Source organism: Moritella sp. F3 (genome assembly GCF_015082335.1).
In the GTDB taxonomy this organism is placed as follows: domain Bacteria; phylum Pseudomonadota; class Gammaproteobacteria; order Enterobacterales; family Moritellaceae; genus Moritella.
In genome coordinates this window covers 131,333-189,003 of sequence record NZ_BLRL01000007.1, presented here as the reverse complement: position 1 = coordinate 189,003, position 57,671 = coordinate 131,333, and the positions used below count along the sequence as shown (strand labels likewise).

The following is a 57,671-nucleotide window of genomic DNA, read 5'->3' as shown; positions in this document are numbered from 1 at the left end:
CTACTTAAGTGTTTGTTAAAATTAGTAAATGTTTCAGGTGGCGAAAAATCCAAGTGTTATAAATAACACTTGAATTCGTTTAAATTAGCATAAAATAGCGTGATTATTATTGAGTAATAAGCATTAGTTAATGACTATTTCGCTTCAGATTTTGAATCAAATTTATCTGACCATGTACGTAGTACCACTTTACGGTCATTGGCCATTTTTCCAAAGTCCATTTCGACCATCGCGTCTTGTACATTTGGATAGTTCGTTACGGTTTTACTCACGTCTTTATGGCCAACTAATGCGTAAGATTCATTGTATAATTCGTTTGCTTGTTTTGAGATAGACCAATCAACAACGCGCTTTGCTGCCGCCGATGGTTTCACGAGGCCAACCGCTTCTGACTCCCAACCAATGCCGCCGTCAGGTAAGATCACGTCAAGTGGTGCGCCTTGTGTTTTTAATTTTGCGCCACGTAATGCCATCGACACACCAATCGCCACTTCACCCATACCTGCTTGTACACAAGGTTTAGACCCTGAATGCGTGTAATGTGCAATGTTGTTATTCAGCTTCGCCATGTAGCTCCAGCCTTTATCTTCACCCATGGTTTGTAACCATGCTGACACTTGCATGTACCCCGTACCTGATGATGCCGGGTTTGGCATAGCGATATGACCTTTGTAAATCGGTTTTAGTAGGTCATCCCACGATGTTGGTTTTGGTAAGTTATATTGTTTTGCGACGTATTCGTTAAAGCAGATGGCATTAAACCAGGCGTCATTGCCATACCATGCTTTGTTTTCTTCAGGGTCGATCATGCTTGTACGTAGATTCTCGACACCTTTTGGAGAATAGGGTTTTAAGATACCGGCATTTTTAAGCAGTGCCATTGATGAGCCTGCGAGACCCCAAACGACTTCTGCGCGAGGGTTATTTTTTTCTGCAAGTAACTTGGCTGTCATGATACCCGTTGAATCTCGTACCCATTTAATATCGATATCTGGATTCGCTTTTTCAAACGCAATTTTGTATTTTGCTAATACATCCGTTTCAAAGGCGGTGTAAACCACCACTTCCTCTGCGGCAAATACTGGTGCAGTAAACAAGGCGCCTAGGGCAGCGATAGAACCTATCATCCAACGTTGTTTCATTCGGTAACTCCAAAAATTATTAACGGTTGATTCTGGTCTGTACCAGATTTGTTGGGAACGATAATAGAGTGCTTTTGTGACATTAATATGACCGGTTGATGTCAGTTAAATTAATTAATATATTTTATTGTTTTTTATTTCTGGTTTTTTATCTCAGCACTTTTCTCGCCGTTTTTTGTTAACGTCTGCGAATATGAAGCTTTTATGAATTCTACTGTGACCCTATTTACCAACCTAGCAATCGACTGATAGAGTTCTCATCAAACTGGTATAGTCCACATGGAAGCAGAGATGAAAAACGAATATTTATTACTAACACCGGGTCCACTTTCTACAACTGCAAGTGTACGAGAAGCCATGCTAAAAGATTGGTGTACTTGGGATGATGAATATAACAAAGACATTGTTGAAGTTATCCGCGCTAAGTTAGTTCAACTAGCAACCCAACAATCGGGTTATACCAGTGTTCTGATGCAAGGCAGTGGCACTGCATCGGTAGAAGCGACAATCGGTAGCGTTATACCTGCAGACGGCAAATTGCTGGTGGTTGATAACGGTGCTTACGGTGCGCGTATCGCTCAGATCGCAGATTACTTAAATATTGCCTGTGACGTGATTGCACCGGGTGAAACTGCGCAACCAAGTATTACTGAAGTCGAAGCGAAATTAAGCGCTGATGACAGCATTACCCATGTCGCGATCGTGCACTGCGAAACAACAACGGGCATGCTTAATCCAATTGATGATGTGATTAAACTGGCTAAACAACACGGCAAGATCGTTATTTTAGATGCGATGTCGAGCTTTGGTGGGATTCCAATGGATGTGGCTGAGCTCGGCGTTGATTTTATGATCAGCTCTGCCAACAAATGCATTCAAGGTGTCCCCGGTTTTGGCTTCGTGATTGCGCGTCAAGCTGAACTGGAAAAATGTAAAGGGCTAGCGCGTTCATTAACGCTGGATCTGTATGACCAATGGCATTGCATGGAAAAAAATGGCGGCAAGTGGCGCTTTACGTCACCAACCCATACTGTGCGAGCATTCTACCAAGCGTTATTAGAGCTTGAAGAAGAAGGCGGCATTGCTGCGCGTTATCAACGTTATCAAGAAAACCAAACAACATTAGTCGCTGGTATGGCGAAACTGGGTTTTGATACGCTGCTTGATGCGTCATTACATTCGCCAATTATTACTTCGTTCTACTCACCGACGCACAGTGATTATCAATTCAAAGAATTTTATAACCGTCTTAAAGAACAAGGTTTTGTTATCTACCCTGGTAAGGTGTCCAACGCTGATTGTTTCCGTATTGGTAACATTGGTGATGTGCATCCAAGCGATATCCAACGTCTATTAGTGGCGATGGAAACTGCGAAATGTTGGGAATTAAAGGCATAATTCATACATGAATTAATACATAAAATCATTAATAAATAGTTACTTGGGAAAATATTATTATGTCTAACATCGCACAAGATCAGTCAGTAAAACTTAATCATGTTCAATCTGTTATTTTTGACTGGGCAGGCACCATCGTTGACTTCGGTTCATTTGCACCGACGACTATTTTTATTGCCGCATTTAAAGCGCAATATGATTTTGATATTAGCTTAGCAGAAGCGCGCGTGCCAATGGGTCTGGGTAAATGGGATCACATTAAAGCTGTATCTGAGTTACCGGCTGTCGCAGCACGCTGGCAGGCGCAGTTTGGCACAACGATCAGCAAGGCTGAGATTGATGCCATTTACGAAACATTCATGCCGCTACAAATTGCTAAAGTCGGTGAGCATGCTGATCCAATTCCTCACGCATTAGATGTAGTGAATGGGCTAAAGCAGCAAGGCGTTAAAATCGGTTCATGTTCTGGTTATCCACGCGTGGTGATGGACAAGCTGATCCCTGTTGCTGCAGCCAAAGGTTACTTGCCTGATTGTGTTGTTGCGACGGATGATTTACCCGCTGGTGGTCGTCCTGCACCGTTTATGGTACTTAAGAATGTCATAGATATGGCTGTGACGGATGTTGGTGCTTGTATCAAGGTTGATGATTCTGTACCGGGTATAACAGAAGGTCACAATGCTGGCATGTGGACTGTCGGTTTATTGTTATCGGGTAATGAAGCGGGTCTAACGCTGGCTGAATATCAAGCTGCAGACGAAGCGACATTACACCAAGCCCGTGAAAAAGCGCGTGACCGTTTCACGCCGTTCAATGCCCATTATCTGGTTGATACCATCGCGGACTTACCACAAGTCGTTGCCGATATTGATGCTCGTTTAGCTGCTGGCGAACGTCCATAGTCGTTGTTGCTGAGCTTAAGTAATTAACGATTAATAGCTAGCCATAAGGTTAGCTATTTTTTTATATTAAATTAAAACTATCCAGAGTGTAAGCATGAAAAAACAGCCTGAGTTTCAACCCTTTTGGTTTCAACAAGCAATGGATCTTGAAGTGAACTACCGCAATAACGTGCCACCACAAACGCTTAACGAAGATACCGTTGCAGATGTGTGTATTGTCGGTGGTGGATATACGGGATTATGGACTGCAATTCAGCTCAAGCAGCAACAACCTAGCCTCGATGTCATGATCATAGAGAAAAGTCTCTGTGGTAGTGGGGCGTCAGGGCGTAATGGCGGTTGTATGTTGACCTGGTCGACGAAATACTTGTCGATGAAACGTCTGTATGGTGAAGCGCAGGCTGTTGAGTTAGTGAAAGCGTCAGAGCAAGCGGTAGATGAAATTGAAACCTTTTGTTTACAGCATAATATTGATGCCGAATTACGTCGTGATGGCACACTCTTTACTGCCACAAATACCGCGCAGAGCGGTGGCTTAGAAGCAACATTAGCCGCGTTAGATAAACATGAATTAAACAGTTGGCAGGCCTGGGAAACGCAGAAAGTACAGCGTCATGCCGGCTCTGCATTACATCTGTCAGGGCATTTTTCTCCTGTCGCTGCGAGTGTGCAACCGGGTAAGTTAGCCCGTGGTTTGAAACGCGTTGCCGAAGAACTCGGAGTTCGTATTTATGAAAATACGCCGATGTTAGCGATTAATGATAATTCGCTCAAATCAGTAAACAGCACTAAAGAAAATAAGCATAAAGTGGTGATTAATACCCCGCAAGGGACTGTCTATGCAACAAAATCTGTAATGGCATTAAATGCTTGGATGTTAGAGCAATTTCCGCAGTTTAAGAATAAAATTGTAGTGGTATCTTCAGATATGGCGATCACCAAACCGATACCAGAAAAGTTAGCTAAAATGGGCATAGCAGATGGTAAAACGATATTGGATTCGCGCACGTTTGTGCATTATTACCGAACGACACCAGATGGCCGGTTAATGTTAGGTAAAGGGGGGAATTATTTTTCTTATGCTAATGCGGTAAGGCCGCTCTTTAATCAGCCCACACGCTATGGCAAAATATTACGTGAATCGTTTGATAAATTATTTCCGGCGCTGGTGGATGAAGAGTTTGCTGTCACGTGGACAGGACCTTCTGATCGCTCTGCGACGGGATTGCCATTCTTCGGTAAGGTTGAAGAAAGCGGTAATATTTATTATGGCTTTGGTTATTCCGGTAGTGGTGTAGGGCAGACTTGGATTGGCGGTAAGATCTTATCCTCCATGCTGTTAGGAAATCATGATAAGTGGAGTCATAACGGTTTAACGACAGGGCCAAAAGGTGGCTTCCCACCGGAGCCAATTCGTTGGGGGGGCACTATGTTGGTCCGTAATGCCATTCGTCGTAAAGAGCGTTGTGAGGACAATGAAACGCAGCCATTTTGGTTTGATAAGCAGTTGGCTAAATTTGCTAATGCGGCGGGTAAAGCAGACAAATAATTTAATCGCCGAGTACAATAAAATCCAGTACACACGTAAAGTGAATACTGGATTAGTGCCTTAGCTCATTCTAACGCCAAACTCCCCATTCGCCTGTGGTTCCTGGTTCTTCACCTTTAGTCCACCATTGCGCAGTCCAAGTCGCGCCGTTATGGGTGACTTTATCATCTTTGACATAAGTACTTCCTACTTGCCAATCATCATTACTCACCGCATCACTGACAACGGTAACGATACGTTTATCGGTCATATTCTGCTGATTATCCTGACCATAAAATAGGCTGTAAGTTAGTTCGTATACCCCGACGACATGAGTATCAACTTCACCTGTTACGGTGATATTGGCGGTGAGATCACCTTGCGTTGGATGGCTGGCACTAACGCCTTGCATCGGGTCAAATTCACTACCAATGACAACGGTGCTATCAGCTATGCCTGTAAAAGCAGGTAATATTTCGTATACGGTTACCTTACGAGGTTGCTTAGTGGTTTCATCATCACTGCTGACGCTGTAAGTTAATAGGTAGTCACCGACTTGATGGGTATTAGCACTTCCCGAGACGGTAATATCGGCTGTTATATCGTTACCTTGATAGTCTTTGGCTGTGATCCCGATTAATGGGTCAAAGTTGCTGTCGAGCTCGACACGCGTATCGACAATCCCCGATAAAGTCGGCGCCATGTCTGTCACTGGGGGTAATTGATTATGGATATAATTGCCATAATCTTTAATGAACTGTTGATTGTAGCTGTTATTCGCCGCATCCGTGCCCATGTCCCAGTTGACTGACCACGTCATCACGCCGCGGAGTGGCTGGCCTTGGGCTTTTAAACGATCAAAAGCCTTGTATAAATCTTGCGGATCTTTAATGTAACCCGTGGCGGCAGCATCGATACTCGAAGGTAGGCCGAAGACTAATTTATCATGCGGGATCTTATGGTAATTACGGGTGCCATTAATCAGTGAATCGGCAATGTAGTAAATAAATTCTTCTTTTAGTTCGTCATTATTTTGTGCTATCCAGCCGATGCCTTCAATCCACAGACCGTCGCCACCCTGGTTATAGAATTGTGGATTGATGAAGTCATAGTAACCATCAAGCTCAGTGAGGTAGGGAGTGTAGGCGCCATTAGCGGTTAAGTAAGGGAATTCCGGTGCCATGGTGATCATAAAGTTATCACCGGTTTTACGGTAATGATCTTTCACCATTTTTAATGCTGCAGGAATAACAAATTGGTTATCTTTTGCGGTGATGGCTGCTTGTTCTAAATCAATATCGAGCCCATCAAATCCATAAAGATCGGAGAGTCTAATAATTTCTGCTGCGAGCGCATCTTCGTCGCCACGTGTTAGTTCGATATGCGCATCAGCGCCACCAAGCGCGATTAATACACTACGTCCTTGGCTGTTAAGGGTATCAATTTGAGCGATAAACTCTGCTTCACTCAGGCCTATCGTAGGGTCTAGTTTAAATGTAGGAATACGGCCTTCTGCGGTATCATAAACTTTCATGAATGAAATATTCACCACGTTGTATTGTGGGTTAACCGCGTTGAGTTCAACGCATGGTGCATTCCCTCCCTGGTATCCTCGCCCATCACACCAGTTATGCCAGTAACCAACGACGACATTATCGTCTTGTGATGTGATTGTCCCTGCAATCCCTGCGGTGGAGAATAAGCCGGTAAAAATAGCCGCTGAAAGTATCGATTTAAGCTTCATAATGATTCCCTGTAATAAATATTGATGCAATGACAGAGCCTATCTCATTGTTAACATTGCCATTAAACTACAATAAAATTTATAGTGGCGACAAGAACTTGTACACAGTGTGTTTTTTTCAGGGCATAAAAAAAGTGCCTATAGGGAAAATTATCTGCAGGATCATAATAAATGATCTAAGCAACGAGATTTAAAGTCGAAATGGCTTTAAGCGTACGCTCATCAGACTTTTTTAAGCTTTTTATGTCTGTTTTTTATAGATTTGGAGTCAGCACTGAGGATTTTGACTGGTGAATATGGCGCATTAGCCGTTCGACTTCACAGGTAATACCAGATAATAATACCTACGATAATAATAACGATGACGGGAATAAATATTAAGGTAATAAAAAATCGGGATAATAAAAAGCCCAAGTCGAATAAATCGCTTGGGCTTCTCAGTATTAATTAAAACTTAGATTATTTTTTGCTTTGTGCTTTCAAATCTAATTTCTTCTCTAAATAATGGATGTTAGTGCCACCATTTTGGAAGTTTTCATCTTTTAAAATTTCAAGATGTAATGGGATATTAGTCTTGATACCATCAATTACCATCTCGCTTAATGCATTACGCATTCTTGAGATTGCTACGTCACGATTTTCACCGTAAGTGATTAACTTACCGATCATTGAATCATAATGTGGTGGTACTTTATAACCCGCATAAACATGCGATTCCCAACGCACACCAAAACCGCCAGCGGCATGGAAACGTTTGATCTGACCAGGACTTGGAATAAATGTCTCTGGATCTTCGGCGTTAATACGGCACTCAATTGAATGACCAGTTAAGCGCACTTCATCTTGAGAAATCGTTAATGGCATACCCGCAGCAACACGTAGTTGTGCTTTGATTAAATCAATGCCTGTAACCATTTCTGTGATGGTGTGTTCAACTTGAATACGGGTATTCATTTCGATGAAATAGAATTCGCCATTTTCATAAAGAAATTCGAACGTACCTGCACCACGATAGTTGATATCAACACAAGCACGGCTACAACGTTCACCAATATGGCGACGTAGATCAGCGGTAATGCCCGGTGCTGGCGCTTCTTCAACTACTTTTTGGTGACGACGTTGTAGTGAACAATCGCGTTCGCCAAGGTGGATCGCGTTACCTTGACCATCAGCCAGTACTTGTACTTCGATGTGACGTGGGTTTTCTAGGAATTTTTCCATGTAAACCATGTCATTACCAAAGAATGAACCCGCTTCGTTACGTGTTAACGCAATTGAATCAAGCAGATCAGCTTCTTCATGTACAACACGCATACCACGACCACCACCGCCACCGGCAGCTTTAATAATGATCGGGTAACCGATGCGTTTAGCAATTTTCTTGTTACGTTGAGCGTCAGTATCAAGTGGACCATCAGAACCTGGTACACAAGGTACGCCGGCTTTTTTCATTGCCGCAATCGCAGATACTTTATCGCCCATTAGACGAATAGTTTCAGCTTTAGGACCGATGAAAATAAAACCTGAATGTTCAACTTGTTCTGCAAAATCAGCGTTTTCAGCTAGGAAACCATAACCTGGGTGAACGGCAACCGCGCCCGTGATTTCTGCAGCGCTTAAGATTGCAGGTACATTTAAGTAACTGTCTGTCGCTGCTGGTTTACCAATACAAACTGTTTCATCAGCTAATAATACGTGCTTTAATTCACGATCTGCTGTTGAGTGTACAGCAACCGTCTTAATGCCTAATTCTTTACAAGCACGAAGAATACGCAATGCAATTTCGCCACGGTTGGCGATAACAACTTTATCCAACATTGGAAACTCCGTAGTTATTCAATGATGAAAAGAGGTTCATCAAACTCAATAGCTTGACCGTCTGTTGCTAGGATAGCTTTCACTACACCAGCTTTATCTGATTCGATTTGGTTCATCATTTTCATTGCTTCTAAGATACATAGAGTATCGCCAACATTTACTGTTTGGCCAACCGCAACAAAAGGAGCTGCACCTGGAGATACAGCATTATAGAAAGTACCAACCATAGGAGAGCGAACCTGATGACCCGTTGCTTCTGCTGGAGCTGCTTCAACAGCTGCTGCGAGAGGAGCTGCTACTGGCGCTGCTACTGGAGCAGGTGCCGCTGCCGCTGCATATTGAACTTGTGCTGGCGCTGCTGTGCTGCTAAAACGATTGATTCGTACTGACTCTTCGCCTTCAGAAATTTCTAATTCTGCAATGCCAGATTCTTCAACTAGTTCAATCAGTTTTTTAATTTTACGGATGTCCATAATGATCTCTTTTATTTGTTGTTAGTTTGCTTGAGCTGTTTGACAGCAGAAAGCAGTGCAAATTCATAACCGTCAGCCCCTAATCCACAAATAACGCCTTTAGCGACATCTGATAGATAGGAATGATGACGAAACTGTTCTCGTGCGTGTACATTAGAGAGGTGTACTTCGATAAACGGGATTGAAACCCCTAATAATGCATCTCTAATCGCCACACTGGTATGCGTGTATGCTGCTGGATTGATAATGATAAAATCAGTATTACCCATCGCGGCATGAATATGATTAATGAGCTCGTGTTCTGCGTTCGATTGTTCGTGACGCAAATCAATGTCGTGCTCAGTTGCAACATCGGTTAAATGTTCTACAATGTCACTAAGTGTTTGATAGCCGTAAGTCTCAGGTTCTCTTTTACCTAAAAGATTTAGATTCGGTCCGTTGAGTAACAATATACTAGGTTTGTGCGACATATTGCTTCCATTGTCTGGTAAAATGACACTAACTCCGCAAATAACGTCTACATCGTTAGCTTTTCTGAAAACCTCAATTATATATGTTTATAAAATACAATTGTTGCTAATTCTCTACACATTATATGATTTTCGGAGAATATAACAGCATTTGACTGGTCTTATCTGATATTTTATTAAAGTTTAGACTCTAAGTGAAACCTAGCGCACATTCGTAATTGGCTGAATGTCGGTGAATTTGTGGCGGGGATTTAAAACCAAAAAATCGATGCAACTAAGGCAAGAGTTACACCGATAAAAGGTTATTTAAACGCGAGTGGATATTATTTACTCGCGGGGTTTATTTCAAGCTTCTTGCTTCTCGGCAATTAAGGTATCAACCACACTTGGGTCTGCCAGTGTCGAAGTATCGCCTAGAGTATCGGTATCATCGGTTGCGACTTTACGTAGAATGCGGCGCATGATCTTACCTGAACGGGTTTTTGGTAAGGCTTGGGTCCAATGCAGAGTATCTGGCGTGGCAATGGCGCCAATTTCACTACGTACCCATTGTTTCACTTCTTTTAGTAGCGCCTCATCAGCCTCTTCACCTGCATTTAATGTGACATAAGCATAAATGCCTTGGCCTTTAATATCATGTGGTACACCGACAACTGCCGCTTCAGCAATTTTATTGTGAGCAACAAGCGCACTTTCAATTTCAGCTGTACCCATACGGTGACCAGATACATTCAGTACGTCATCAACACGTCCAGTGATCCAGTAATAACCATCGATATCACGCTTAGCACCATCGCCTGTGCAGTACATATTCGGGAATGTTGAGAAATAGGCTTCTTCAAAGCGGCTCTCATCACCGTAAATACCGCGCATTTGGCCAGGCCAAGAATCGAGGATCACTAAGTTACCTTCATTCTCACCATCGAGGATATTACCTTCATTATCAACCAGTGCCGGGTGCACACCAAAGAATGGACGTGTTGCCGAACCAGGTTTAAGGCTGGTCGCACCTGGTAGTGGTGTAATTAAGATGCCACCCGTTTCGGTTTGCCACCAGGTATCTACAATCGGTGTTGAAGCATTACCGATCGTATTGTAATACCACTGCCATGCTTCAGGATTAATGGGTTCACCCACTGAACCCATTAAGCGTAATGAGGTACGTTTGGTGCCCTTAATTGCATCGTCACCTTTCGCCATCAGGGCGCGAATGGCTGTTGGTGCAGTATAAAGTGTTGTCACTTGGTGCTTATCGACTACTTGGCTCATACGTGCTGTATCAGGGTAATTTGGTACACCTTCGAACAATACTGTTGTTGCGGCGTTAGCCAGTGGTCCATAAACTAAATAGCTGTGACCGGTGATCCAACCGACATCGGCGGTACACCAGAATACGTCAGAGTCTTGATGATCAAAAACATATTTGAACGTCATCGTGGCATAAACCAGGTAGCCACCCGTGGTGTGTAATACACCTTTTGGTTTACCTGTTGAGCCGGAAGTATAAAGGATAAATAATGGGTCTTCGGCGTTCATTGCTTCTGGCGCACATTCAGTCGACTGGTCTTTGACTACATCATGCCACCAAAGATCGCGGCCTTCATGCCAAGTAACGTCTGCTTTAGTGCGAGCAAAGACAATCACATTATCTACGGATGTCACTTGTGGTTTAGCTAAGGCTGTATCGACACAATCTTTAAGGCGCGTAATACGGCCTGCTCGCACACCTTCATCGGCGGTGATGACTAATTTAGCGCCGCAGTTATCAATACGGTCGGCTAACGCTTCTGCGGAGAAACCGGCAAATACAATCGTGTGCACAGCACCAATACGGGTACAAGCAAGCATCGCAATAGCCGCTTCTGGTACCATTGGCATATATAGACAAACGACATCGCCTTTTTTAATGCCTTGGGCTTTTAATGCATTGGAAAATTGGCAGACTTTTTCATAAACGTCTTGGTAAGTTAATTTTTCAGAATCTTCTGGGTTATCGCCTTCCCAAATAATGGCTGTTTTGTTGGCGTTATCTTTTAAGTGACGGTCAAGACAGTTGGCTGATACATTCAGTTGACCATCTTGGAACCAGTTAATGTCGACACGACCAGGTTGGAAACTGGTGCTTTTCACTTGACTATAAGGTTTGATCCAATCAACGATATGGCCTTGTTCACCCCAAAATGCTTCCGGATCGGTAATTGAATGCTTGTACATCGCTTGATAAGCATTGTCATTTAATAAACTGTTTTGCGCAAATTCTGCAGGTACCGGATATAGTTTAGTGTCGCTCATTATTCTTCCTTAGTAGTATTAAATTCCTTGTCCACATCTGGATGCAAGCATGTCTTATCGAGAGTTATGTTTACATCTGCTGTGAATAAAAATGCCATGGCCGTAAATATCTAGCAATACGACTTTAGTATTAATGATAGTTTTTTGTGATGGTTTTGCTTTAAGCGGCAGTTTATTTTGATGAAACAGTGGCTAGATCATAATAATATTTTATTGATAAATAGCGATTATCCATTACTAAGGGAGTAGACTGTCGCTCATTATTGGACTGATATTTCATTATTTAGGGATTAGATATGGGCTTTGCACTGCCATCAACAATATGGATGGGGCTTTATTATATTGGCTTTTTTGGTGTCTACGGGGTTTTGTTACCGTTTTGGGCATTGTGGTTAAAGGGCGAGGGAACATCGACAGAAATGATCGGAACTATGTTGGCTTTTGCGTTAGTTGCCCGTTCTGCTGGCGCGTTATTGTTAACTCGTAATTTAACCACAACAGTATCGTTACTGCAGGCGATGAGACGTTTAACATTAACCAGTATGATTGCCTTTTCAGGGTTTTACTTGACCAATAATGTGTATTTTGTCTTTCTATTGGTGGTGCTGACTAACTTTGTTTTTTCACCGCTAATGGCTCTTGGCGAAGCGATGGCCGCGAAACTGGTTCGTTATAATAATATGGATTATGGTAAGACGCGCTTATGGGGCTCGATCGGATTCATGTTAGCGAGTGCCGCGACTGGGCTATTAGTGGAATCGTTCGATCATCAAGTTATCTTATTAGCCATTATTATCGGCTTAGCAGGGCTGTTGTTCTTAACCGTGACGCCTGTGCGTAATATGCCGCAAGATACGATTACAAACAGTAAAACCAGTAGTGGCTTTATGGCTATTTTAAGTCGCCCAAGTTTTTGGCCATTCTTGTTAATTACGGCATTACTACAAGGCGCGCATGCTGCCTATTATGGTTTTGGTGCTGTGTATTGGCAGGATATTGGCATTAGTGAAACCTATATTGGTTACTTTTGGAGTGTGGGTGTTGTCGGTGAAATATTCTTCTTGGCCATTGGCCGACGGTTATTTGCCAATACCAGCATGGGGACTATGTTTGTTATTGCCGCATTAGGCAGTATTTTACGCTGGTTAACGTTAAGTTATGCGACGGATGTGAGTGTGATTATGTTGTCGCAATTATTACATGGTGTGACCTTTGGTATCGCGCATTTAGCAGCGATGCGCTATATTGCCGAGAATGTAGCGGATGAAGATACTATGACAGTGCAAGCTATTTATGCGGCAATTCCGTTTAGTTTAGCGATTGCCTTGCTGACATTTCTTTCGGGATTATTTTATCCTGAGCTAAAGGAAAATATTTTTATCTTTATGGCTATTGCTGTCGTGCCGGTATTAGTATTGGTTCGTAGTAAACATATATAAGAAGAATACGATAAACGGATCGTGTCATTGGCTATCCGTTTATCGATTTTTATATTGAGATGACGCTGACAATTGTCGAGTCTAGCGACCTTTTATATCAAGTAACTGCTTCGTAAATTCAGCAAAGCCGAAACCACCAGGTTTACTCATGACTATCTTGGGATGGTGACTGAGCTGGTGCCAATATTTTTCAATGTTAGCTACACCGACTGTTTTTGATAGCGCTTCAAACATCAATTGATCATTCATCGAATCACCCACATAACAAGATTGAGTTAAAATCGCTTGTGGTGATAAGCCTTTTTCCGCCAAAAATTGCAACGATGTGGCTTTCTTTGAATGTTCGCCATACCAGGCATTGATATGAATGGAACTTGCCGTTGCATGTGCCCCAAGTGCATGAATTTTGGCAACCACTTCAGCAATTATAACATCATCAACACGGGCTCTATTTTGGCCAATATCGATAGCGACTTCACATAATCGATATGATTGGTCGAGCGTTAAATTGAGGTCGGGGTAATCCGCTAAAATCGTGTTTACTTGCTGTTTTAGTATTGCTTGTTGTTGGGCGATTTCATCCATTGAGCGATTGGCTCGCAGGGTGAGGTAGCCATTTTCTTTTTCCATAATGAAAGCGCCGTTTTCACCTAGAACTGCATCGACTGGCCATAGCTGTGCAATGTGATCACACCAACCTGCACAAGCGCCAGTGACTGCAACGACTCTGATCCCTGCTTGCTGCAGTTCTGTTAGGGCAATTAAGGTTTCTGGTGGTAACTTTCCTTGCCAGGTAAGGGTGTCATCCACATCGGTTAATACCCACTCCACATTATGCCAATCTGGTGTTAATTTATTTTTTACTGAATTCATTTTTAGGTTCCTAATGCTTATAGTAAATTCGGCAAAAACATCACCAAGCTTTCTGAATAAGTTAAAATCATTAATACAGTGAGTAGTGCAAGTAATAGTGGTAACACTTCACGCACGAAATCGACCATTTTTACTTTTAAAATTGAGCAGACGGTAAACATCATCGAACCAAAGGGTGGGGTTACGCCACCTATCATGATATTTACAATAACGATGATACCGAAATGAACAGGGTTAACGCCCAAGTTAAGCACTGCAGGTAATAGCAGTGGCGTTAGGATGATCATCGCCGCACCGCCTTCGATGAACATGCCGACAACTAAAAGTAGGACGTTAATTAACAGTAATAAAATTAACTTGTTATCGGTTAATTCAATTAAGGCTGCAGCGACGTTATGCGGTATTTGTTCTAGCGTCATATAGTAACCAAATACCATGGCACCAATAATGATGAACATAACGCTACTTGTGCCTTGTACCGTTTCTTGCAAAATATATTTGAAATGGTGTGGCTTTAATACGCGATAAACAAATAAACCAATGATAGAACAAAGTAATACGGCTATTGCGCCAGCTTCAGTTGGGGTAAATAAACCAAAGCGCATACCCAAAATAATGCCGAAAGGAATACATAATGCAGGAATCGCTTGAGCGAAACACTGTAAACGTTCTTTAGCGGGAGCGGGCGCTGAACGTGATGGTTTATAATTGCGGCGTCGAGCAATAAAAGCGATTGTTATCATCAAGGATAACGCCATCATAAATGCAGGGATGTAACCAGCGATAAACATTTGATGAACAGATACATTGGCCAGTAATGCGTAGATGATCAAGTTAATACCCGGTGGGATCACGGGGCTAATACTTGATGAAGCGGCGGTTACTGCTGCTGTGAACGGTAAGTCATAACCACGCTTGGTCATTTCAGGTGCTAGGATTTTGGATTGCATTGCCGCATCGGCGTTTGCCGAACCTGATATCCCGCCCATCAAGGTGCTTAATGCCACGTTCACGTGTGCTAACCCCCCGGTTTTATGGCCAATCAATGAATCTGCAAAGGCTAATAAACTACGGCTAATACCCGCGTAGTTCATTACTGAACCCACCATGATAAAGAAGGGGATCGCCAGCAGCGGAAAAGATTCCGTCGATGAAATAAAACGTTGCATGACCAAGCTTACGGGAATGGAATCATTAATAAATAGAAAATACACCATGGCTGATGATATCAACGAAAAGGCAATGGGTATATTAAGTAAAAATAAGACAAATAAAATAATAATAGGAATATAGCTTTCCACTGGTGTCACCTATTTAAACGTATTTAATGGCTTCTTGCGAAGCAGCTGAATGTCATCTTTAATGAAGTTAATTGTGTGGATCGTCATTAAAGAGAAACTGAAAAAGAGTACACCGTTGATGGTTAGATAAGACATGCCCATAACTGGTGTTACCTTGTTTGATAACATCATGTAGTCATAGCTCAGATAAGCCATGAGCATATTAACGATTAGCAGAAAGCTTGATACTAAAAGTCTAAACGGACATCTCATTGACTCTGGTAATAATGTCACGATGATATCAACGCCCATGTGAAGCTTGTGCTTATAGCATGAGCTAATGCCTAAGTAGACCGCCCAAATGAAGCAAATCACTGAAAGCTCTTCACTCCATGGCACCACAAATCCGAAACCATAACGTAAGATCACATTGATGATGACAACTAATATCGTGATAGAAATAGCAATGGAAGCCAGGATTTCTTCGATATTTTTTAATATAAAATGCATTACTTCTCCTGCGATTTACTTCGGTTTCAAGTAAACCAACAATAAACGCGGCTTCACTATAAATAGCAAAGCCGCGCTAACTTTTTATAACAAAGTCTTTAGAATTAACTTTTTATTATTTAACTGCGCGTATTTTTTCTAATTCCATGTTGATGGTGCGATGAATATCTTTGCTCCATGTCGGGAATTGATTATAAACATCAGCCGTTAGTTTGCTAAATTCAGCCGTGTCAACGTTATTAAATGTGACGCCTAAATCTTCTAGTTTCTGGGTATATTCAGCATCTAATTTTACTAATTCAGCGGTGTTTGATATAGCGCCTGCTTCCAACTCTTCTGTTACGATTTGTTGCTGTTCTGCCGTTAACTTGTCCCACAATGTCGGTGAAATATAAATACCAACCGTGCCTAAGAAGTGTTTAGTCAGAGACATATTTTTTGCCACCTCATAAATTTTGGTTGAGTACATGGTTAAGATTGAACCTTCAAGCCCATCAACTACGCCTTGCTGAACACCTGCATAGGTTTCAGGGAAAGGTAGTGCAGCTGGTGATGCACCCATCGAATCAAGCGTGCTAATAAATAATTGACTGCCAGGAACGCGAATACGCATGCCTTTCATATCCGCTGCATTTTTGATTTCTTTGTTGGTGATCATATGACGGAAGCCAAACATGTAATCAGCGTTTAATACTTTAATGCCTTTTTGTTCAACTTGTTGTTTTAGATCTGCAACGAAGTCAGTTTGCATCATGGCAAGATATTCGTCGTATGAGTTATAAAGCATAGGACCTGCTAGCGCAGCAAAATCAGGCACGTAATCACCTAAGTAGCTAAGGTCTTCAACGGCGATCCAATTTGCGCCGTTAACAACTTGTTCAAGGTTATCTTTATAAACAGGCAGCTGACCACCTGGGAATACTTTTATATTAACCGAGCCATCAGTTCGTTGGCGGATCTTATCGCTGACCTGAATTAATTCTTGTGTGAGTAATTCGTTTTGAGTGAATACTAAACTCATATTGATATCAATCGGCTTGATTGCTGAAACTGAAGTGTCTTCGTCACTTTGTTGACCACAACCGGCAAGCAGTAATGTGGCTGTTAGAATCGTTCCTACTAGCTTTTTCATGTATTAAATCCTTACTATCAATATGAGTAAATTTTCTTATTTAAGTATAAGTTCAGTATAAATGAGTAATGTTACATTCATATGAACATTGCAAGTGAACATGAAATTATACATTTCTACCGAGTTGACGGCAGATGTTGAGTTGATTTATGTGCGCTAGTAGTTATTATATTTAATATATATGTAACATTAGGCTTTTATAGTGGCGCTATATTCAAATGAACATTTATTGAGAACTGATATGATTACAGGTCATCGTGGTGCCGCGGCACTGGCTCCAGAGAATACGCTCGCAGGCATTAAAAAAGCCGTTGCGTCAGGCATTAAATGGATTGAGATTGATGTGCAGTTGAGCGCAGATAATATTCCCGTGATTATTCATGACCGAACCGTACAACGTTGTACTAATGGCCAAGGACGAGTTGGAGATCTCAATCTTGGTGAGCTTAAAGCGCTAGATGCAGGAAGTTGGTTTGCTGCTGAATTTGCTGGAGAGACTATTCCAACGCTTGAAGAAGCGCTGCTTGCTTGTCAAAAATACGATTTAAATATGAATCTTGAAATAAAAACGTATTGCGAAGAGGCCGTGAAACCGTTAGTGGATAAGGTTATCGAGACAGTGAGAACGATGAATTTTCCTATCGAAAAACTACTCTTTTCCAGTTTCTCAGCAATCGCATTAGTACAATGCCAATCGCTATATCCTGATGTTCGCCGCGGTTTTATTACTGAAACTAAATCAGCAGACATGTTGGAGGAGCTGAAGCCTCTTGCACTTTACAGTTTGCATATCGATCATCGCATTCTTGACGAAGTTTTGGCTACCTCGATCAAAGATACTGGGTTAAAATTAATGATTTGGACTTTAAATGATCCAACTAAAATAGATAAATATACAGCATGGGGTGTTGATAACATCATTACCGATAAACCTAACGCATTTTGATAAGTAGTCTTATGGAATTAAATCAACGTCAGCAACAAATATTACAGCGTTTAAAGCAAGTGGAAGGGATCCAAATTGATGACTTGGCCACTTATTTTGACGTGACAACGCAGACTATACGTCGAGACGTAAATCAATTGTGTGAGCAAGGTATTGCACGGCGGATACACGGTGGTGTGAGTTTACCTGCGCTACTCACGAATACGACTTATCAATTTCGTGCGGATGTTGAAACAGGCATTAAAGATAAGCTTGCCAAAGAGGTCGCTAACTCGATTCCAGATGGCTCCACGGTGATGATGGGGATCGGCACGACAATAACACGTATTGCGCATTATTTGTTGCATAAGAAATCGCTGCGCATCATTACCAATAACCTACAAGTTGCTCGGATCTTGGAAGCCAATAAATTTGCAGAGGTTTATATTGCTGGAGGGTTATTCAGAAGTGAGCATCAAGATATTGTAGGGCACAGTGTACTTATATTTTTTGCTGGTTTTGAAGCGGATATTGCAATTGTAAGTTGTGGCTCTATTACGCAAAGCCATGCCGTTATGGAGCATGAAACACAAGAGGCAGAATTGTCACGCTGTATTTTAGATAACGCTCGCCAACGTTGGTTGGTGGCAGATACCAGTAAATGGTCTCGCTTTGCCTCTGTTAAAGTGAGAAAACTGCATGAATTTGAACGTATCTATACCAATAAAAAAGCGCTGCCAAGCGAACTACCTATTCACTTTATCGCTGATGAGTAGCCATAATATTTAATTATTCCCTGTACTTGATGATGGGCATTAAAGTACAGGGGCGTCGACATTTATTGGCTAATGAATGTTTTTGTCATGGGCGGGTAACATAAGCCAGCTACTGCACAACCTTGATAGTGAATAGTTACTTCACTTTTTGCGGCGAGCTCAGCAATGGGCACTGATAACTGCAATTCGTACTGAAATATCTCCACATCACCAAAATATTCATCATGATAATCTTTACCTGCGGGCAAGCCTTGGATAGTGTGTTCGTTACCATTGATGGTGACACGTAATTTATTCTTATATAAATAATAGCCATCAGTAATTTGCCAGAATACATTTAACTGCTGGTCTTGCTGCAGTTGCGAAAATACAAACGCTTCTTCGGCTGGTAAGAATGCTGGTGCGCTTTGTGCTTTATTGGCAAATAGACTAAAATTATTATTGGCAAATGCGGGTATTGTGCTTTGCAGTGCGAGGCTGCCAGCTAATAACAGGAGCGATTTTAGGTTCATTTTTTCCAACTTTATGGTGTTTTTGTTGTCTTAATTACACTGTCTGCCAGTTAGTATTATGGACTATCTATTAGGCGAGAGCTTGAAAATGGGGCTAATGCCCTTATGTTACTTTATATCATAACCGTTTTTTGCGGATTTTGTAGATTAGTGCATGACAAGATAATTGCTTGTTATACTGTCTACCCCAACTGAATTTTGAGAGGTTAATGTGTTAGGTCGTTTATTTTTCCTGTTTACTGCGATGACATTAATTGAAGTGTATGTACTAATGTCGATAGGCTCGCTATTAGGTGCAGAACTGACTATTGGTATTATTATTTTAACTGCGTTTGCTGGTTCGTATTTAGTTCGCAGCCAAGGCGTACAAACGGTGCAAAAACTACAAGCACGTTTAGCGGCGGGTGAAGCACCTGGGCAAGAAATTGTTGAAGGCATTATGCTACTTGTATGTGGTGTATTATTGGTTACCCCTGGTTTTGTGACTGATGCGTTAGGCTTGTTGGTATTAACGCCACAAATTCGAGGTCGTTTAGCTAAAGCGATTATCACGCAATACAAAGATCGTATTATTCCACAGACGACATTTACTGGTGGTGCGCAAGGCTTTAGCTATTCATCACAATCATCGACGCACTCTTCATCAGGGCATGCGTCACAGTCGTCACCATTTCAACAACAGCCAGGGGCGACACATAACGCTAAAAATGACGGCGCTATCGAAGGTGATTTTGTTGAAGTAAACCGAGATGACAATAAGCTTAATTAATAATCGATAAATGAATATATGCTAAAAGGCGCGGTCGAAAGATCGCGCCTTTTTTGATCTTGCTGCGCTTGGTATAACTTATACTACTCCGCTATTGGTAAGCTTTATCTAGCTATGGTATTTATGAGGTATATAAAAACAGTGACATGAAGCTCTTATAGGAAACTCTTGTATAAAACACTGTAAATAGTTGCTGGCCGTGATGGCTGGCGTAGTAGCTAAGGATATACAAATGACCGGACAAACAATACTAACAGCAATAAATGAGCTACAGGCCGTAAGTCATACAGGGAAAGTGATTTTAGTCGGTTCGGGTCCTGGTGATCCGGACTTATTAACCATTAAAGCATTACGCTTATTACAACAAGCTGAAGTGGTTGTACATGACCGCTTAGTATCCGATGAGATAATCGCGTTAATTCATCCCGATGCGGAATGTTTTTTTGTCGGTAAACAAGCGGGATACCATTGTGTTCCACAAAGCGGAATAAACGATCTACTGGTTAAACTCGCCTTACAGGGTAAACAAGTTATCCGTCTTAAAGGTGGCGATCCGTTTATCTTTGGTCGTGGGGGCGAAGAGCTTGAAGCCTTATTACCGTTTAATATTCCGTTTGAAGTTGTACCGGGTATCACTGCTGCATCAGGCTGTGCTGCTTACGCAGGGATCCCATTAACACATCGTGATTATACCCAAGGTGTGCAGTTTATTACCGGACACTTAAAAGATGATGCTCATCAGCTCGATTGGGCGTTACTCGGAAAATCCACCAATACGTTAGTGTTTTACATGGGTTTAACCCAAAGTAGTGGTATTGCGAGTAATCTTATTGAACACGGTATGGATGCTGATATGCCAGTGGCCATTGTAGAGAAGGGGACGAGTAAACAGCAGCGTACTTTAAAAGGATCGTTGAAAGATCTTGGCGATCTTGCCGCGCAAGCTGAAAGTCCTTCATTGATTATTATTGGTGGGGTAACGCAGTTAGCCAGCAAACTAGATTGGTTTAGTGCCACGCTTAATACGAGTGCATAGCGTGGTTGAAAAGTCACAAGTAGGGTTATGCTCATCTATATAGTTATACTGCATAACCCTGATTATTTGTTTTTTTACTCGAACGAAAACTTAGCCTTTAACCTAAGCTTTGATAACCGCGCACAAACAGGCGTACAGAACGTTGTAAATAATGGTTAATTTCCTGCTCCGATAACGACTCTTCAATATTAAATTCTAATCGCGTCCATTGTTCACCTTTAATCATAGCCAAGAGCTGAATTGCTGCTTCACGGCAGTCTTCGATATCTAGCTCGCCACGACGATGGTACTCGGCTAAGCAGTTCGCTAATTTATCGATAACAAACAGCGGACCGGCTTCAAAAAACAACCGAGATAAATGCGGATGGGCAACACACTCTGCTGCGCAGGTCCGATGTACAGCCATGGAGTCAGCTGATGTGATCATGGAAAAAAAGCCTTGGGCGAATAAGGTTAAGGTTGATTCAACAGGCCCTAGATTCTCGGGTAATAATTCGCTTACGCCTAATAATTCGCATTTATAACTGATGGCGGTAATAAATAGCTCATCTTTATTACCGAAGTGGCTATAGACAGTTTGTTTCGATACACCGGCTAGTTTAGCAATGTGATCCATGCTGGTCGCTGCATAACCATGCTGGGTAAACTGCAATGTTGCCGCGTCAAGTATTTGATTTCGCTTTAATTCACTCTTTGTTCTTGGTTTGCTCATCTATTCATACCGTTAATAATTGAAGATACACTGCTGCAATAAAATGTTTCTTATATGTTAATTAATATTAAATGGACTGTACGGTCTAGTTTGATTCTGCTATCGTTGTGCCTAGACTATTGAGTCTAGTTTATAAAAAGCCGAAACAAAAGGGTTACGTTGAATAGAACGTAAAAAAGGGATAATGATTATGTTTAGAAAGAGTTACTTCTCAGTGTCGCATATAAAAGCAGCACAATGGATAAGTATATTGCTAATTATGCTTACACTACAAGCGTGTAGTGAGGTTGTTGCTGATGAAACGCAGGTCGCGTCACAGTATTTACAGGCGAGCAGTGAGCATTTAACTCAACAAGACAGTTATCAGGTTGAAAATAAGTTTGTTGGTAAGGTTATTGCCAAACAAGATGCTAACTTAGGTTTCGAATTTGCGGGAATTATTAAAACCTTGCATGTGATTGAAGGCCAGCAAGTTAAAAAGGGTCAATTGCTAGCAGAGCTTAACACTCAGTTACTATTAATAGAGCGCAATCAACTTGAAGCGCAATTGCAGCAAGCTGAAGCCGAATTTGATTTGATCGAAGCCAATTTAAAGCGCTTAAGTTCGCTAAGTAAACGTGGTTTTACATCGGAACAGAACATTGATGAATTGACGTCGAAAAAACGTGTTATTACTGCCAATATCCGCAGTACCTTATCGTCACTGGAAGCAAGTCAATATCGTATTGATAAATCGAAGTTATTAGCCCCGTTTGATGGCATTGTCAGCAGTCGCCAAATTGCGCAAGGTGAAGTGATTGCTGCTGGCGCCACAGCATTCCGATTGCTACAAACAGGTGCTTCTGAAGTTACTATTGGTGTACCTGCAAGCTTTATCCGTCAACTGAAAGGTAAGGATCATCAGGTGGAGATCGCAGGTGTTAATTATCCGGTACGCTTACTGAGCATGGGCAATGAAGTGGACACCGTGACGCGAACTATTAGCCTGCGTTTTGCATTAGCAGATAATAGCGCAGTTTATAACGGTCAATTGGCTTACCTTGCTCTGTCTCAAGAATATCAGCAAGTGGGTTATTGGATCCCATTAAGTGCTATTACTGATGGTGTACGTGGAATGTGGAACATCTACACCTTAGATCAAGATCTAGTACAACGAGATCTTAAAAATACGACAGTAGATAATCCTGCGTTATTCCAATTAAAAAGCACCACAGTGACAATATTACATGCCACTGAAACCGCGGCTTATGTGCAAGGTGACTTGAAGAGTAATCAGGCATATGTAAATACCGGTATTCATCGCTTCGTGCCAGGGCAAAAAGTCACGGTAAGTCATCAGCAAGCGTTTGCTAATCAAGCCGTAGATAAAAATGGCTTGGAGAATCAATTATGATCAAGGCGTTTACGGAAAATAACCGCCTGATGGCACTGCTGATTATTTTACTGATCGTGGCAGGTCTCGGTTCATTAGCAACACTACCACGCACGGAGGATCCTCGGATCACCAATCGAAATGCGAGTGTGTTGACCATGTTACCTGGCGCTAGCGCTGAACGTGTCGAAGCTTTAGTGACGGAGAAAATAGAGCAGAAACTACGTAAACTCGCTGATATTAAACGTATTACGTCTACCTCTCGAGCTGGTATTTCAATTGTACAGTTAGAGTTACATGACAATAACTATGATCCTGTGCCTGTTTGGTCACGAGTGCGAGATCTGCTGAACGATGTCACAGGTGAGCTGCCTCCATCGGCGGTAGCACCACGATTAGAAGATGATCGTGGTTATGCTTATACGCAATTAATTGCGGTAAAATGGCAAGGTGATAGCGCTGTTGATTTAACTACCTTAGGACGTTACGGTAAAGAATTACAGAATCAATTAAAGGTAATTTCCGGCACCGATATTGTCAGTTTGTTTGGTCGTGGCGAAGAACAAATATTGGTGGAAATAGATAAACATTTAGCGGCGAATCTGTCGTTGTCGACACAAGCTATTTCCAATATTATTTTAGCGGCAGATGCTAAAATATCTGCTGGTAATATCATTAATGATTACAATCAAATGCAGATTGAAGTCGCTGGATCGTTTGATTCTGTCGATCGGATCCGCCAGATCCCATTACTCAATGACAGTAAAGGGGGAGTGGTACGACTCGGTGATATTGCTCAGATCAGTAAAAAACTACAGTGGCCAGCGCAAGAAATTGCCCTTGTTGATGGTCAATATGCGGTGGTGGTATCGACGCGCATGTTACCTGATTTGCGAATTGATAAGTGGAGTGCGGAAGTTGATAAGGTCGTGGCTGGATTTAAGCAACAACTGCCAGCTTCATTAACCACCGAAGTGTTGTTTGATCAATCCCAATATACAGAGGATCGTTTGCAAGATTTGGTTGATAACATTTTGATTGGTTTCTCCATTATTGCTGTGGTGCTGTTAGTGACTCTAGGTTGGCGCGCCGCATTAATTGTCACCTTGTCATTACCGTTAACCGTATTGTTTACCCTGACCGTGATGAACTATTACGGTTTACCTATTCATCAAATGTCGGTAACGGGTTTAGTGGTGGCACTGGGCATTATGGTGGATAACGCCATTGTTATGGCGGATACTATCCAAAAACGTCGTCAGCAAGGCTTAAGTGCGAGCGTTGCAGTACAAGGCGCAATTAAACATTTATGGTTACCGCTATTAGGCTCGACATTAACTACGATATTGGCCTTTATGCCGATAGTGATGATGCCTGGTCCATCGGGTGAGTTCGTCAGTGGTATTGCGTTAAGCGTGATCTTTGCGTTAATCGGTTCGTACTTGGTTTCACATACCATTGTTGCTGGTTTATCAGGGCAGTTCTTGACGGGTAATGCTGAAGGTGAATCAGCAAAGCCTACGACTTGGTATAATAACGGCATTGAATTAGCGGGGTTAGCTAAGGCTTTCCGCCAATCCTTGGTATTGGTATTAGCCAGGCCGAAACTCAGTATTGGTTTGGTGTTCATCTTACCGCTGAGTGGTTTTATACTGGCGAAACATTTAGATGAACAGTTCTTTCCGGCATCAGATCGAGACATGTTTCATATCGAACTATTCATGCCAGTGCAAACCAGTATTATTGCCACTGAGGCCATGACCAAAACCATTAGTGATTTGTTAGCCCAGCAGCAAGGGATCAGCAAAGTACGTTGGTTTATTGGTAACAATGCCCCGTCGTTTTATTATAACTTGATGCCGAATAAAGATGGTGCCCAGTATTATGCCCAAGCTATGGTCACTGGTGATAGCTTCCAACGTGTTAATGAGCTGATCCCGGCATTGCAAATACTGTTGGATGATGCGATCCCAGAAGCACAGATATTAGTGCGTAAGTTAGAACAAGGGCCTCCGTTTAGAGCGCCGATCGAATTACGACTTTTTGGTCCTAACTTAGATACCTTAAAAAGTTTGGGTGATGAAGCGAGACGGATATTAATTGGCACCGAAAACGTCATCCATACACGCGCTACGATTCAACCAGGATTACCAAAAATATGGCTTAAAATTAATGAAGATGTAAGCCAGTTAGCCGGTTTAACGCTGACGGATGTCGCGACACAATTACAATCGACACTGCATGGCACAGTGAATGGTTCGATTATCGAGGGCACTGAATCAATCCCTGTTCGTGTACGGATTGCCAATGATGAGCGCAGTAGCTTATCTGACTTAGCGAATATCAGCCTGAGTTCGCCGCAATCACAAGCAAGCATTCCGCTGGTGGCATTAACGGAGTTAGCATTAATGCCAAGCCGTGGCGCAATCCCACACCGAGATGGCGTGCGGGTTAATACGGTTGAAGGGTATTTAGTGTCCGGGATATTACCGTCAACTGTGCTGAGTGATTTTTCTGCGCGTTTAGCGAGTGAAAATTTTGTCTTACCGCCGGGTTATCGTATGGAGTTTGGTGGTGAATCTGCTAAACGTAATGATGCTGTGGGGAATTTGTTAGCCAGTGTCGGTGTGATCATGATGTTGCTGATTATTATCGTTGTGCTGTCATTTAACTCATTCCGTTTGGGTGGCGTCATAGTCTTATCTGCTATCCAGTCGGTGGGTTTAGGGCTACTGAGTGTATATGTGTTTAATTACCCGTTTGGCTTTACCGTGATTATTGGTTTACTCGGGCTAATGGGGCTAGCAATTAATGCCGCGATTGTGATTCTGGCGGAATTAAAATCAGATCCTAAAGCAGTGGCGGGCGATACGGACGCGATCATTAATGCTATCACCAGTTGTACTCGGCATATTACCTCGACGACGATCACGACTGTGGGTGGTTTCTTACCGCTTATCTTAGCGGGTGGTGGTTTCTGGCCGCCATTTGCGATAGCTATCGCCGGTGGTACGGTACTAACGACGTTATTATCGTTTTACTTTGTACCGGCAATCTTCGTATTAATGAGTCGTAAGAAACCCTTTGAAGTGACAGCGGTCGCAGCATAGTCATAAGATTGTTTAAGGCATAAAAAATCCCCGTTACTTATCATGGTCAGTAACGGGGATTTTTATATTAAAATGGTTTGTTTAGGCTGTTAACTTAGCTGTTTATTTAAACTGCTTTAGAGAAACGTTGCGCTGTATATTTTGGATTCATTAAGTTTTCAATCGAGAATATTTCATCTAATTCAGCTTCAGACAATAAGCCTCTCGCTAGAACAACTTCACGTACGCTCTTACCTGTTTCAGCACAGATACGACCGATTGTATCGCCTTCATGATGACCAATGAAAGGGTTTAAGTAAGTGATGATACCAATTGAATTTAACACGAAGTCTAGGCATACCTTGCGATTAGCCGTAATACCTTTCACACATTTATCCTCTAGTGTGAAGCAGGCATTTTCTAATAACGACAATGATTCAAATAGGCATTGTCCAATCACAGGTTCCATGACGTTTAACTGTAATTGACCGGCTTCAGCAGCCATGGTGATCGTTAAGTCGTTACCACATACTTTAAATGCCACTTGATTAACCACTTCAGGAATAACTGGGTTTACTTTAGCTGGCATGATTGATGAGCCTGCTTGCATTTCTGGTAAATTGATTTCGTTTAAGCCAGTACGGGGGCCTGAAGAAAGTAGGCGTAAATCGTTACAAATCTTCGATAGTTTTACCGCTAAACGTTTTAATCCGCTCGACAACATCACATAAGCGCCGCAGTCAGAAGTTGCTTCAACTAAATCTTCTGCAGGTACAAATGCATGGCCGGTAATTTCAGCTAGTTTTTCAATTGCTAGTTCAGAATAGCCCACTGGCGAGTTTAAACCAGTCCCGATTGCTGTTGCACCTAAGTTGATTTCAAGCAGTAATTCTTGGCAACGTTTGATGCTTTTGATTTCTTCTTTTAAGGTAATACCAAACGCACGGAATTCTTGACCTAATGTCATCGGTACTGCGTCTTGTAATTGCGTACGACCCATTTTTAATACGTCGTTGAACTCTTCGGATTTCACTAAGAAGGTTTCGCTTAATGAAGTTAACGCCGTTAATACAGCGTTTGAACGTTCGAATAAGGCAACACGGAAGCCTGTTGGGTAGGCATCGTTAGTACTTTGACTTTTATTTACATGATCGTTGGGATTGATGTGGGCATAAGCGCCTTTGCTGTGTCCCATTTGCTCTAAAGCGATATTAGCAATCACTTCATTGGTATTCATGTTTACTGATGTACCGGCACCACCTTGAAACGCATCAATCGGGAATTGATTATAGAAATGGTCCGTTGCCAGTAGCGTGTCACAGGCTTTTACGATCGCGTCACTGATGTCTTCAGGAATAGTTCCTAAAATACCATTGGCTAATGCTGCTGCTTTTTTCGTTTTTACCATACCGCGTACAAATTCGGGACAGTCACCAATCTTCTCATTACTGATGCAGAAGTTTTCCATTGCGCGTAATGTATGAATACCGTAGTACGCTTGCGCAGGTATTTTTTTAACACCTAGTAAGTCAGTTTCTAGGCGGGTTTCTTGAGAAAAATCGGTTGCTAATACAGTCATTAGTACACTCTGCTATTTTATCTAAACGTAGGGGGATAATTCAAAATTTATGAGCGGATAATACGTGGTATTTAAAGGATAAAACGGGCGTAGATCACCTTTGCAAAGAAAGTTTTAAAAATACTAAATTTATTTTTATTTGCCCTCAGATACAGCAAGCTTGATGGATTATTAGTGCATATTCGAGCTGTAAATTTGGCATTTAGGATGGGATCCATTAACGCAGGGGAATTGATGAATATGTATGCTGCTAAGCTGAATCGAGTGATTTGTTTAATTGCTCCCTTAATTCATTGTCTCGTTGCTTGCTTAATTCATCGCGTAATTCTAGCTGTAATTTTTGGGCATAATATAAAGCTACTAAACCGACTAAAACATTGGCGCTGGCAATACCAACGAAGATGCCTTTCTCACCATAGTAAAAACCGCCAATACTCGACAGGCTAATGATTAACAGTGAACGTAATACACTGAGGCTCAATGCTGAAATAGGGCGATTAAAGCCATTTAGACTCGATGCTATCGCCATCATAATACCTTGCATCGCAAAGGATGCTGGAATGATATAGAGGTATAAAGATAAGTGAGTGATCACTGCGCTGTCATCACTAAATAAAGTGGCAATATACGGTGCTGTTAGCGCAATCAGTAGATAAATGCTCAGTTGTGAGATTAACGAATAACGGATCGCTAATCTGATTGCTGTTAAACAACGTTGTGGCTTATTGGCTGATGAATTTTGGGCGATGAAAGGTGCTAGCATTGAACTCACCGCAATCATACCAATTAATAAAATAGCCTCTAAACGCGTACCTGCACCGTAAGCGGCGACTGCTGTTGTGCTAAACGCTGCCAATTGCCACATGACAAAGGCATTGTTAACAGGGCTAAGCATATTCGTTATCGAGGCTGGCATACCAATCGCGGCAATTTTACGCCAATTCTTAAGCATGTTAGCAAGGTTCGGTTTCGTTAATAGCAGCAACTGCTCACGATAACGTAATAGGTATATTGCCACCGCAAAGGTAATTAACCACGACAGACCTGACGCAATCGCTGCGCCTTTCACGCCTAGCTCAGGAAATGGACCGAGTCCAAAAATTAATAATGGGTCGAGTAGGCCATTCATAAAGCCAGCTGTGATCATCACGCGACTGGGGGTTTTGGTATCACCCGTCGCACGAATAGCGGCATTACCCACCATCGGAATGACAAGAAAGGGGATCGCGACATACCAGTAGAACATATAGTCTTGGATATAGACCATCAAGGTATCACTCGCACCCAGTAACCTGAATAGTGGCTGAATAGTACTAATGCCTAATACTGCAACGATAAGCACTGTAGTAAGTGCTAACAATAATCCGTCAGACGTTAAGCGCGCAGCATCTTGGTGCTGGCCTTGACCTAATAAACGCGCTAAGCAGGCAGATAAACCAGTACCTAATCCCATTGCTAACGCAGAGACAAAAAAAGTGACTGGGAAAGTAAAGCTGATCGCGGCTAACGCCTGCGTACCCAGCAAGCTGACAAAGTAAGTATCCACTAAGCTAAAACCAAGCACGGCTAATAAACCGTAACCCATAGGCACAGCCATTTTTGTCATTACCTGAGAAACGGGCGCTGAGAGCAGACCGTGTTTATCTTTCAATTCGATTACCTAACATTGCGTGTTGTGCTTTTAAAGAGGATAAAAACATGTCACATAAATGTGGATGTTTTTATCGGGCTATTTTACCTTTTTCTTCGTCAACCAACAGCCTTGTATTGTAGTTTTACCTGACATTTACACTTCTGTTTATAGAGACAAGTCTAAAACTCGTTAGAAACCTGCTTACAAGGCGTGATTTTCTTAACTATTTTTAGTTTTTCCCTTGAGTTGGAAAGCAGTTGCCCCGATATATTACTCCATAGTCATGGTATCGGTAAATAATCGACCATTGATATTCGTAACATGTATTCTTTAGGAGATCTTCAAATGACAATTCGTCCACTACACGATCGTGTGATCGTTCGTCGCCAAGAGCAAGAAACTAAATCAGCAGGCGGTATCGTACTTACTGGTGCATCAGCGTCATTATCTACTCGCGGTGAAGTTATTGCTGTTGGTAACGGTCGCTTAATTGATAGCGGTGAAGTACGTCCTTTAGCAGTTAGCGTTGGCGATACAGTTATTTTTAGTGAAGGTTATGGCGTTAAAGCTGAAAAGATTGATGGCAAAGAAGTTTTAATCATGAGCGAAGCCGATATTTTAGCTGTAGTTGAATAAATCTTAGTATTTATAACTTATAGAGCTAACCCCATACATTAATCTATTTATGACTTAATAAATTAATAGCTTAATAGATCGATATTGATAGATTTTAAAAGGATTATTTAAGATGGCTAAAGACGTAAAATTCGGCTTAGATGCACGTGATAAAATGCTTAACGGCGTAAACATCCTAGCGAATGCAGTAAAAGTAACATTAGGTCCTAAAGGCCGTAACGTTGTTATCGATAAAAGCTTCGGCGCACCACTAATCACTAAAGATGGTGTAACGGTAGCAAAAGAAATCGAACTAGCAGACAAATTCGAAAACATGGGCGCACAAATGCTCAAAGAAGTTGCTTCTCAAGCAAATGAAGCGGCTGGTGACGGCACAACAACTGCAACAGTACTTGCACAAGCGATTGTGAACGAAGGTCTGAAAGCGGTTGCTGCGGGCATGAACCCAATGGATCTGAAACGCGGTATTGACCAAGCAGTTAAAGCTGCAGTTGCAGAACTTAAAAACTTATCTGTACCTTGTTCAGATACCAAAGCGGTTGAGCAAGTAGGTACTATTTCTGCAAACTCAGATTCAAGCGTTGGTAAAATCATTGCACAAGCAATGGAACGTGTTGGTAAAGAAGGTGTTATTACGGTTGAAGATGGCCAAGCACTAGAAGACGAACTAGACGTTGTTGAAGGAATGCAGTTTGACCGTGGTTACTTATCTCCTTACTTCGTAACAAACCAAGAAACAGGTAGCGTTGAATTAGAATCACCATTTATCTTATTAGTAGATAAAAAAGTGTCTAACATCCGTGAACTATTGCCTGTACTTGAAGGCGTAGCGAAAGCATCTAAACCATTACTAATAATTGCTGAAGACCTTGAAGGTGAAGCACTGGCTACATTAGTAGTGAACAACATGCGCGGTATCGTTAAAGTTGCTGCTGTTAAAGCACCTGGTTTCGGTGACCGTCGTAAAGCGATGTTACAAGATATCGCGGTACTAACTGCAGGTACTGTTATCTCTGAAGAGATTGGCATGGAGCTAGAAAAAGCAACGGTTGCTGAACTAGGCCAAGCTAAACGTATCATCATTACTAAAGATGAAACGACTATCATTGACGGTATCGGTGAAGAAACGACTATCGAAAGCCGTGTAACGCAGATCCGTAAGCAAATCGAAGATTCATCTTCTGATTACGATAAAGAAAAACTACAAGAACGTGTAGCTAAACTTTCTGGTGGTGTTGCGGTAATTAAAGTTGGCGCAGCAACTGAAATCGAAATGAAAGAGAAAAAAGCTCGCGTTGACGATGCACTACACGCGACGCGTGCAGCTGTTGAAGAAGGCGTTGTTGCTGGTGGTGGTGTTGCACTTGTTCGTGCTGCTGCTGCAATCCAAGGTCTTGAAGGTGCAAACCAAGATCAAACAGTGGGTATTAAAGTTGCACTAAAAGCAATGGAAGCACCACTTCGTCAAATCGTGCAAAATGCCGGTGATGAAGCATCTGTAGTTGCAAACAACGTACGTGCAGGCGAAGGTAGCTACGGTTACAACGCAGGTACTGGCGAATACGGCGACATGATTGCGATGGGTATTCTTGACCCAACTAAAGTAACGCGTTCAGCACTACAATTTGCAGCATCGGTTGCTGGTCTTATGATCACAACTGAAGCAATGATTGCAGACGCACCAGTTGAAGGCGGCGCACCAGCTATGCCTGATATGGGCGGCATGGGTGGAATGGGCGGCATGATGTAAGCCAACCTGCCGACTTCTGACACTTTAAAATCAATGAGTTATAAAGTTAGGTAGACAGCAATGTAGACAGTGAGGGATGCCTAGTTGAAGACAACGGCATCCCTTTTTTAGTTACAAACCCAGCCTTTTTCCTGTAATACGAGACCTGACAAGCATTCAGCTTCTTGAATCTCGTCAAATAGAAAGTTATCTGATTCTGTTAACTTGTCTATGTATGGAACGCTACAAGGGTCATTCCAATCAATAAATCCGTATGTATGTAACTCCTCACCTGACTCGCTATGAAAATACGCATCTAACATCAGCTCATCTCTCGCTTTTGCGGCTTTTTGTGCGGTATCAAATTTACCAACTTTGCGACCATCACCATCAAATGCTTTATACCAGCCCCATTTAGTCTGGTGGATGCCGCTGAACCCCTTTAGTAGTGGTGTTTTCTTAGCTAAGTTGTTTTGACGTTTTGTACATCGGCGTAAATTTACACGTGTATTATTGAGTGGGTTAGCATCTACATGGTCAACTTCCTGCTCATCGTCAGGATTCATTAGTATACGGTGTAGGTAAGCACCTGTTGTATTGCTGCGGACAACATACTTACCATCTTTACGTATTTTGGCGTAAAAACTGTGCTCTAACAGAACATCGATATCAGACAAACTTATAGTTGTGGTTAGGTTTTTTCCTAAACCAATTTTAGCAACGGTATGCCCATCAATGTCGATGATTGTGATGTTTTTCTTATGGCGTCCGTAGCCATTTTTTAGTCTAGTCATTTTAAATCCTTTTAAAACATGATGTAACATTCTTAATCTAAAGTGTCACAAGAAAGTTGCATGTTAATACGTTACTAAACAATGGTTTAAGTTGATTTGTAACATTGCTACATTGCAACAGTTGATTGTTAATACCCACATATATATAGAAATATGGGAAGGCAGAGTGGGGTAAATCGTAATGAAGTGGTGAAACCTGTAGTCATGCCAAGGCTTTTTCGATGATGACAGTTGGACAACTCATGATTTATTCACTCATAAATACCTTAAATATTTAAGGGTGTAGAGTGGGGTAAGCATAATAAAATGGCTTTGCGTTCAACTATATCAAGCGATTAATTGGTGTTGCCAATGGACAACCATTTATCTGTTCAAGCTATTTCAAACCTGTTTGTCTAAGTACCTTACCAACGGTATTGCGATGGCATCCAACGCGCTCGGCGATTGCAGCGTGGGAGAGGTTCTCATCTCTCAAGGTAATTATTTTTTCACGCTTAGTGCGAGTAACTCTATTAGTCAACATATTAGCTCCAAAGTTCAGTTTATATACCTGTATTTTACGCTGGTGGCACAGTAATGAACTGCAAAGCACACCATGTAATACCTGATTCAACATATATCGAGCTGATTGTTATAAGTAAATTAAGATAAACAAACGGATAAATAAAATGACAATCAATAAAAAACTAATTCTTACATTACTTATTACTGTTCTATCACTTATTTTGGAACTCACTGAGCAAGAGGAGGTGTAGCGATGGCTAATATCGGTTATGCACGCGTAAGCACTGCAGGACAGAGCCTAGAAGCGCAGTTAAGCGCCTTGCAGTGCTGTGACAAGGTCTTTAAAGAAAAAGAGTCTGGTGCTAAGGCTGAGCGTCCCCAGCTAGCCACGATGCTTGATTACGCTCGTGAGGGGGACACTATTACGGTAACTAAGCTCTGTCGGCTTGCTCGAAACACAAAACATTTACTCGACATTGTTGAGTACCTCGACAGCAAAGGTGTCTCGCTAACAGTGTTAAACCTTGGCATTGATACTCAATCCCCTACAGGTAGGCTAATGCTAACCATGATAGGTGCTGTTGCTAGCTTTGAGCGTGAATTACTACTTGAACGTCAAGCTGAAGGAATTGAGATTGCTAAGGCTAAAGGCAAGTATAAGGGGCGGAAGGCTACAGCAATGGCTAAAGCGGATGATGTGAGGACATTACTTAGAAGGTCTGTATCTAAGCGATTGATAGCAGAGCAGGTAGGGGTCAGTCTATCAAGTGTATATCGGATGTCGAAGATGATTTTATAAGTATTTATGGGCTAGATTAACTCATATTAGAGGTATAAATTATTATCTAATATAAGAATGAAATTAAGACTAGAAATATGAGATAACTATAGCGGCTTACAATGCTGTAAAGTATTGAATTATGGTTGATTATAATATTGTTTTGATCGTATAGATCCTGTAGCATTTAAAGCTTAATCCACAATAAAAGGAAGTGTTTATGCCATGTACTTGTTGTAACGGCCGACTAAACAGCGGTATGATAAAAAAAGTAGACTCAACTACAGGGGCAATATATAAATCTTGCCCCCACTGTACCCATGCAAATGGTTCTGAGCATGTGTTTCATCGATATCCATCTGCATATGGTAATACGCCAGCGCGTGTTACTGCTAGTAATCCAGATGGCCATCAAAGTTATTGCAAAAACTGCAGAACGTTACCAAAAGGTGCGCCTTCAAATAGCTATAATCAAGGTGCTTTGTGCAGTAATCTATAATGTGATTACCTTATCAGCATTTGCTCACGTAAATGCTGGTTCCAATTTATGATTGCAACTTAAATACCGAAAGCGAGTATGATTACTTGCTAATAATATGGCTTATACCATTTGGTATATCTGAAAAGCGGTTACCTTTATCCCATATCATCCACATATACTCGCAGCTATCTGAACCACCATTCACGAACCTAGGTCTAGGGACTATGACAGGGGTTTTATTTGGAAACCCAATTTCAGCCCAGAAATCAACTCTACATTTAGAACCTAGAAAGTTAACTCGTTGTAGATACGCCAATGTGCCATCAGGGGCTAATTCAGATAATGATTTTTTTATAAACTCAACGGTAAGGCTAAAAGGTGGATTTGTGATAATCACATCTTGTTGACTGAATTTTGTGCTTAAGTAATCAACTCCCTCATGTATTTCAGCCCAAAACTTTTGCTCTTCAGGTAAATTTACTCGGTCAAATATATTTTTAGTTCCTCGACAAGGTTCCAGAAATTTATCATTTGGTTTTAATGTTAGCTTACTTAATAAAGCTTCAACTGCATTCACTGGAGTCGGGTAATCATCTCTAGCAATTTTATTGCCATTAGTACTGCTCACAAAAACTGCCCTCTAATTAATGTGCCTGTTGGGTTGAACCTATGTTAAATGATGGTTCACCTGAGTTAGGCTTTAAATTTTGCACGATTATACTTGAGTAAACTTTGGTAATCACAAAATATAACGGATATTGTACGATTTTTTAAGCCTTGTGCCATGATGGTGGTGCAGCTAGAAATATTGGTACTAGGCTATACCCGTGTGACAAACGAAAAACCCAGCCCAAAGAGTGTCTTTAGGCTGGGTTTTGTCATTTTGGTAAGTTTTTTTCAGCAGGTAGACCCTATTGGGAATCATTTACCAAATAATGTGTTCTACACACTGGTCGTAAGCTTCTTTTAACTGCGGAAGTGTAAATCCCTTAGAGTAATAACCGTAGGTCATAGTTTTACCTCCTTCATGACCAGCAATATATGCAGCCTTGGACTCATGAACGTCACCTCGTTCCATTGCGGTTGCAAACATCACTCTGAATGAGTGAAAACACTTTGCAGAATCGGTAGAAAGATTTGCGACTTTGATTCGAGAGAACCAGCGACTCATATCAGAAGAATTTTCGAAACCAAGTAAGAGTTCATTCTCGTCTTTTGAAGCTGCGGTAGCTCTTACTGTTAAGCCAAGCTCACTGGTTAGTGGAACTAAGCGCCTAGCTGCCTCGGTCTTACCTTTTTCTATGAAAATTGCGGTAATGTCACCTTCAGTAACAACATCTTTTGCTTTTAGGGCGCATAGTTCTGCGATTCTACAGCCAGTGAAAACACCTAGCTCGAGTAGCAAGCGTTTATCAGGCTCATTAATGGCTACATTTTCTTTTATCCAAAGCATCTCGCTGGTGGTAAATGGCTGTCTTTTTTTTACTTTTTCACCCGCTGCGTAAATATTATTTTCAAATGGACTTCTGGTTTGAACTTCACCTAGAGACTCACAATAGTTCCATACAGAGCGTAAGCGACTAATAGTACCTTGCACTGTTGTTTTAGCATATTTGACCTGCAAGGTTTCGATGTAGTTGTTAACTTGTTTTTTGGTGATATCTTCAAGTTGTATATCGTATAGTTTTAGGTGCTTCAGAAATTCATCAGCGTTTCTTTTCACTTTGCGGATAGTATCTTTGGTTTTCTCATCTTTGTACTTATGAACCCAGCTCTTCAGAGCTTCTTTGAGTGTGATTTTGTATTTACTATGGTGATTTTTTCTACCATTAACAGTGGTGTAAGCATGAAGAAAAACTTCATCATCAATGGGTGTTGAAGGAGTTTCAGGCTCAAGGTCTTTTGTCATACCTTGTGTTTTTTCAAGATAATAATGCTCATCCCAGCTTTCTGGATATTTTTCTTTGTCCTCGGTCATCTGTTGCACCAGTTCAAGGAATCTATGTCTGTTTGTATTGGGTGCGTTAAACTTACGCTCCTCAAGTCTACCATTTAGTATGTCACGCTGACGCCTAGCTTCTCGTATGTCGCCAGTCCCAAGACTTTCTGATATTGAGCTTTGACCTTGAAATTGGTCTAGAAGGTCTTTAGGAATACGTCTTTGGTACCACCAAATATTGCCACGAAGCTTGAGATGTTTTTTGTCTGATGATGCCATGTAGCCAACTTTGAAGACAGTAATGTAGACAGTTATGATGCCACAAAGCCTTACATAACGCTACCTTAAGGGTTTAACGATTATTTGGGCGGTATGATGTAAGAATAGGGTTTAAACTCTATTTTTACACAGTTCTAATCATTTAAAATAAAGCCCGAATAGAAATATTCGGGCTTTTTTATTGATGGTGAATTAATATGTTAACAATATTCCCCTGTCTTAATTATGCATATTTCTGACGTTAGTTTACTTACTCTTTAAAGAGCTGCTGTAAGCTCATTGGGGACATTAGCTTTTCCATAAAGTTATTACTGCACTTTTATCTGAGCTAAACGCATAAGTCTGTCAATATTTAGGAAACTTGTTACAATGCTATTTTTTGATTTTAGGTAGACTATGAATAATAGTAATGATCCGCTACACGGCGTTAAACTTGAACAGATTCTAACCGAGCTAGAGAAGAAAATTGGTTGGGAAAAGATGGGTGAGTTGCTTAATATTCGTTGTTTTACCAATAAAGCGCGTCTTAAATCAAGCTTGAAATTTCTGCGTTCAACCCCTTGGGCACGCAGTAGAGTTGAAATTTTATACCTAAAAACATTTTGTAGTAAGCATAAAGAAACGGGGAAAATAATCAGGGCGATACTCGCTCAGAATACAGCAGTAGCAGAAACGACTTCCACCAAGCCCGCTCCCTTTGTTTGGCCAACATTGAAAGAAAAATAGACTTATGTGACACTGAATACATAAATATTTGAAAATCTTGTATGCTTTTATCTACAGGCGGCAGAGATGTAATTCGCAAATTTGTGATTACATCTCTGCTGTTAGCTATTAAACGCTAAGCCTCAGAAATTAAAAAAGCCTTAATCTGATATGTTTATATCGTGGTTAAGGCTTTTTTTGTGCCTATACTTTGTGGGCTATCGTTATATCAGTGCAATTATGTGCTGCTTAGTCGGATCTATCAGTCTATATATTGCTTGATATTTTATTATTGGTATAGTGCGGTTAACTTAGTTGGTGTTAGTTGTCATCACTTAAAGTATTTAACCTTAGTCTCTGACCGTAAAGGAATATCATGACGTTTTCAAAACCACTTACTGCACGTTTAACCGCTGTTTCAGTTGCCTTATTATTAGCGGGTTGCGCGCAAACGTCGCAATCAGACGATGTCTTTAATCTGACTGTTGCACATATCAATGATACCCATTCTAACTTCGATCCCGTTAAATCAAGCTTCACTGCCAACGGCGATACTGTATATAACGAATTTGGCGGTCATCCACGTTTAAAAACCATGTCTGACGAATATAAGCAGCAAGCACAGCAAAATGATGATAGCTTTTTATTCTTACACGGTGGTGATGCGTGGCAGGGAAGTGCGTACTTTAAGTTGAACGAAGGCGCGATGAATGCAGACATCTTAAGCATGTTCGGTATCGATGCGATGGCATTAGGTAATCATGAATTTGATTTGAACAATACCAAGCTTAATCAATTCATCAGTGATGTTAACTTTCCGGTATTGGCAGCAAACATTGATGCCAGTGAAGATGCGGATTTAAAAGACCAAACCAATTTACGTCCTTTCATGGTTTACGCATTTGATGGCAATAACAAAACGGCTATCAGCGATTTAGATAACCTACCAACAGATAAAGACTTGGTCGCTGTATTTGGCTTAGCACTAGATAACATGCCAAATATCGCGCCGAATACTGGTGATATCAAATTCTTAAACATGGTGACCTCTGCGCAAGCAACGGTTGATATGTTGAAAGCCAAAGGTGTGAACAATATTATCGCATTAACCCATATCGGTAATGCGGTAGATGTTGATGTTGCCAGTAAGGTAAACGGCATCGATTTAATAGTAGGCGGCCACTCACATACGCTATTAGGTGACTTCACGAATCTTGGTTTACACAATAACGGCACGTATGCACAGATAGTTAAAAACCCAGATAACATGGGTCAAACTTGTGTTGTACAAGCAGGTGAATACGCACAAGCTATCGGTCGTTTAGAAGTAAGTTTTAACCAACAAGGCGACATTGTTAACTGTAATGGACACAATGTATTGCTGAGCAATGACGAGTTCTATTCAAAGCCATCACGCCAAGATGATGAGAAGTTTGATAGCGCAGCTACGCAAGGTGTCGTTGAGTTTATTGACCAAGCAGAAAACATCACCATTACTGCTGAAGAAGCGACAATGCGTCAACGTATTGATGTGAACTACAAGCCTGCTGTTGACCAAGCGTACGGTAAAACCATTGCCCAAGTACCGGTAGAATTAAAGCATGAACGTCGCCCTGGCGATCGCGGTAGTGACAAACACGGTTCTGATGTCGCGCCTATTTTAGCGGAAGGCCAATACTTCTGGGCAAATACAGTTGAAGTACAGCAAGTCACGGGCATGAAAGTTGATTTTGCCTTAATCGGTGCTGGTGGCATTCGTACCAACATTGAAGCGGGTGAATATCGTCAAGGTAACGTATCGTTAGAAATGCTGCCATTCGCTAACTTTATGTCAGTTGTTCCAGTGTCGGGTAAAGTGATTAAAACACTGATTAACGATACGGTAAGTGCCACATTAGCGGCCGGTTCACACGCAGGTAAATTCCCGTATGGTGGTCACATTCGTTATAGCTACACAGAAACAGTGGCTAACAAAGCCGGTAACGTTGATTTTGTCGAAGTGATGACTGGCACTGAAGCTGCGCCATTATGGACTGCGATTGAAGACAGTAAAACTTATAACGTCGCGTTAAACAACTACAACGCTACGGGTAATGACGGTTGGACGCCACTGTATGAAGCACAGAAGAATAGCTCTGAACGTGTTGATTTAGCTTTCGTGGATGGCAAACTAACAGGCTTTAAAGTGAAGAACATTGCTAAGGTCGGTAAAAAGTACAAAGTGAATTATCAAGGTGATGCGCCAAACTGTAAAGCGGATAACACAGTGTGTAACACCGATGCGCAAGCAGTGATGAATTACATTGATAGTGAGCGTAATACATTAACGCCGTTAGGTTATGAAGTGGTGACGTTTAATCGCGCACAGTAATACGGTAATAAAGTAATCGTATTCATTTAATATAACGAAAAAGGCGCACCCTGCATGGGCGCGCCTTTTGTTATTTTACGATCTTATTTATTATTAATAAAAACCGTTATTTTTGTAGATTAACCAGTACGCGACCACGTACTTTACCCGCCATTAGATCATGCGCTGCTGCTACCGCGTCTTCTAAGCCGATCTCAGTGCCGATAGAAGTGAAGTCATCAGCTGTTAGGATTTCTGCTAAACGAGCCCACGCTTCTTCTCTGTCTGCGATAGGACGCATTACACTGTCGATACCTGCTAAGGTAATACCACGTAAGATAAACGGCGCAACACTCGCAGGGAAATCCATACCTTGTGCTAGACCACAGGCAGTAACAACACCGCCGTATTTAAGACCTGCACACACATTAGTGAGAGTGTGGCTACCCACTGAATCAACTGCTGCAGCCCAACGCTCTTTAACCATAGGACGGCCTGGTTCAGATAACGTATTACGATCAATGATCTCTGATGCACCTAATGCTTTTAGATAATCGGCTTCTTCAGGACGGCCTGTTGATGCGATAACGTTATAACCAAGTTTAGACAAGAGTGTGATAGCAAAGCTGCCCACACCACCGTTAGCACCAGTTACTAATACATCGCCTTTTTCTGGAGTGATGCCGTGACGCTCTAAAGCAATAACGGATAACATCGCAGTGTAACCAGCAGTACCGATAGCCATTGCTTGTTTCGCTGATAAACCAGTAGGTAGTTTGATTAACCAATCACTGTTGAGGCGGGCTTTTTCTGCAAGGCCACCCCAATGCTTTTCACCTACACCGAAACCGTTTAATAAAACTTGATCGCCAGCTTTAAATTTGTCGCTGTCGCTTTGTGTCACTGTACCAACAAGATCGATACCTGGCACCATAGGAAAGCTGCGTACAACTGGGCCTTTCCCTGTGATTGCTAAACCGTCTTTAAAGTTAAGCGTACTGTAAGCAACATCAATGCTTACATCACCCGTAGGCAGTTGTGATTCATCAATTGACTGTACTGACGCTGTGTATTGGTCGTCATTTTTTTCGATTAAAATACCTTTAAACATGCTTAACTCCGAATATAGACTGATCGTCTATTTAAATGTAAAAAATTTTAATAAAACTAATGTGAATTGGAAATAATGCCTTGCTCGTTATTCCTAAGTTAGGAATTAAGAAATCAAGAGAACAAGGCATCTATGATTATTTTAGCTGGTGGCGATACTGGCAATAAACGTCGTGATATATAAATCTAACGGTTGTACTGATTGTACGAGTCGCGCACGCATGACAGCGCCTTCCCAACCAATCCAAAAATATTCAGCTTGTTGCCCGCAATTGATGTTCTGTTTGATATGGCCTTGTTGCTGGGCTGTCTCTAAACAGGCTTGCATCTTACTTTCCCACACGGAAAATATATTTTGCAGAACAAGGCGATAGCTGTCGGGTAATATAGCCACTTCTTGGCCTAAGTTACCTACTAGACAGCCACGTTTAAATTCAAATTTGATAATGCCTTGCTTGGCGCCATCGGCAAATTTTACAATACGCTGTAATGGTGCGATTGATTCATCTAATAAGCATTTATCAAGTTTAGCTGCAAAATAGCTAGCATAGTTATCAATGACCGCTTGGCCAAAATCTTCCTTACTTTTAAAGTAATGATAGAAAGATCCTTTCGGTACGCCGACCTTTTTCAAAATGCCGTCGATACCAGCAGCGGCAAAGCCACTCTCTGTTAGAACTTCTACACCACTGCGAATTAACACTGCGCGGGTATCGGTATTTTCACGGGCTACTTTTGGTGGCCTACCTCGGCGAGGTTTAGCTTTAATGCCTGTCATATTTTCCATAACGCTGATTATAGACCGAGCGTCTAATTAATTGCAATGCGTAGATGTAAGAAAGATCCTTAAACAGGATCTTTGTTGATTTTGATCAGAAAACAAAAAAGACAGCCGAGGCTGTCTTTTTAATACAAAGTTGAACTGCTTAATGAAAAGCTGAATTAAGCTTGGATTAGAAGCTGTAGTTCATTTGTGCTGAGTAGATGTACGCATCGCCACTTGAAGTGAATGTTTGATTACTTTCTACAAAAGTAATTTCTTTACCTGCAACTAAGGCTGCAGCGAAATCAAATGATAGTGCTTGTGATGCTTTATATGTCACACCTGCAGTATACCAGTGACGATCTGTATCAGGTATTGCCAGTGTTGATTCGCCAGCTTGCTCATCCAGTGCGTAACCCGCACGTAATGTGATAGCTTCTGAAAGGTAATATTCACCACCAACAGCATAACGGCTTGAGTTACTGAAATCTTCTTCTTTAATTAAACAAACACCTTGACCACCGCCGCCAATTACATCGTTGCAATCTGCACCTTCCGCTTCGATATCACCAAAATCAGACCAGGTTGTGTACTGCCAGCTGTATGAGACTGCGAATTTATCGCTTAATTTGTGATAACCAGATACTTCTAAAATTGAAGGTAAGTTAATGTCTAAAGTACCATCAACAGTATTTTGCTCTCCAAAAGGATTAAGGCCTGTAGCAGTTGATGAACCTGTGTAATCACCTTCAAGTTCAGTTTTAACCTTTGATTTATAGCTAATACCTAAACGGTTATTTTTATTGATTTCATATAATGCACCAACGTTCCAACCGAAACCGTAACCATCACCTTCCATATTAGCAACGTTGTTATCTATAGAACCAGCGTGTCGCTTTAATTCAGCTGTTGCATAAACTAAGCTCACGCCTGCGCCGAAGCTTAATTCATCGTTTACACGATAAGAAATGTTTGGATTAAAGTTAACCGATACGATATGTGTTGTACCTGCAATCGTGCCATTATATCCATCTGGATATTCAGTACCAGTACCATAATTAGAGTAAACAGCTAGACCTGCAGCCCATTGATCATTAATTGGCTGGATGTAGTACATAGCCGGAACTGCTTGTGCTGGCGCTACGTCATTTGCGTTTCCTGCTGTATCGCTTGTAACATCAATTTCTGGCGATACATAAGAACCTACAACTGAAAGTTGCGCTTTATCAAAAGTTGCCATTAATGCAGGGTTACGAGCAAGTGATGCTGCATCATCGCCGATTGCTGCTTCACCAGCGAATGCGCGGCCTAGACCTGATGCTGAATGTTCACTAACCTGGAAACCTGCTGCGTGAACTTGGCTTGCTGCAAGTAATGCTGTAACTGCTAGAGCAACTTTATTAATTCTCATGTAAACCGCCATATAAAATTAGAATTTATGAATGTGATATTAGGGTCAAATAAAATGAACTTTCTAAATGCCCTGTAAATCTTGTATTGAAATCTAAGCCTTTCGTATTAGATCGTAAAGACATTTTTATAGCTTTTTATGACTAGGTGTCTAATTCCCTAATACTTTATAGAGTCCAACATTTGATTAACAAACGTTTTATTTACTTAACATTAACATTTAAGTGTTTGTTATTTAATAATAAATACGTATTTTTCATGTTTTATAAAAGGCTTTAAAAAAACTGATCGGATCTGTTTGCAAATATTTAAAATGTTACTAAGTAGCGTGTACATTTGTAGAGCTAAGACTCTATAAAATAGCGTTTTTTTTGGCCTTTATAACAAAAAATTATATATTTAGAGGTATCTATAATGTTTATTATGGTTTTTTTGAACTTTATATTTTATTAATGGCATGTTTATTTGAGGGGATTATTAATTTTGGACGAATTTTTATGTTCTTAGGTGGGGCACTAAATGAATATGCCATCCAATAAGGTGGATGGCATTGGTATATACTTTTAATTTCGAGAGATTAGAAGCTGTAGTTTAACTGCGCTGAGTATAACCAGGCATCACCATTAGAGGTAAATGTTTTAGTCCTATCAAGACTAGGATCTGCACCTGGAATGACTTCGTCGAAAGTTACTTCTTTACCCGCAACGAAGGCTGCTGCTAGGTCAAAAGATAGAGATTTTGTTGCTTTGTATGTCATACCTGCTGTATACCATTGGCGATCTGAATCGGGGATACTTAAAGTCGGATCTGCAGCTTGTTCATCATAAGCGTAACCAGCACGTAGAGTTAGGTTCTCTGTTGCATAGTATTCAGTACCTATAGAGTAGCGACTTGAATTATTGAAATTTTCTTCTTTTTTTAATACTTCTTTACCATCTAAATCGTGGGCTACGATATCACCAAAATCAGACCAAGTGGTGTATTGCCAGCTATAGGATACGGCAAGTTGATTGGTTAGTTTATGATAACCGGAAAGCTCCAAAATAGCTGGCAGAGTGTTATTCATGGTACCGTCAATGGTTTCCCAGTTTGACTCTGACCCTTTATACTCACCTTCTAGATCCATTTTTGAGCTGTGCTTATAGCTAATACCAAAGCGATGGTTTTCATTTACTTCATAGAGTGCGCCGACATTCCAGCCAAAGTTAATACCATCACCCTCCATTTCAGCCACACTTAATTGAGGTGTACCATTCAAAATATGCAAGCTTCTTTTTAGTTCCGCAGTGGTGTAAATTGCGCTAACACCTGCACCAATACTGAATTGTTCATTAATACGATAAGAGATATTTGGGTTGAATGTTGCAGTGACAATATGTGTGGTACCAGCGGCTGTATTATTACGATAGTCATCAGCATATTCAGTACCTGTACCAAAGTTAGAGTACATGGCTAAGCCAAATGCCCATTCATCATTGATTGGTTGCACATAATACATAGCAGGAACAACGGCAGAAGGGGCTACATCACTAGCACTATTTGCTTCTGCGGAACCACCGATATTAGCAAATCCTTCATCTTGACCTGTGATATTCACATCCGGTGCAACATAGGTACCAACAACAGACAGTTGCGCACGTTTAAAAGTCGCCATTAATGCTGGGTTACGTGCTAACGATGCTGCATTGTCGCCAATTGCAGCTTCACCAGCAAATGCACGGCCTAAACCTGATGCCGAATGCTCGTTAATTTGAAAACCTGCTGCATGAACCTGGCTGGCTGCAAGTAACGTTGTAATAGCAAAAGCGACTTTATTTATTCTCATGGTTCCCACCTGTTAATTAAACATTTAATTCTGAATATATTGATTAATGAATGACAACAGCCTGTATTTAGGTTGTTTTAACGTTGATGAAAAATCTATTCCTTTAGAGTTAAATCGTAAATATGTTTTTATAATGTGAATTATAAAAAGTTCATTTTTGCTATTTATTGTTTGAGGTTTAAATTGTATTTATAATACGGAATTGAAATGGTGATTAATGCTAATGGTCTGTTATTTAATAGTTTTATTGGTTTTTTGGCGGGGGGTATTGTTATTTGTAAATACAGTTTATTCATATTTAATGTTGATTAAAAATATTTATCGAAATAATTTTTCTGTAGAGTTGTAACTCTATGATCTTTATGGGGAATAGGTTTTTTAACTATTTTTTACAAACATCAACCTATAATGTGTAAACCTATGTTATTTATTTAGATACTAATGCTGACGTTAATTTACAAAGTTAAAAAAACGGCTAATGCCGCTTTTCTTTTTATCGTCAATTAGGCATTAAATAATGCCATGATTTGTCGATTTATCTGGTAGTGCTATTCACCAATATTACTTGGTTTACTCTGTTTCTTCTCTTTTAATTGCTCTGAGAATTGACCAAGTACAGTATGCATTTGCTGTAACTTACCTAGGAATGTTGCGATTGCCACATCAAACCCATCTTCATCAGTTTTTGGTAATGCTTGCTGATCGTCAACTAACTCTTCCATATAAGGTAAGAATCGATTTGAATTTGCTTTAAAGCCACTATCAGCCGCAAAGATAGCGCTAAATTTACCCATTTTACGTTTGCTTAATAACGTTAGAAACTCATCAGCCTCAATCGCTGGGTGGTAAAAGCCTTTAAGCTGTGCGGTTAGCTGTTCGTGAAGTTGTTGATTTGTCATTGCGCTGGGCTCTTATCAATAAATGGGTCGGTATTATAAGCATCTTGAACTCGATTGGATATCACATTTTTATATATATTAAATGCAGGGTGCTTATATATTGATTCGCTAAATGTGATCCAGCTCAATTTTGCTAGATCTAAACCTCAAAATCATGCTTTAATACTCAGTCAATGGAATGAGTGACAAGATAAGCATCTGCTTAGTTGTATCAGTTAACTGTCATTGAAACTGCCATGATAAAGGGCTGTTTGAGTACGGTTAACTGATATATCTATGAGGACGTACTAAGATGAAAAAAATTCTTGTGATCGGAGGCGGTGCTGGTGGCCTTGAGCTTGCTACGCAACTGGGTCGTAAATTGGGTAAAAAAGGTAAAGCGAGCATTACGCTGGTTGATCGTAATAAAACCCACCTGTGGAAACCGTTATTACATGAAGTTGCAACGGGTTCACTGGATACTGGTATTGATGCATTAAGTTATGCGGCACACGCGAAGAATCAAGGTTTTGATTTTCAGCTAGGTAGTTTTTCAGGTTTAGACCGTGAAACGAAAACCGTGACTATTGCACCTTTGTATAATGACTGTGACGAATTGTTAATTGCTGAGCGTACTTTACAATACGATTACTTAGTATTGGCGATTGGTAGTATGTGTAATGACTTTAATACTAAAGGTGTTAAAGACAACTGCATTTTCTTGGATAGCCCAGACCAAGCACACCGTTTCCATAAAGAATTGTTAAATGCATTTTTATTGCATGGCGCGAACAAAAATAAAGATGCCAAAGTTAACATCGCTATCGTTGGCGCGGGTGCAACGGGTGTTGAACTTTCAGCTGAATTACACAATACCGCATCACAGTTATCGGCTTATGGTTTTACCAATGTAAACCAAGAATCGTTAAACGTAACGCTAGTAGAAGCAGGCAAAAGTATTTTACCGGCATTACCAGCGCGTATTTCCGCTGCCGCGCACCATGAATTAACTAAAATTGGTGTTGATGTTCGCACCGAAACCATGGTGACGGAAGCGAACAGTGAAGGTTTGGTGACTAAAGATGGTGAACAAATCCCTGCGTCATTAATGGTATGGGCTGCGGGCATTAAAGCGCCAGACTTTATGAAAGATATTGCAGGCCTAGAAACCAACCGTATTAACCAGATCGTGGTTAAAGGTAGTTTACAAGCAAGCCGTGATGACAGTATTTTTGTGATTGGCGATTTAGCATCGTGCGCACAAGCTGATGGTTCATTTGTACCGCCGCGTGCGCAAGCTGCACATCAAATGGCGACGGTAGCATTTAAAAATATCATGACGCTGATGCAAGGTGGTTCAACATTAAAATCATTTGTCTATCATGATCATGGTTCATTGGTGTCGTTAAGTAGCTTTAGTACTGTGGGTAGCCTGATGGGGAACCTAACTAAAGGTAGTATGATGGTTGAAGGTCGTATTGCTAGAATGGTGTATATTTCACTATATCGCATGCACCAAATTGCCTTACACGGTTATGTGAAAACAGGCTTGATGATGTTGGTTGGTAGTTTAAACCGCGTATTACGCCCAACACTTAAATTACATTAGATTGTTATTTAGGTCATAAAACATAAGACGATTAGAAGGAATGACTTTGCGGTCATTCCTTTTTTTTGCATGAATTTTATGAATGGCTAGCGGATGCTAAATAGAAATAGGCGTTTTACTTTTCTCACCGCCAATCTCACGTACTAATTTAGGTACTAAAAATCCTGGTAACCGTAATAGTAGTTCATTCATTAATGCGACGGCTTTGGCTTCCGGTACTTCAAAGTGACTAGCTCCTTCGACTTTATCTAACACATGTAAGTAATAAGGCTGAATACGGTTATCAAACAGACGCTCATGTAATTCCACTAAATCATCGGCATTATCATTAATGTCAGCCAGTAATACCGCCTGATTATATAAGCTGATCCCAGCACTGGTGAGTTTCGCTAATGCAACGGGTAGTTCTGCGGCTAACTCATTCGGGTGGTTGATGTGTAATACCACGCTACAGCGTAAACTCGATTGTTTTAACAGAGTCACGAATTCATCTGTTACGCGGCTAGGCATCACCACGGGTAAGCGCGTATGTATACGCAAACGCTTAAGGTGTGGGATCTGTTCTAATTGTTCAACCAACCAACCGAGTTGATCATCATTGGCCATGAGCGGATCACCGCCACTGAAAATAACTTCAATGATCTCGGGTTTAGAGCGAATATAGTCAATCGCTTGTTGCCATTCATGCTTGTTATTACTATTGTCTTGATAAGGGAAGTGACGACGGAAACAATAACGGCAGTTGATCGCACAACCACCACGGACAATAAACAGTACCCGGTTGGTGTATTTGTGCAGTAATCCAGGTACCACAGATTCATGCTCATCAAGCGGATCTTTAACGAATCCGGCTTTTTGGATGAACTCTTGCTGTTTGGGCATGACTTGCAAAAACAGTGGGTCTTTAGGGTTACCTTTTTCCATGCGATCCACAAACGATTGTGGCACGCGCATAGGGAATAACTGCCTTGCCGCAAAATCTGCTTGGAAAGCTGTCTCGGAAAGTTCTAGTATAAAAAGTAGCTTTCTGGGATCTGAAATGGCACTTGCTAAGTCTTTTTTCCAATTTTCCTGCATATTTGCTCCATTTCGGGTTATCATTTGCGGCATTATTGAACTCTAATTATTGAAATCTATTTTTTCATGAGGATAACATGGCAACATACAAAACCAGTGATTTTAAAGGCGGTTTAAAATTCATGCTTGATAATGAGCCTTGCTCTATTATGGAACATGATCATGTAAAACCAGGTAAAGGCCAAGCATTTCATCGCGTTAAAGTTCGTCGTTTAGTTTCTGGTAAAATTCTAGAAAAAACATTTAAGTCTGGTGAAACTGTTGAAGCAGCAGACGTAATGGAAGTAGAATTAGCGTATCTATATAACGATGGCGAATACTTCCATTTTATGAACAATGAATCGTTTGAGCAAGTTGAAGCTGACGTAAAAGCAGTTGGCGATACGGCTAAATGGTTAGTTGAACAAGATATCTGCGTAATTACGACGTGGAACGATAACCCAATTGCTGTTACACCACCAAACTTTGTTGAATTGGAAGTAACAGAAACAGATCCAGGCCTAAAAGGCGATACACAGGGTACAGGTGGTAAACCTGCAACATTGACTACTGGTGCCGTTGTACGCGTACCACTATTCATCCAAATTGGTGAAGTAGTTAAAGTTGATACACGTACTGGCGAATATGTTGGTCGTGTTAAATAAGTTGATTATACGCTAACTCTATTAGTGTTTATGAACAATAAAATGCCAGTCTTTGACTGGCATTTTAGTTTTTGGCAAACCATAAAATGCCCATTTAAAGACGTAAAAGTAATACCGATAATATGAATCAACGTAAATCGGCGGTCTTTAATTAGGGCTATGCAGATGATGAATAGCATTACTTTTTTAGGTTATGATAACCGGAGTGGATATGAGTGAATTAAATTGGCAGCCGAGTGCAAGTTTTACTGCGCTACGTGCGCGAGCATCGGTATTAAATAGCATCCGTCAGTTCTTTGCGACACGTGATGTACTAGAAGTTGATACGCCTGCGATGAGTCAAGCTGCGGTGACCGATGTACATTTAGATGCATTTAGCACGGAATTTGTTGGCCCCGGTTACAGCCAAGGTCTGTCCTTATATCTGCAGACGTCCCCTGAATTTCACATGAAAAGATTGCTAGCAGCAGGCAGTGGCTGTATTTACCAGATGAGTAAATCATTCCGTAATGAAGAAGCTGGCCGCCACCATAATCCTGAATTCACTATGCTGGAATGGTATCGTATTGGTTTTGACCATTTTCAATTGATGGATGAAATGTCAGAGTTACTGACTTTGGTATTAAGTACAGGTAAAGAGCAGCGTTTCACTTATCAAAATGCGTTTAAGCAATTTTTACAGCTGGATCCGTTAACCGCGACGATGGATGAATTACGTCAAGCGGCAAAACCGTACGGGGTTTATGACGTATTAGAGAATGAACCTGATCGCGATACTATTTTACAATTATTATTTTACGTTGGTGTCGAGAGTCAAGTAGGCCAAGACGTACCGTGCTTTATTTATGATTTCCCTGCATCGCAAGCGGCATTGGCGCGCATTAGCCCGCAAGATACACGCGTCGCAGAGCGCTTTGAGGTGTATTTTAAAGGGATTGAATTAGCGAATGGCTTTCATGAACTCGCTGATGCTAAAGAGCAGTTAAGACGCTTTAAAGCCGATAATACTAAGCGTAAGACGATGGATTTACCCGAACAACCTATCGACTATCATCTGATTGATGCGCTTACAGCTGGTTTTCCTGATTGTGCCGGCGTGGCGCTAGGTATCGATCGACTAGTGATGTTAACGATGGGCGCAAATAGCCTTGATGAGGTTATTGCCTTTCCTACCCCTAGGGCTTAAGAGGGGTTAAAAAAGAAAGGATGAGTACGTTAGCGATTGACGCTAAATCGTATTTACTCATCCTTTCTATTTCTATTTCTATTTCTATTTTAAGTCGAATTGCGAGTGCTAGCTCAAGAGCTGTTTATCGTAAGCTGCCTTTCTTCATACTCATGATATGGCTACTGTCACTGACTTTAAAACCATCTTTTACGCGCAAATCTAATTGCGGTAATGCAATGCGAATATTGTGTTCTTTAAAGACATGGGTGATGCGCGTATTCAATTCATGAGTCATGGTTAAACGATGGCCCATTTCTGATACATAACAACGTACTTCAAAGCGTAGTGCATGTTGAGCAAATTCAATAAAGAATACTTCCGGACTAGGGTTATCTAAGCTTAAGCTATTCTCTTCGGCACTTTCTAATAGCAGTTTGGTGACTAACTCAATATCAGAATTAAATTCCACGCCAATATTAATGATCACGCGCGTAATAGAATCAGATAATGACCAGTTAATAAATTGCTCGGTAATAAAGGCTTTATTCGGCACAATGATTTCTTTTCTATCCCAATCGACAATCGTCGTCGCTCGGGTTTGAATTTTACTGATGCTGCCCGTTAAATCACGGATTGTCACGGTATCACCAATACGGATCGGTTTTTCAAATAAGATGATTAAACCGGAAACGAAGTTGGCAAAAATCTCTTGTAGACCAAAACCTAAACCGACGGTTAACGCGGCGACTAACCATTGGGTTTTCGCCCAATCAACCCCTAAGAAGTTAAAACCAACCACAAAACCAATCGAGATAGTCATGTATTTGGCTAAGGTCGTGATCGCAAAACCGGTACCCGGAGAGAGATCTAAATGCTGTAAAATTAACAGTTCCAGTGCACCTGATAAATTACGTATGAGTACCAAGGTAAGTACAAAAATAATCAGTGCTAATAGACAACTTTTTAAGGTGATGGGATCAACATATTCAATCCCATTTGAGGTATTAGACGCATCCCATAATGTCACCGTGTCTAAAAAGATAAAGGCGCTTTGAATCTCAGACCAAAATAGGGCGTTTAACGCGACAAATAACAGCGTTAACAAGGTGCGTAATAACCCCAGTGATTGGGCACTGATTTGATCTAAATCGATCTCTGGTTCTTCAATGTCAAAGTGACTTTCTTGACTGCTATTCTGTCCACCTTTTTCAACTTCTTTAACACGCTGCGCAATAATATCAATACGTTTTGCTTTCGCTCGTTCAAACGCTAAACGGCGTTTTTGCAAATGCATACCACGACGAATTAAGTAATACGTTAATAAAAATAACAGCCCCATTAATAGCGAGGACTCCATTTGTTTTAGCAATACTTGTGCAGTATATAAGTAACCCATGATAGCCATGATCGCAGAGGCAATTGGCGCCATGATAAATATGGTCCAGATGGTGTGATGGACAATATGTGGTTTACCATTATTCTTTTGCTTGTAGGTCAGAGGTAATTTTTCACGGTACAAACGGTAATAAAATTGTACCAAGGCACCACAAGTTATGATGAACGCAAGGCGGCCGAGTGAACCATCATATGCTTGTTCAGGATATCGGTAGCAAAGTACTTGGATGATGTAAGAAGGCCAAGAGATGAAGAACAGCACTTGGTAGTAGCCCCAAATTTTAGCAATGCGGGCCTTATCTATTTTCAAGTGGATCTGCAGTAAGCCTTTATGGCGAGTCAGGTTACGCATGAATAAATAGATGACTAATAAAAAGAGTGAATCTTGTATTGCATGCCCCATATTAACGGCAAAGGGATACTGCCATGCATTTATTAATAACTTGGTAATGATAAAGAGTGAGAGTGGTAAAATGAGTGCGTCGGCGGCTGAAAAGGCAAGATTACGCAGAGTATAAACGAACTTGTCCTGGGTTACTTTGCCTACTTTTGGAGACGTATCGGCAATATGCTTGGTAAAATACTTGTTCAGCGGGGTGCCTAAATAGAACAAACCTAAAATGAGTAATGTCGCCAAGCTCAACGCTGTTAATGGTGAAGAAAACAAAGCTTGGGGGATAGTAATACTGTTCTCAATGGACGTAAGCCAAAGCATACTTGAAAAGAGTTCAGTAATACTTTGTGTACCGAGTAAGGGGATATTTGGCACCCAAAACAAGTGCTCATCAGCTTGCTGTTTAATCTGCACTAGGGTGCTATTCATTTTGCTGTAGCTGACTTTTAATTTTGCTTGTTCGTAGATATGATTATCTAAGCTCGAAATCAATTTGCTAAGTAACAGTCGACGTAACTCAATAAAGCGTAACAAACTGGTCTCTTCTTCAGCTGTTAGTGGCTTTGTTGTTAACGGTAAACTGTCTAATTGCGTGAGCATTTTCTGATAGCGAAAACGAGATAAGCGGCTTTCGACGATCTCTTCTTCTAGTTTTTCTAGCGGTGGCTCTGCTGGTAAACTACTGACTTGAGCACGTAAGTTCTCTCCAAATGCAGAACTGATTTTTAACCATTCAACTTGCTCATTAAAGTTAATTAAAGTGGTCGTGAGCGCGTCGACTTGTTGCGACACCTCTTGTTGTTTGGTTTGAATCGTTTCATTTTTAGCTGAAACTCTTTCTAGTTCGTTCGAGAGTTCTTGGTTTATTTCCAGCTGCAGTTGTAAAAACGGTGAGCTAATCAGTGATGAGTCATTGATCTGTTTACTGCGTGCGATCGCGTCTTCGGTTTCTTTACGTAATATAATGTTACGCAGTTCGGTTAATGTCGCTAAGTAGTGGCTAATGTCTTTTTGTTTTAGCAGCCCTAAGCGTCGATTTAGTTGCGCTAATTCACTGCGGTTACTGGCACTGAGTTGTTCCAGTTCTAACATGTGGATCTGGGTCGATAGTGACGATTGCTTGATTTGCAGGCCGATACGCAATGATTCCTGCTCATCGTTTAAGTTCGAGTCACTGTTTCCGACTAATTTATCATGTTCTTTTTGGGCGCTGGCCAATTTAGTACGTAAGCGTTCGATATCAGTCTGAAACGAGCTGATCCTAATACCTATCGTAGTGAGTTCGCTGCTACGCGCCTGTTGCTGCTGTTTTAATTCTGTTTGATTCGAATTTCTTCGACCAATCTCGCGTTCAATTTTATTTAATGGCCAGTCACTTGCATCGGGGAAAATAGTTGGCTGATAATCTGATATGGCCGTTCTTAAAGCTTGGGAGGTGGCGGGAAAATCATCAATTATTTTTTGATAGCGGTTTGCCGTTTGACGTGCCTTAGTATCTTCGCTCAGATCCTTTAAGGCTTGCTCATAGTGCTTGATCTGTAATTTAACCGACGGCGTAAGTTCGAGCTCTTGCAGCTGAGAGATCGTGTTATCAAGCTGCGCTTCACCATAACTCAGTTGTGCTTGCACAGGTGTAATAAATAATGAAAATAGAATAAGTAACACTACATAATTTTTAGTCATCATAATATTTCATAAGTACCATTGATAACGCGGTTGATTTAAAGCTATCCGTAGTCAAATCGCGTTACTTGGACCTATTTCTTTCCTGCATTCCATGTTTCAAAAAGGGCGGCTGACACCACGAGTACACCACCGGTGATGGTAGCAGTATTGGGTATTTCAGCTAAAAAAGGGATCGCGAGCAAAGTACCGTAAAGTGGCTGTAAACAGGAGATAAGACCCACTGTTTTAGCTTTTAGGTAACGTAATGCTGTTACTAGTAATGTGTGTGGCATTGCGGTAAAGCAAATTCCTAACACAACTAATAACGTCCAATTGTCATTATTTATAGCCGCTAATTCTACACCCAAAAAAGGTGAAAGCATACACGCGGTTAATAATGTTTGATAAAACATTGTGTGGGGACCACTGTAATGTGAGAGCTTACGTTTGTAGAGGATATTCCTTAAAGTAAACAGAAATGCAGAGCTAATACCGCTGATAATCCCTAACGTAACTTCATTCTCTAATGACAGTTCTGGTACTAATAAACTAATGCCGATTAATACCACACATGCCGAAATAATATCCTGAGATTGAATTTTTTCTTTATTAAACAGGGGTTCTAAAAACACCGTCATCACAGGATAAGTATAGAAAGCGATTAGACCTATCGCAATCGTTGACAATTGCATGCCGAGAAAGAAGGTTACCCAATGCGCACCTACTAATGCCGCTAATAATAGCGCCCACCCATAGTCAGCGAAGGTATTTAATCGCAATCGCTGTTTGGTTACTTTTAGTAATAAACACAGAACTGTCGCCGCAATAACACAACGGATAATTGTGATATCAAGGGCGCTTAATGATATGAGCTTGGAAAATAAGGTGGTGCCACCAAGTAACAGTGTTGCAGAATGAAGTGCCCAAAGGCCTTGTTTACGTTGTTCCATGAATTGCTTACATCCTTGCAATTGGTAGCCAGATCAATTGGCATTATGAGTAATGGTTTTATTGTCGATATTGGTGTTTTGGTTATAGAGGCATTTAGTGCTGAGTGCTAATTATCGAATGTCAGTGGGAGCAGTAATCTAACCCGTTATAGCATGCTGTATAACGGGTTAATCGAGCTAATAGACTTGCTTATTTAGCTTTGATACGAGCGAATGCTTCACCCATTATCGTTGGCGTTGTTGGCTGTAGTTCATCAACAAATTCAATCGCGTCTTTAGCAAACACGGCAACAATAGTCGAACCAAGTTTAAAGCGACCCATTTCTGCGCCTTTTTCGATAACGATTGGCGCTTGGTTTTCATACGTCCAGCGTACGATCTCTTTATTCTTCGACGGTGCCACTGTGCCGTGCCAGATTGTCTCAATTGAAGCAACGATTGTGGCACCAACTAATACCATTGCAAACGGGCCAACTTCAGTATCAAAGATAGCGATAGCACGTTCGTTACGCGCAAATAGATTTGGTACATTTTGCGCCGTTAGTGGATTAACTGAAAACAGATCACCAGGTGCAAAAATCATTTCTTTTAACGTACCAGTAATTGGCATGTGAATACGGTGGTAATCACGTGGCGACAGATAAACCGTCGCGAAGTCACCGTCTTCAAATTTGTTCGCTAGTTGACGATCGCCACCTAATAATTCGCAAACACTATAGTCATGACCTTTAGCTTGCACAATACGACCTTGCGTAATAGGACCTGCTTGGCTAACTGCACCATCTACTGGTTGGCATAACATGTTGTCGTCAGCATTGATTGGGCGCACGCCTTCTTTTAATTCACGGGTAAAGAAGTCGTTAAATGTTTGGAAGTGTGCAGGATCTGAATGCTTTGCTTCATCCATGTTGACATTGTAACGCTTGATAAACCACGTGATCACATTAGTGGTTACTTTGCCATGCGCGCCGGCAGCAAATAAACCAATAAGACGAGATAAACCGTGTTGAGGAAAGCAATATTGGGCAATAACTTTAAGCTTGTCTAGCACCTGAGAGCCTCTTAAATAGTTGAATAGTGATAATTAAATAGAATTAACGCTATTGTAACAACTTTGACTATTGTTGTCAGAATTAGCGTGATGATTTTAATCAGTTAATCGTTACCTTGCTCTTTTATAATAGCAAGGTAACTGCGATATGATTGTCATATGACATTTATATAAATCAGTTATTTACGTACTGGCACATGACGAGTCGGGCGGTTATCTAGCATAGTTTCTAAGATGCGTAGGTAGTTATCAAAGCGTACTTTTTTGATCTTACCTTGTTTTATCGCATCTTGGAGTGCACAACCTGGATCGTTCTTATGTTTACAATCACGGAAACGACATTCACCTAAGAAATCACGGAATTCAATAAAGCCGTTCGCGATCTCTTCTGGTTTCATGTGCCAAAGTGAAAATTCACGTACCCCAGGTGAATCAATCAAATCACCACCTGATGGGAAGTGATATAAACGTGCTGTCGTTGTAGTGTGCGTACCAAGACCAGACTTTTCTGATACATCGCCTACATCAACATCGAGTTCAGGCATTAATGCATTAACCAGTGATGATTTCCCCACGCCTGATTGACCAACAAAGATAGTGGTATTATCTTTTAATAGATGTTGTAACTCAGATAAGCCCTTACCTTCGAGAGAAGATACTTGCCATACTTCATAGCCGATATCACGGTAAGTTTGTAATTGTCGGTTTATGGTAAACAATTCATCTTGGCTCAATAAATCAATTTTGTTTAATAAGATCACTGGACGAATTTTTACATCTTCGGCAGCGACGATATAACGGTCGATAATATTAGTTGAGAATTCAGGCACCACAGAAGATACGATCACTATTTGATCGATATTTGCAGCAATAGGTTTAATACCATCGTAGAAATCAGGACGGGTTAATACCGTTCTGCGTTCATGTACCGCTTCGATAATACCTGAAATGCCTTGTAGCTGTTCATTACCTAAGCGCCAAACTACACGGTCGCCAGTGACTAAGCTTGCAATAGAACGACGTAGATTACAGCGGTGAATTACACCATTCTCATCTTCTACATCAGCATGTTGACCAAAACGGCTAATGATCACACCTTCTTGTTTTTTACCGAGAAGTGCGTCATCCCATTCTTTAGTATCTTGCTTTTCTAGACGCTTAGTCTGGTTGCTACGTACACGACGTATTTGACCTTGGGTTAAATGTTTCTTTTTAGCCACGGGTAATTTAATTCCTGATTTGTAACAAGCGTATTGTAGTACAGCTGTTGCTGTACATCGCATTTCGAGGTCGATTGGGTATAATAACCTTAAACATACGATTAAACGACAACTATTAGGATCCCCTCTATGCAACTTGCCGACAACGCTGCGCAGTTTAATGAAAATAATTTAGTTTGGATTGACCTAGAAATGACAGGTCTTGATCCAGAAAAATGCTTGATCATTGAAATTGCTACTATCGTCACTGATAGTGAATTGAACATTCTTGCAGAAGGACCTGTATTAGCTATTCACCAAGATAAAACCGAATTGGATAAGATGGATGAGTGGTGTACAACTCATCATACTAATTCAGGACTGGTTAGGCGTGTATTAGCGAGTAATGTCACTGAAGAAGAGGCTGTTGCGCAAACATTAGCATTCTTAGATAAGTGGGTGCCGGCTGGTAAATCACCATTGTGTGGTAACAGTATTGGTCAAGATCGTCGTTTCTTAGTTAAATATATGACGGAATTGAATGATTATTTCCATTACCGTAATGTTGATGTGAGCACGATTAAAGAATTAGGTCGCCGTTGGTGCCCTGAGGTGGTATCAAGTTTTCATAAACAAGGTTTGCATTTAGCACTGGATGATATTCGCGAATCAATTGGTGAATTACAGCATTATCGCCAACATATGTTTAAAATTTAAGCAGTCAAACGACTGGTTGGATAATTTTACAACCTTATAGTCCAAACATTCAGCAATATAAGGCTTATTTATAATAAAGCCTAGCTCTATGCTTGCAAAAACCAGTCGGTTCTATATAATTCGGCACCTAAGATGATATGCGGTACTAGCTCAGTTGGTAGAGCGCAACCTTGCCAAGGTTGAGGTCAAGAGTTCGAGCCTCTTGTACCGCTCCAAT

Annotated in this window: 47 protein-coding genes and 1 tRNA gene; 20 read left to right on the top strand and 28 right to left on the bottom strand. The window is 41.1% G+C overall.

All coding sequences use genetic code 11. From position 1 onward, the window contains the following. Nucleotides 1-134: 134 nt before the first annotated feature. Nucleotides 135-1,142 (bottom strand): putative 2-aminoethylphosphonate ABC transporter substrate-binding protein, encoded by a 1,008-nt coding sequence (locus JFU56_RS13895; RefSeq protein WP_198437891.1) that lies wholly within the window; start codon nucleotides 1,140-1,142, stop codon nucleotides 135-137. Nucleotides 1,143-1,433: 291 nt separating this feature from the next. Between JFU56_RS13895 and phnW the strand changes: the two genes are divergently transcribed. The 3 genes from phnW (at nucleotide 1,434) to JFU56_RS13880 (ending at nucleotide 4,991) form a co-directional block, all read left to right on the top strand. Beyond that, nucleotides 1,434-2,540, top strand: coding sequence for a 2-aminoethylphosphonate--pyruvate transaminase (phnW, locus tag JFU56_RS13890; protein WP_198437890.1), 1,107 nt, complete (start codon nucleotides 1,434-1,436; stop codon nucleotides 2,538-2,540). 59 nt (nucleotides 2,541-2,599) lie between these two features. Next, complete coding sequence (gene phnX / locus JFU56_RS13885) at nucleotides 2,600-3,442, top strand: phosphonoacetaldehyde hydrolase (RefSeq protein ID WP_198437889.1); 843 nt, start codon at nucleotides 2,600-2,602, stop codon at nucleotides 3,440-3,442. Nucleotides 3,443-3,536: 94 nt separating this feature from the next. Continuing rightward, on the top strand, nucleotides 3,537-4,991 hold the full coding sequence (locus JFU56_RS13880) for an FAD-dependent oxidoreductase (RefSeq protein WP_198437888.1): 1,455 nt from the start codon (nucleotides 3,537-3,539) through the stop codon (nucleotides 4,989-4,991). Between the two features lie 70 nt (nucleotides 4,992-5,061). Here the strand turns inward: JFU56_RS13880 and JFU56_RS13875 are convergent, their stop codons facing one another. From JFU56_RS13875 to acs, 5 genes are all read right to left on the bottom strand, one after another. Continuing rightward, nucleotides 5,062-6,714 carry an immunoglobulin-like domain-containing protein gene (locus tag JFU56_RS13875; protein ID WP_198437887.1) on the bottom strand — a complete coding sequence of 551 codons (1,653 nt, stop codon included), beginning with the start codon at nucleotides 6,712-6,714 and terminating at the stop codon, nucleotides 5,062-5,064. A gap of 459 nt (nucleotides 6,715-7,173) precedes the next feature. Then, complete coding sequence (gene accC / locus JFU56_RS13870) at nucleotides 7,174-8,532, bottom strand: acetyl-CoA carboxylase biotin carboxylase subunit (protein WP_198437886.1); 1,359 nt, start codon at nucleotides 8,530-8,532, stop codon at nucleotides 7,174-7,176. Between the two features lie 14 nt (nucleotides 8,533-8,546). After that, the gene (accB, locus tag JFU56_RS13865; protein WP_198437885.1) at nucleotides 8,547-9,005 is read right to left on the bottom strand and encodes an acetyl-CoA carboxylase biotin carboxyl carrier protein; all 459 of its coding nucleotides are present in this window, start codon (nucleotides 9,003-9,005) and stop codon (nucleotides 8,547-8,549) included. An 11-nt stretch (nucleotides 9,006-9,016) separates the two neighbouring features. Continuing rightward, the gene (aroQ, locus tag JFU56_RS13860) at nucleotides 9,017-9,475 is read right to left on the bottom strand and encodes a type II 3-dehydroquinate dehydratase (protein WP_198437884.1); all 459 of its coding nucleotides are present in this window, start codon (nucleotides 9,473-9,475) and stop codon (nucleotides 9,017-9,019) included. 345 nt (nucleotides 9,476-9,820) lie between these two features. Then, complete coding sequence (gene acs, locus JFU56_RS13855; RefSeq protein ID WP_198437883.1) at nucleotides 9,821-11,767, bottom strand: acetate--CoA ligase; 1,947 nt, start codon at nucleotides 11,765-11,767, stop codon at nucleotides 9,821-9,823. Nucleotides 11,768-12,063: 296 nt separating this feature from the next. Between acs and JFU56_RS13850 the strand changes: the two genes are divergently transcribed. Next, nucleotides 12,064-13,206, top strand: a complete 1,143-nt coding sequence (locus JFU56_RS13850; protein WP_198437882.1) for a 3-phenylpropionate MFS transporter — start codon at nucleotides 12,064-12,066, stop codon at nucleotides 13,204-13,206. Between the two features lie 81 nt (nucleotides 13,207-13,287). Here the strand turns inward: JFU56_RS13850 and JFU56_RS13845 are convergent, their stop codons facing one another. The 4 genes from JFU56_RS13845 to JFU56_RS13830 form a co-directional block, all read right to left on the bottom strand. Beyond that, nucleotides 13,288-14,079, bottom strand: coding sequence for an HAD-IIB family hydrolase (locus tag JFU56_RS13845; protein WP_198437881.1), 792 nt, complete (start codon nucleotides 14,077-14,079; stop codon nucleotides 13,288-13,290). 17 nt (nucleotides 14,080-14,096) lie between these two features. Next, nucleotides 14,097-15,380 (bottom strand): TRAP transporter large permease, encoded by a 1,284-nt coding sequence (locus tag JFU56_RS13840; protein ID WP_198437880.1) that lies wholly within the window; start codon nucleotides 15,378-15,380, stop codon nucleotides 14,097-14,099. 9 nt (nucleotides 15,381-15,389) lie between these two features. Beyond that, nucleotides 15,390-15,869 carry a TRAP transporter small permease gene (locus JFU56_RS13835; protein ID WP_198437879.1) on the bottom strand — a complete coding sequence of 160 codons (480 nt, stop codon included), beginning with the start codon at nucleotides 15,867-15,869 and terminating at the stop codon, nucleotides 15,390-15,392. Between the two features lie 115 nt (nucleotides 15,870-15,984). Next, complete coding sequence (locus JFU56_RS13830) at nucleotides 15,985-17,001, bottom strand: C4-dicarboxylate TRAP transporter substrate-binding protein (RefSeq protein WP_198437878.1); 1,017 nt, start codon at nucleotides 16,999-17,001, stop codon at nucleotides 15,985-15,987. Between the two features lie 241 nt (nucleotides 17,002-17,242). Between JFU56_RS13830 and JFU56_RS13825 the strand changes: the two genes are divergently transcribed. Together JFU56_RS13825 and JFU56_RS13820 are read left to right on the top strand one after the other, a co-directional pair. After that, nucleotides 17,243-17,947, top strand: a complete 705-nt coding sequence (locus JFU56_RS13825) for a glycerophosphodiester phosphodiesterase family protein (RefSeq protein WP_198437877.1) — start codon at nucleotides 17,243-17,245, stop codon at nucleotides 17,945-17,947. Nucleotides 17,948-17,958: 11 nt separating this feature from the next. Continuing rightward, on the top strand, nucleotides 17,959-18,702 hold the full coding sequence (locus JFU56_RS13820; RefSeq protein ID WP_198437876.1) for a DeoR/GlpR family DNA-binding transcription regulator: 744 nt from the start codon (nucleotides 17,959-17,961) through the stop codon (nucleotides 18,700-18,702). 62 nt (nucleotides 18,703-18,764) lie between these two features. Here the strand turns inward: JFU56_RS13820 and JFU56_RS13815 are convergent, their stop codons facing one another. Further along, nucleotides 18,765-19,214 carry a protein-disulfide reductase DsbD domain-containing protein gene (locus JFU56_RS13815; RefSeq protein WP_198437875.1) on the bottom strand — a complete coding sequence of 150 codons (450 nt, stop codon included), beginning with the start codon at nucleotides 19,212-19,214 and terminating at the stop codon, nucleotides 18,765-18,767. Between the two features lie 211 nt (nucleotides 19,215-19,425). On the opposite strand from JFU56_RS13815, the gene JFU56_RS13810 reads away from it, so the two are divergent. Further along, nucleotides 19,426-19,983 (top strand): FxsA family protein, encoded by a 558-nt coding sequence (locus JFU56_RS13810; RefSeq protein ID WP_198437874.1) that lies wholly within the window; start codon nucleotides 19,426-19,428, stop codon nucleotides 19,981-19,983. A 232-nt stretch (nucleotides 19,984-20,215) separates the two neighbouring features. Then, nucleotides 20,216-21,019: a uroporphyrinogen-III C-methyltransferase gene (gene cobA, locus JFU56_RS13805; RefSeq protein WP_198437873.1), complete on the top strand. Its 804-nt coding sequence runs from the start codon at nucleotides 20,216-20,218 to the stop codon at nucleotides 21,017-21,019. A 97-nt stretch (nucleotides 21,020-21,116) separates the two neighbouring features. On the opposite strand, the gene JFU56_RS13800 is transcribed toward cobA, so the two are convergent. Beyond that, nucleotides 21,117-21,731: a TetR/AcrR family transcriptional regulator gene (locus JFU56_RS13800; RefSeq protein ID WP_198437872.1), complete on the bottom strand. Its 615-nt coding sequence runs from the start codon at nucleotides 21,729-21,731 to the stop codon at nucleotides 21,117-21,119. Between the two features lie 190 nt (nucleotides 21,732-21,921). On the opposite strand from JFU56_RS13800, the gene JFU56_RS13795 reads away from it, so the two are divergent. Beyond that, nucleotides 21,922-23,124 (top strand): efflux RND transporter periplasmic adaptor subunit, encoded by a 1,203-nt coding sequence (locus JFU56_RS13795; RefSeq protein WP_198437871.1) that lies wholly within the window; start codon nucleotides 21,922-21,924, stop codon nucleotides 23,122-23,124. Further along, nucleotides 23,121-26,213 carry an efflux RND transporter permease subunit gene (locus JFU56_RS13790; protein ID WP_198437870.1) on the top strand — a complete coding sequence of 1,031 codons (3,093 nt, stop codon included), beginning with the start codon at nucleotides 23,121-23,123 and terminating at the stop codon, nucleotides 26,211-26,213. The genes JFU56_RS13795 and JFU56_RS13790 overlap by 4 nt, the downstream gene beginning before the upstream one ends. Nucleotides 26,214-26,319: 106 nt before the next feature. Here the strand turns inward: JFU56_RS13790 and aspA are convergent, their stop codons facing one another. Both aspA and JFU56_RS13780 read right to left on the bottom strand, forming a co-directional pair. Beyond that, nucleotides 26,320-27,771: an aspartate ammonia-lyase gene (gene aspA, locus JFU56_RS13785; protein WP_198437869.1), complete on the bottom strand. Its 1,452-nt coding sequence runs from the start codon at nucleotides 27,769-27,771 to the stop codon at nucleotides 26,320-26,322. 250 nt (nucleotides 27,772-28,021) lie between these two features. Beyond that, nucleotides 28,022-29,422, bottom strand: a complete 1,401-nt coding sequence (locus JFU56_RS13780; protein ID WP_242065958.1) for an MATE family efflux transporter — start codon at nucleotides 29,420-29,422, stop codon at nucleotides 28,022-28,024. Between the two features lie 327 nt (nucleotides 29,423-29,749). On the opposite strand from JFU56_RS13780, the gene JFU56_RS13775 reads away from it, so the two are divergent. Then, entirely contained in the window at nucleotides 29,750-30,040 is a 291-nt protein-coding gene (locus JFU56_RS13775) for a co-chaperone GroES (RefSeq protein ID WP_198437868.1), read from the top strand. Between the two features lie 112 nt (nucleotides 30,041-30,152). Next, complete coding sequence (gene groL / locus JFU56_RS13770) at nucleotides 30,153-31,790, top strand: chaperonin GroEL (protein WP_198437867.1); 1,638 nt, start codon at nucleotides 30,153-30,155, stop codon at nucleotides 31,788-31,790. Between the two features lie 107 nt (nucleotides 31,791-31,897). Here groL and JFU56_RS13765 read toward each other — a convergent pair whose 3' ends face one another. After that, nucleotides 31,898-32,563 (bottom strand): HNH endonuclease, encoded by a 666-nt coding sequence (locus JFU56_RS13765; protein WP_198437866.1) that lies wholly within the window; start codon nucleotides 32,561-32,563, stop codon nucleotides 31,898-31,900. A gap of 376 nt (nucleotides 32,564-32,939) precedes the next feature. Further along, a complete protein-coding gene (locus JFU56_RS13760; protein ID WP_198437865.1) occupies nucleotides 32,940-33,086 on the bottom strand; it encodes a helix-turn-helix domain-containing protein in 147 nt (48 codons plus the stop codon). Nucleotides 33,087-33,320: 234 nt separating this feature from the next. Here JFU56_RS13760 and JFU56_RS13755 point away from each other — a divergent pair, with 234 nt between their 5' ends. Beyond that, on the top strand, nucleotides 33,321-33,866 hold the full coding sequence (locus JFU56_RS13755) for a recombinase family protein (protein ID WP_198437864.1): 546 nt from the start codon (nucleotides 33,321-33,323) through the stop codon (nucleotides 33,864-33,866). 560 nt (nucleotides 33,867-34,426) lie between these two features. Here the strand turns inward: JFU56_RS13755 and JFU56_RS13750 are convergent. Together JFU56_RS13750 and JFU56_RS13745 are read right to left on the bottom strand one after the other, a co-directional pair. Further along, a complete protein-coding gene (locus JFU56_RS13750; RefSeq protein WP_198437863.1) occupies nucleotides 34,427-34,954 on the bottom strand; it encodes a DNA methyltransferase in 528 nt (175 codons plus the stop codon). A gap of 297 nt (nucleotides 34,955-35,251) precedes the next feature. Continuing rightward, complete coding sequence (locus JFU56_RS13745; RefSeq protein ID WP_198437862.1) at nucleotides 35,252-36,544, bottom strand: DUF6538 domain-containing protein; 1,293 nt, start codon at nucleotides 36,542-36,544, stop codon at nucleotides 35,252-35,254. Between the two features lie 396 nt (nucleotides 36,545-36,940). Between JFU56_RS13745 and JFU56_RS13740 the strand changes: the two genes are divergently transcribed. Beyond that, nucleotides 36,941-37,270 carry a VF530 family DNA-binding protein gene (locus JFU56_RS13740; protein WP_198437861.1) on the top strand — a complete coding sequence of 110 codons (330 nt, stop codon included), beginning with the start codon at nucleotides 36,941-36,943 and terminating at the stop codon, nucleotides 37,268-37,270. 355 nt (nucleotides 37,271-37,625) lie between these two features. Beyond that, nucleotides 37,626-39,620, top strand: a complete 1,995-nt coding sequence (locus tag JFU56_RS13735; protein WP_198437860.1) for a bifunctional UDP-sugar hydrolase/5'-nucleotidase — start codon at nucleotides 37,626-37,628, stop codon at nucleotides 39,618-39,620. A 106-nt stretch (nucleotides 39,621-39,726) separates the two neighbouring features. On the opposite strand, the gene JFU56_RS13730 is transcribed toward JFU56_RS13735, so the two are convergent. From JFU56_RS13730 to JFU56_RS13710, 5 genes are all read right to left on the bottom strand, one after another. Then, nucleotides 39,727-40,710, bottom strand: a complete 984-nt coding sequence (locus JFU56_RS13730; RefSeq protein ID WP_198437859.1) for an MDR family oxidoreductase — start codon at nucleotides 40,708-40,710, stop codon at nucleotides 39,727-39,729. Nucleotides 40,711-40,851: 141 nt separating this feature from the next. Beyond that, the gene (locus JFU56_RS13725) at nucleotides 40,852-41,487 is read right to left on the bottom strand and encodes a TetR/AcrR family transcriptional regulator (protein WP_198437858.1); all 636 of its coding nucleotides are present in this window, start codon (nucleotides 41,485-41,487) and stop codon (nucleotides 40,852-40,854) included. A gap of 175 nt (nucleotides 41,488-41,662) precedes the next feature. Continuing rightward, complete coding sequence (locus tag JFU56_RS13720; RefSeq protein WP_198437857.1) at nucleotides 41,663-42,883, bottom strand: OmpP1/FadL family transporter; 1,221 nt, start codon at nucleotides 42,881-42,883, stop codon at nucleotides 41,663-41,665. Nucleotides 42,884-43,459: 576 nt separating this feature from the next. Then, entirely contained in the window at nucleotides 43,460-44,707 is a 1,248-nt protein-coding gene (locus JFU56_RS13715) for an OmpP1/FadL family transporter (protein ID WP_198437856.1), read from the bottom strand. A 548-nt stretch (nucleotides 44,708-45,255) separates the two neighbouring features. Beyond that, complete coding sequence (locus tag JFU56_RS13710) at nucleotides 45,256-45,606, bottom strand: hypothetical protein (RefSeq protein ID WP_019439638.1); 351 nt, start codon at nucleotides 45,604-45,606, stop codon at nucleotides 45,256-45,258. Nucleotides 45,607-45,898: 292 nt separating this feature from the next. Between JFU56_RS13710 and JFU56_RS13705 the strand changes: the two genes are divergently transcribed. Then, the gene (locus JFU56_RS13705) at nucleotides 45,899-47,194 is read left to right on the top strand and encodes an NAD(P)/FAD-dependent oxidoreductase (protein WP_198437855.1); all 1,296 of its coding nucleotides are present in this window, start codon (nucleotides 45,899-45,901) and stop codon (nucleotides 47,192-47,194) included. Nucleotides 47,195-47,290: 96 nt separating this feature from the next. On the opposite strand, the gene epmB is transcribed toward JFU56_RS13705, so the two are convergent. Beyond that, nucleotides 47,291-48,304, bottom strand: a complete 1,014-nt coding sequence (gene epmB / locus JFU56_RS13700; protein WP_198437854.1) for an EF-P beta-lysylation protein EpmB — start codon at nucleotides 48,302-48,304, stop codon at nucleotides 47,291-47,293. Nucleotides 48,305-48,348: 44 nt separating this feature from the next. On the opposite strand from epmB, the gene efp reads away from it, so the two are divergent. Together efp and epmA are read left to right on the top strand one after the other, a co-directional pair. Then, nucleotides 48,349-48,915, top strand: a complete 567-nt coding sequence (gene efp / locus JFU56_RS13695) for an elongation factor P (protein WP_198437853.1) — start codon at nucleotides 48,349-48,351, stop codon at nucleotides 48,913-48,915. Between the two features lie 211 nt (nucleotides 48,916-49,126). Further along, nucleotides 49,127-50,101 carry an elongation factor P--(R)-beta-lysine ligase gene (gene epmA / locus JFU56_RS13690; RefSeq protein ID WP_198437852.1) on the top strand — a complete coding sequence of 325 codons (975 nt, stop codon included), beginning with the start codon at nucleotides 49,127-49,129 and terminating at the stop codon, nucleotides 50,099-50,101. Nucleotides 50,102-50,225: 124 nt separating this feature from the next. Here epmA and mscM read toward each other — a convergent pair whose 3' ends face one another. From mscM to rsgA, 4 genes are all read right to left on the bottom strand, one after another. After that, nucleotides 50,226-53,558 carry a miniconductance mechanosensitive channel MscM gene (gene mscM, locus JFU56_RS13685; protein ID WP_198437851.1) on the bottom strand — a complete coding sequence of 1,111 codons (3,333 nt, stop codon included), beginning with the start codon at nucleotides 53,556-53,558 and terminating at the stop codon, nucleotides 50,226-50,228. Between the two features lie 71 nt (nucleotides 53,559-53,629). Continuing rightward, the gene (locus tag JFU56_RS13680; RefSeq protein ID WP_198437850.1) at nucleotides 53,630-54,487 is read right to left on the bottom strand and encodes a DMT family transporter; all 858 of its coding nucleotides are present in this window, start codon (nucleotides 54,485-54,487) and stop codon (nucleotides 53,630-53,632) included. A gap of 190 nt (nucleotides 54,488-54,677) precedes the next feature. Beyond that, nucleotides 54,678-55,538 carry an archaetidylserine decarboxylase gene (gene asd, locus JFU56_RS13675; protein ID WP_198437849.1) on the bottom strand — a complete coding sequence of 287 codons (861 nt, stop codon included), beginning with the start codon at nucleotides 55,536-55,538 and terminating at the stop codon, nucleotides 54,678-54,680. Nucleotides 55,539-55,717: 179 nt separating this feature from the next. Beyond that, the gene (gene rsgA, locus JFU56_RS13670) at nucleotides 55,718-56,758 is read right to left on the bottom strand and encodes a small ribosomal subunit biogenesis GTPase RsgA (protein WP_198437848.1); all 1,041 of its coding nucleotides are present in this window, start codon (nucleotides 56,756-56,758) and stop codon (nucleotides 55,718-55,720) included. A 129-nt stretch (nucleotides 56,759-56,887) separates the two neighbouring features. On the opposite strand from rsgA, the gene orn reads away from it, so the two are divergent. Both orn and JFU56_RS13660 read left to right on the top strand, forming a co-directional pair. Beyond that, nucleotides 56,888-57,454, top strand: coding sequence for an oligoribonuclease (gene orn / locus JFU56_RS13665; RefSeq protein WP_198437847.1), 567 nt, complete (start codon nucleotides 56,888-56,890; stop codon nucleotides 57,452-57,454). Between the two features lie 139 nt (nucleotides 57,455-57,593). Further along, nucleotides 57,594-57,669 (top strand) — tRNA-Gly (locus JFU56_RS13660). Nucleotides 57,670-57,671: the final 2 nt, after the last annotated feature.

What these genes read in the sequence shown, in the direction of transcription:
- JFU56_RS13755 (WP_198437864.1), top strand. Translation starts at nt 33,321, where the DNA reads ATGGCTAATATCGGTTATGCACGCGTAAGCACTGCAGGACAGAGCCTA.
- phnX (WP_198437889.1), top strand. Translation starts at nt 2,600, where the DNA reads ATGTCTAACATCGCACAAGATCAGTCAGTAAAACTTAATCATGTTCAA.
- JFU56_RS13730 (WP_198437859.1), bottom strand. Translation starts at nt 40,710, where the DNA reads ATGTTTAAAGGTATTTTAATCGAAAAAAATGACGACCAATACACAGCG.
- JFU56_RS13725 (WP_198437858.1), bottom strand. Translation starts at nt 41,487, where the DNA reads ATGACAGGCATTAAAGCTAAACCTCGCCGAGGTAGGCCACCAAAAGTA.
- phnW (WP_198437890.1), top strand. Translation starts at nt 1,434, where the DNA reads ATGAAAAACGAATATTTATTACTAACACCGGGTCCACTTTCTACAACT.
- epmB (WP_198437854.1), bottom strand. Translation starts at nt 48,304, where the DNA reads ATGCCGCAAATGATAACCCGAAATGGAGCAAATATGCAGGAAAATTGG.
- JFU56_RS13800 (WP_198437872.1), bottom strand. Translation starts at nt 21,731, where the DNA reads ATGAGCAAACCAAGAACAAAGAGTGAATTAAAGCGAAATCAAATACTT.
- aroQ (WP_198437884.1), bottom strand. Translation starts at nt 9,475, where the DNA reads ATGTCGCACAAACCTAGTATATTGTTACTCAACGGACCGAATCTAAAT.
- orn (WP_198437847.1), top strand. Translation starts at nt 56,888, where the DNA reads ATGCAACTTGCCGACAACGCTGCGCAGTTTAATGAAAATAATTTAGTT.
- JFU56_RS13850 (WP_198437882.1), top strand. Translation starts at nt 12,064, where the DNA reads ATGGGCTTTGCACTGCCATCAACAATATGGATGGGGCTTTATTATATT.
- JFU56_RS13825 (WP_198437877.1), top strand. Translation starts at nt 17,243, where the DNA reads ATGATTACAGGTCATCGTGGTGCCGCGGCACTGGCTCCAGAGAATACG.
- mscM (WP_198437851.1), bottom strand. Translation starts at nt 53,558, where the DNA reads ATGATGACTAAAAATTATGTAGTGTTACTTATTCTATTTTCATTATTT.
- cobA (WP_198437873.1), top strand. Translation starts at nt 20,216, where the DNA reads ATGACCGGACAAACAATACTAACAGCAATAAATGAGCTACAGGCCGTA.
- JFU56_RS13820 (WP_198437876.1), top strand. Translation starts at nt 17,959, where the DNA reads ATGGAATTAAATCAACGTCAGCAACAAATATTACAGCGTTTAAAGCAA.
- epmA (WP_198437852.1), top strand. Translation starts at nt 49,127, where the DNA reads ATGAGTGAATTAAATTGGCAGCCGAGTGCAAGTTTTACTGCGCTACGT.
- JFU56_RS13790 (WP_198437870.1), top strand. Translation starts at nt 23,121, where the DNA reads ATGATCAAGGCGTTTACGGAAAATAACCGCCTGATGGCACTGCTGATT.
- JFU56_RS13745 (WP_198437862.1), bottom strand. Translation starts at nt 36,544, where the DNA reads ATGGCATCATCAGACAAAAAACATCTCAAGCTTCGTGGCAATATTTGG.
- efp (WP_198437853.1), top strand. Translation starts at nt 48,349, where the DNA reads ATGGCAACATACAAAACCAGTGATTTTAAAGGCGGTTTAAAATTCATG.
- JFU56_RS13845 (WP_198437881.1), bottom strand. Translation starts at nt 14,079, where the DNA reads ATGAATTCAGTAAAAAATAAATTAACACCAGATTGGCATAATGTGGAG.
- JFU56_RS13715 (WP_198437856.1), bottom strand. Translation starts at nt 44,707, where the DNA reads ATGAGAATAAATAAAGTCGCTTTTGCTATTACAACGTTACTTGCAGCC.
- JFU56_RS13705 (WP_198437855.1), top strand. Translation starts at nt 45,899, where the DNA reads ATGAAAAAAATTCTTGTGATCGGAGGCGGTGCTGGTGGCCTTGAGCTT.
- JFU56_RS13765 (WP_198437866.1), bottom strand. Translation starts at nt 32,563, where the DNA reads ATGACTAGACTAAAAAATGGCTACGGACGCCATAAGAAAAACATCACA.
- groL (WP_198437867.1), top strand. Translation starts at nt 30,153, where the DNA reads ATGGCTAAAGACGTAAAATTCGGCTTAGATGCACGTGATAAAATGCTT.
- JFU56_RS13760 (WP_198437865.1), bottom strand. Translation starts at nt 33,086, where the DNA reads ATGTTGACTAATAGAGTTACTCGCACTAAGCGTGAAAAAATAATTACC.
- JFU56_RS13880 (WP_198437888.1), top strand. Translation starts at nt 3,537, where the DNA reads ATGAAAAAACAGCCTGAGTTTCAACCCTTTTGGTTTCAACAAGCAATG.
- JFU56_RS13815 (WP_198437875.1), bottom strand. Translation starts at nt 19,214, where the DNA reads ATGAACCTAAAATCGCTCCTGTTATTAGCTGGCAGCCTCGCACTGCAA.
- JFU56_RS13835 (WP_198437879.1), bottom strand. Translation starts at nt 15,869, where the DNA reads ATGCATTTTATATTAAAAAATATCGAAGAAATCCTGGCTTCCATTGCT.
- JFU56_RS13795 (WP_198437871.1), top strand. Translation starts at nt 21,922, where the DNA reads ATGTTTAGAAAGAGTTACTTCTCAGTGTCGCATATAAAAGCAGCACAA.
- JFU56_RS13740 (WP_198437861.1), top strand. Translation starts at nt 36,941, where the DNA reads ATGAATAATAGTAATGATCCGCTACACGGCGTTAAACTTGAACAGATT.
- JFU56_RS13720 (WP_198437857.1), bottom strand. Translation starts at nt 42,883, where the DNA reads ATGAGAATTAATAAAGTTGCTCTAGCAGTTACAGCATTACTTGCAGCA.
- accC (WP_198437886.1), bottom strand. Translation starts at nt 8,532, where the DNA reads ATGTTGGATAAAGTTGTTATCGCCAACCGTGGCGAAATTGCATTGCGT.
- JFU56_RS13710 (WP_019439638.1), bottom strand. Translation starts at nt 45,606, where the DNA reads ATGACAAATCAACAACTTCACGAACAGCTAACCGCACAGCTTAAAGGC.
- JFU56_RS13830 (WP_198437878.1), bottom strand. Translation starts at nt 17,001, where the DNA reads ATGAAAAAGCTAGTAGGAACGATTCTAACAGCCACATTACTGCTTGCC.
- accB (WP_198437885.1), bottom strand. Translation starts at nt 9,005, where the DNA reads ATGGACATCCGTAAAATTAAAAAACTGATTGAACTAGTTGAAGAATCT.
- aspA (WP_198437869.1), bottom strand. Translation starts at nt 27,771, where the DNA reads ATGACTGTATTAGCAACCGATTTTTCTCAAGAAACCCGCCTAGAAACT.
- JFU56_RS13895 (WP_198437891.1), bottom strand. Translation starts at nt 1,142, where the DNA reads ATGAAACAACGTTGGATGATAGGTTCTATCGCTGCCCTAGGCGCCTTG.
- JFU56_RS13875 (WP_198437887.1), bottom strand. Translation starts at nt 6,714, where the DNA reads ATGAAGCTTAAATCGATACTTTCAGCGGCTATTTTTACCGGCTTATTC.
- JFU56_RS13735 (WP_198437860.1), top strand. Translation starts at nt 37,626, where the DNA reads ATGACGTTTTCAAAACCACTTACTGCACGTTTAACCGCTGTTTCAGTT.
- acs (WP_198437883.1), bottom strand. Translation starts at nt 11,767, where the DNA reads ATGAGCGACACTAAACTATATCCGGTACCTGCAGAATTTGCGCAAAAC.
- JFU56_RS13680 (WP_198437850.1), bottom strand. Translation starts at nt 54,487, where the DNA reads ATGGAACAACGTAAACAAGGCCTTTGGGCACTTCATTCTGCAACACTG.
- JFU56_RS13775 (WP_198437868.1), top strand. Translation starts at nt 29,750, where the DNA reads ATGACAATTCGTCCACTACACGATCGTGTGATCGTTCGTCGCCAAGAG.